This window comes from Flavobacterium amniphilum, assembly GCF_023634845.1.
Classification (GTDB): domain Bacteria; phylum Bacteroidota; class Bacteroidia; order Flavobacteriales; family Flavobacteriaceae; genus Flavobacterium; species Flavobacterium amniphilum.
In genome coordinates this window covers 1-56,766 of record NZ_JAMLJL010000021.1, presented here as the reverse complement: position 1 = coordinate 56,766, position 56,766 = coordinate 1, and the positions used below count along the sequence as shown (strand labels likewise).

The 56,766-nt window shown below is 37.7% G+C and carries 42 protein-coding genes, 4 tRNA genes and 1 pseudogene; 39 read left to right on the top strand and 8 right to left on the bottom strand.

Translation table 11 applies throughout. From position 1 onward, the window contains the following. Positions 1 to 245 precede the first annotated feature (245 nt). Positions 246 to 3,185, bottom strand: a complete 2,940-nt coding sequence (locus tag NAT51_RS17645; protein WP_250601058.1) for a hypothetical protein — start codon at positions 3,183 to 3,185, stop codon at positions 246 to 248. 261 nt (positions 3,186 to 3,446) lie between these two features. Here NAT51_RS17645 and NAT51_RS17640 point away from each other — a divergent pair, with 261 nt between their 5' ends. The 4 genes from NAT51_RS17640 to hemL all read left to right on the top strand — a co-directional run bounded on the left by NAT51_RS17640 (position 3,447) and on the right by hemL (position 8,438). Beyond that, positions 3,447 to 5,297 (top strand): T9SS type A sorting domain-containing protein, encoded by a 1,851-nt coding sequence (locus NAT51_RS17640; RefSeq protein ID WP_250601056.1) that lies wholly within the window; start codon positions 3,447 to 3,449, stop codon positions 5,295 to 5,297. Between the two features lie 68 nt (positions 5,298 to 5,365). Next, a complete protein-coding gene (locus NAT51_RS17635) occupies positions 5,366 to 6,271 on the top strand; it encodes a 1-aminocyclopropane-1-carboxylate deaminase/D-cysteine desulfhydrase (RefSeq protein WP_250601054.1) in 906 nt (301 codons plus the stop codon). Then, the gene (locus NAT51_RS17630) at positions 6,264 to 7,148 is read left to right on the top strand and encodes a glucosaminidase domain-containing protein (protein WP_250601052.1); all 885 of its coding nucleotides are present in this window, start codon (positions 6,264 to 6,266) and stop codon (positions 7,146 to 7,148) included. The genes NAT51_RS17635 and NAT51_RS17630 overlap by 8 nt, the downstream gene beginning before the upstream one ends. 3 nt (positions 7,149 to 7,151) lie before the next feature. Next, on the top strand, positions 7,152 to 8,438 hold the full coding sequence (hemL, locus tag NAT51_RS17625; RefSeq protein WP_250601050.1) for a glutamate-1-semialdehyde 2,1-aminomutase: 1,287 nt from the start codon (positions 7,152 to 7,154) through the stop codon (positions 8,436 to 8,438). Positions 8,439 to 8,483: 45 nt separating this feature from the next. On the opposite strand, the gene NAT51_RS17620 is transcribed toward hemL, so the two are convergent. Next, on the bottom strand, positions 8,484 to 8,825 hold the full coding sequence (locus NAT51_RS17620) for a hypothetical protein (RefSeq protein WP_250601048.1): 342 nt from the start codon (positions 8,823 to 8,825) through the stop codon (positions 8,484 to 8,486). A gap of 64 nt (positions 8,826 to 8,889) precedes the next feature. Beyond that, the gene (locus NAT51_RS17615) at positions 8,890 to 9,342 is read right to left on the bottom strand and encodes a hypothetical protein (protein WP_250601047.1); all 453 of its coding nucleotides are present in this window, start codon (positions 9,340 to 9,342) and stop codon (positions 8,890 to 8,892) included. Between the two features lie 138 nt (positions 9,343 to 9,480). Here NAT51_RS17615 and NAT51_RS17610 point away from each other — a divergent pair, with 138 nt between their 5' ends. From NAT51_RS17610 to NAT51_RS17600, 3 genes are all read left to right on the top strand, one after another. Further along, a complete protein-coding gene (locus NAT51_RS17610; protein WP_250601045.1) occupies positions 9,481 to 9,816 on the top strand; it encodes a hypothetical protein in 336 nt (111 codons plus the stop codon). 93 nt (positions 9,817 to 9,909) lie between these two features. Then, positions 9,910 to 12,048 carry a TonB-dependent receptor gene (locus NAT51_RS17605; RefSeq protein ID WP_250601043.1) on the top strand — a complete coding sequence of 713 codons (2,139 nt, stop codon included), beginning with the start codon at positions 9,910 to 9,912 and terminating at the stop codon, positions 12,046 to 12,048. Between the two features lie 12 nt (positions 12,049 to 12,060). Next, the gene (locus tag NAT51_RS17600; RefSeq protein ID WP_250601041.1) at positions 12,061 to 13,587 is read left to right on the top strand and encodes a PepSY domain-containing protein; all 1,527 of its coding nucleotides are present in this window, start codon (positions 12,061 to 12,063) and stop codon (positions 13,585 to 13,587) included. Positions 13,588 to 13,688: 101 nt separating this feature from the next. On the opposite strand, the gene lysS is transcribed toward NAT51_RS17600, so the two are convergent. Further along, on the bottom strand, positions 13,689 to 15,380 hold the full coding sequence (lysS, locus tag NAT51_RS17595) for a lysine--tRNA ligase (protein ID WP_250601039.1): 1,692 nt from the start codon (positions 15,378 to 15,380) through the stop codon (positions 13,689 to 13,691). Positions 15,381 to 16,043: 663 nt separating this feature from the next. On the opposite strand from lysS, the gene NAT51_RS17590 reads away from it, so the two are divergent. After that, positions 16,044 to 16,781 carry a hypothetical protein gene (locus NAT51_RS17590; protein ID WP_250601038.1) on the top strand — a complete coding sequence of 246 codons (738 nt, stop codon included), beginning with the start codon at positions 16,044 to 16,046 and terminating at the stop codon, positions 16,779 to 16,781. A gap of 3 nt (positions 16,782 to 16,784) precedes the next feature. Further along, a complete protein-coding gene (gene lipB / locus NAT51_RS17585; protein WP_250601037.1) occupies positions 16,785 to 17,477 on the top strand; it encodes a lipoyl(octanoyl) transferase LipB in 693 nt (230 codons plus the stop codon). Positions 17,478 to 17,527: 50 nt separating this feature from the next. On the opposite strand, the gene NAT51_RS17580 is transcribed toward lipB, so the two are convergent. Next, the gene (locus NAT51_RS17580) at positions 17,528 to 18,127 is read right to left on the bottom strand and encodes a ribonuclease HII (protein ID WP_250601036.1); all 600 of its coding nucleotides are present in this window, start codon (positions 18,125 to 18,127) and stop codon (positions 17,528 to 17,530) included. 199 nt (positions 18,128 to 18,326) lie between these two features. Here NAT51_RS17580 and NAT51_RS17575 point away from each other — a divergent pair, with 199 nt between their 5' ends. The 8 genes from NAT51_RS17575 to NAT51_RS17540 all read left to right on the top strand — a co-directional run bounded on the left by NAT51_RS17575 (position 18,327) and on the right by NAT51_RS17540 (position 30,378). Further along, the gene (locus NAT51_RS17575; protein WP_250601035.1) at positions 18,327 to 21,509 is read left to right on the top strand and encodes a SusC/RagA family TonB-linked outer membrane protein; all 3,183 of its coding nucleotides are present in this window, start codon (positions 18,327 to 18,329) and stop codon (positions 21,507 to 21,509) included. A 17-nt stretch (positions 21,510 to 21,526) separates the two neighbouring features. Then, positions 21,527 to 23,098 carry a SusD/RagB family nutrient-binding outer membrane lipoprotein gene (locus tag NAT51_RS17570; RefSeq protein WP_250601034.1) on the top strand — a complete coding sequence of 524 codons (1,572 nt, stop codon included), beginning with the start codon at positions 21,527 to 21,529 and terminating at the stop codon, positions 23,096 to 23,098. A gap of 88 nt (positions 23,099 to 23,186) precedes the next feature. Next, positions 23,187 to 25,103, top strand: coding sequence for a putative porin (locus NAT51_RS17565; protein ID WP_250601033.1), 1,917 nt, complete (start codon positions 23,187 to 23,189; stop codon positions 25,101 to 25,103). Between the two features lie 181 nt (positions 25,104 to 25,284). Then, positions 25,285 to 26,646, top strand: a complete 1,362-nt coding sequence (locus NAT51_RS17560) for a pyridoxal-phosphate dependent enzyme (RefSeq protein ID WP_250601032.1) — start codon at positions 25,285 to 25,287, stop codon at positions 26,644 to 26,646. 112 nt (positions 26,647 to 26,758) lie between these two features. Further along, positions 26,759 to 28,027, top strand: coding sequence for a DUF2851 family protein (locus NAT51_RS17555; RefSeq protein ID WP_250601031.1), 1,269 nt, complete (start codon positions 26,759 to 26,761; stop codon positions 28,025 to 28,027). 40 nt (positions 28,028 to 28,067) lie between these two features. Beyond that, a complete protein-coding gene (locus NAT51_RS17550; RefSeq protein WP_250601030.1) occupies positions 28,068 to 28,295 on the top strand; it encodes a PspC domain-containing protein in 228 nt (75 codons plus the stop codon). A gap of 3 nt (positions 28,296 to 28,298) precedes the next feature. Beyond that, positions 28,299 to 29,177 carry a ComEA family DNA-binding protein gene (locus NAT51_RS17545; protein ID WP_250601029.1) on the top strand — a complete coding sequence of 293 codons (879 nt, stop codon included), beginning with the start codon at positions 28,299 to 28,301 and terminating at the stop codon, positions 29,175 to 29,177. Positions 29,178 to 29,205: 28 nt separating this feature from the next. Then, complete coding sequence (locus NAT51_RS17540; protein WP_250601028.1) at positions 29,206 to 30,378, top strand: acyl-CoA dehydrogenase family protein; 1,173 nt, start codon at positions 29,206 to 29,208, stop codon at positions 30,376 to 30,378. Between the two features lie 107 nt (positions 30,379 to 30,485). Here the strand turns inward: NAT51_RS17540 and NAT51_RS17535 are convergent, their stop codons facing one another. Continuing rightward, positions 30,486 to 30,677: a hypothetical protein gene (locus tag NAT51_RS17535; RefSeq protein WP_250601027.1), complete on the bottom strand. Its 192-nt coding sequence runs from the start codon at positions 30,675 to 30,677 to the stop codon at positions 30,486 to 30,488. A gap of 66 nt (positions 30,678 to 30,743) precedes the next feature. Further along, positions 30,744 to 31,412, bottom strand: coding sequence for an FAD-binding oxidoreductase (locus tag NAT51_RS17530; RefSeq protein WP_250601026.1), 669 nt, complete (start codon positions 31,410 to 31,412; stop codon positions 30,744 to 30,746). 186 nt (positions 31,413 to 31,598) lie between these two features. On the opposite strand from NAT51_RS17530, the gene rpsU reads away from it, so the two are divergent. The 20 genes from rpsU (at position 31,599) to NAT51_RS17430 (ending at position 49,799) form a co-directional block, all read left to right on the top strand. Beyond that, a complete protein-coding gene (rpsU, locus tag NAT51_RS17525; RefSeq protein WP_250601025.1) occupies positions 31,599 to 31,793 on the top strand; it encodes a 30S ribosomal protein S21 in 195 nt (64 codons plus the stop codon). A 70-nt stretch (positions 31,794 to 31,863) separates the two neighbouring features. Then, positions 31,864 to 32,760: a tyrosine-type recombinase/integrase gene (locus NAT51_RS17520; protein ID WP_250601024.1), complete on the top strand. Its 897-nt coding sequence runs from the start codon at positions 31,864 to 31,866 to the stop codon at positions 32,758 to 32,760. Between the two features lie 33 nt (positions 32,761 to 32,793). Then, on the top strand, positions 32,794 to 33,096 hold the full coding sequence (gene hpf / locus NAT51_RS17515; protein WP_250601023.1) for a ribosome hibernation-promoting factor, HPF/YfiA family: 303 nt from the start codon (positions 32,794 to 32,796) through the stop codon (positions 33,094 to 33,096). An 87-nt stretch (positions 33,097 to 33,183) separates the two neighbouring features. Beyond that, positions 33,184 to 33,257 (top strand) — tRNA-Thr (locus NAT51_RS17510). Between the two features lie 63 nt (positions 33,258 to 33,320). Then, positions 33,321 to 33,401 (top strand) — tRNA-Tyr (locus tag NAT51_RS17505). A 58-nt stretch (positions 33,402 to 33,459) separates the two neighbouring features. Continuing rightward, positions 33,460 to 33,531 (top strand) — tRNA-Thr (locus NAT51_RS17500). 57 nt (positions 33,532 to 33,588) lie between these two features. Further along, positions 33,589 to 34,776, top strand: coding sequence for an elongation factor Tu (tuf, locus tag NAT51_RS17495; RefSeq protein WP_250601021.1), 1,188 nt, complete (start codon positions 33,589 to 33,591; stop codon positions 34,774 to 34,776). 55 nt (positions 34,777 to 34,831) lie between these two features. Continuing rightward, positions 34,832 to 34,902: transfer RNA gene (locus NAT51_RS17490), tRNA-Trp, on the top strand. A 15-nt stretch (positions 34,903 to 34,917) separates the two neighbouring features. Continuing rightward, positions 34,918 to 35,115: a preprotein translocase subunit SecE gene (gene secE / locus NAT51_RS17485; protein WP_250601019.1), complete on the top strand. Its 198-nt coding sequence runs from the start codon at positions 34,918 to 34,920 to the stop codon at positions 35,113 to 35,115. A 9-nt stretch (positions 35,116 to 35,124) separates the two neighbouring features. Beyond that, positions 35,125 to 35,676, top strand: a complete 552-nt coding sequence (gene nusG / locus NAT51_RS17480) for a transcription termination/antitermination protein NusG (protein ID WP_250601017.1) — start codon at positions 35,125 to 35,127, stop codon at positions 35,674 to 35,676. A 64-nt stretch (positions 35,677 to 35,740) separates the two neighbouring features. Beyond that, positions 35,741 to 36,181, top strand: a complete 441-nt coding sequence (gene rplK, locus NAT51_RS17475) for a 50S ribosomal protein L11 (RefSeq protein ID WP_250601015.1) — start codon at positions 35,741 to 35,743, stop codon at positions 36,179 to 36,181. Between the two features lie 6 nt (positions 36,182 to 36,187). Further along, complete coding sequence (gene rplA / locus NAT51_RS17470; RefSeq protein ID WP_250601013.1) at positions 36,188 to 36,877, top strand: 50S ribosomal protein L1; 690 nt, start codon at positions 36,188 to 36,190, stop codon at positions 36,875 to 36,877. 22 nt (positions 36,878 to 36,899) lie between these two features. Next, complete coding sequence (rplJ, locus tag NAT51_RS17465; protein WP_073309948.1) at positions 36,900 to 37,400, top strand: 50S ribosomal protein L10; 501 nt, start codon at positions 36,900 to 36,902, stop codon at positions 37,398 to 37,400. 52 nt (positions 37,401 to 37,452) lie between these two features. Further along, positions 37,453 to 37,821, top strand: a complete 369-nt coding sequence (rplL, locus tag NAT51_RS17460; RefSeq protein ID WP_250601011.1) for a 50S ribosomal protein L7/L12 — start codon at positions 37,453 to 37,455, stop codon at positions 37,819 to 37,821. A 263-nt stretch (positions 37,822 to 38,084) separates the two neighbouring features. Next, positions 38,085 to 41,897: a DNA-directed RNA polymerase subunit beta gene (gene rpoB, locus NAT51_RS17455; RefSeq protein ID WP_250601060.1), complete on the top strand. Its 3,813-nt coding sequence runs from the start codon at positions 38,085 to 38,087 to the stop codon at positions 41,895 to 41,897. Between the two features lie 229 nt (positions 41,898 to 42,126). Further along, positions 42,127 to 46,428: a DNA-directed RNA polymerase subunit beta' gene (rpoC, locus tag NAT51_RS17450; RefSeq protein WP_250601009.1), complete on the top strand. Its 4,302-nt coding sequence runs from the start codon at positions 42,127 to 42,129 to the stop codon at positions 46,426 to 46,428. Positions 46,429 to 46,544: 116 nt separating this feature from the next. Further along, positions 46,545 to 46,862 (top strand): DUF3467 domain-containing protein, encoded by a 318-nt coding sequence (locus NAT51_RS17445; RefSeq protein ID WP_250601007.1) that lies wholly within the window; start codon positions 46,545 to 46,547, stop codon positions 46,860 to 46,862. Between the two features lie 13 nt (positions 46,863 to 46,875). Further along, complete coding sequence (locus tag NAT51_RS17440; protein WP_250601005.1) at positions 46,876 to 47,397, top strand: hypothetical protein; 522 nt, start codon at positions 46,876 to 46,878, stop codon at positions 47,395 to 47,397. A 116-nt stretch (positions 47,398 to 47,513) separates the two neighbouring features. Next, the gene (locus NAT51_RS17435; RefSeq protein WP_250601004.1) at positions 47,514 to 48,341 is read left to right on the top strand and encodes an AraC family transcriptional regulator; all 828 of its coding nucleotides are present in this window, start codon (positions 47,514 to 47,516) and stop codon (positions 48,339 to 48,341) included. A 54-nt stretch (positions 48,342 to 48,395) separates the two neighbouring features. Next, positions 48,396 to 49,799 carry an agmatine deiminase family protein gene (locus NAT51_RS17430; RefSeq protein ID WP_250601002.1) on the top strand — a complete coding sequence of 468 codons (1,404 nt, stop codon included), beginning with the start codon at positions 48,396 to 48,398 and terminating at the stop codon, positions 49,797 to 49,799. Positions 49,800 to 50,534: 735 nt separating this feature from the next. On the opposite strand, the gene NAT51_RS17425 is transcribed toward NAT51_RS17430, so the two are convergent. Further along, positions 50,535 to 52,124 (bottom strand): peptide chain release factor 3, encoded by a 1,590-nt coding sequence (locus tag NAT51_RS17425; protein ID WP_250601000.1) that lies wholly within the window; start codon positions 52,122 to 52,124, stop codon positions 50,535 to 50,537. Positions 52,125 to 52,788: 664 nt separating this feature from the next. Between NAT51_RS17425 and NAT51_RS17420 the strand changes: the two genes are divergently transcribed. Both NAT51_RS17420 and NAT51_RS17415 read left to right on the top strand, forming a co-directional pair. Further along, the gene (locus tag NAT51_RS17420) at positions 52,789 to 53,439 is read left to right on the top strand and encodes a hypothetical protein (protein WP_250600998.1); all 651 of its coding nucleotides are present in this window, start codon (positions 52,789 to 52,791) and stop codon (positions 53,437 to 53,439) included. An 11-nt stretch (positions 53,440 to 53,450) separates the two neighbouring features. Next, positions 53,451 to 56,766, top strand: a pseudogene (locus NAT51_RS17415) (hypothetical protein); the annotation flags it as partial.

Genomic DNA, 56,766 nt, shown 5'->3' with positions numbered 1-56,766 from the left:
TTTCCTCTGGGCCGAATAAGCTGACAACTCACCTGATTCAATCTCTTTTACAATCTGGATCTTTAGACTTAGCGTATAATCCTTCTGGGTGCGCTTTACATAAGTGTCATGTCTTTCCATGTCGATTATTTTTTATTGTATCGCTATTTCAGGACGGGACATTATTTGCAAAAAAAACGCCCCGTTTTCTCAGGGACGTTTTTTTTTTTTTTTTTTTTTTTGAAAAGTTTTTTTTTGACTATTGGTTATTTGTTTTTTGTTGCCAAAATATCAGGTTTTACTCTTGATGGTCCAATTGGAAGTCTTAAATTTTCAAATTCAGAATTCACTTTTCCATCAGCGTCTTTACTGTCGGCTCTGTTGCCAACAATATGCCAAGAGAAGGATACGTTGCTGCTGCCGTTTTGAAGTTCTTTAACTCTAAAGCCATTAGATGATTTATCAGTTACAAAAACTCCATTGCAATCGCCTTCCAGTTGGATGAATACTTTTAAAGGATGTTTTTCGTCAATTTTCATTGATGCGGCCAATATTTTGTCAAGAGCTATATAGGCTTCACCGTTGTTTAGTTTTCCGGTTCCGTAATCTTCAAATAAAACTTCAGGTGCTTCAGGGCAAAACATAACTCTTGGGATGTTTTTTTCATCCGGAATTATAGTTGAGGCAACACCGTTACCGATTATTTTGTAACTGGTTCCTGTAGTACCGGCAGCATTGTGGTTGTAAAGTACTCCTGCATAGGAATAAGATATAGCTCCAACACCTCCTTGAAAATAACCTCCGTACAAAACGCCGGACGTTGTAGCGAGACCGGAACCGTCAGGGTCTACGTTATCTTTACCTGCAAGTTTTGCAAAGGCTGAATTGTTATTTGTGCCAACAGCATTGTCAGAATCCAGTGCAAATCCACCAGCGGCATGTCCGTTATGGCCTGCAGTGTTTGGTGTTCCGTTTCCACAAACTCCGTATATTCCGTAACCGTCAACATGTGATCCTGAAATACCCGCGCCTGTGGTTGGTAAAACGTTAGGAGGAGTAGCTCCTGAACTTCCAATTATTGCTATTCCTGTAGCGTTGGAATTTGTTGCCCAAATAGCATTTCCTTTACCTGTTGAATCGTCATTATTGGTGGCGTTAATTGCATCATTGGCGGCTCCAGTATGTGAGACTTTTAATTTTTCTGTGGCAGCACCAGTACTGTTAATTCCAACACTCCCGTCTGAACGGACTCTCATTTTTTCTGTATTGTTTGTGTATACTAAAAAATCAACAGCATCTGTGGTTCCTATAAAGTTGGTTCCTGCAGTTGTGCCTGCGTTTCCTGATAAAGACCAGTCTAAACCTCCTGATGCTCCGGCTAAGGCATACCATCTTGTTCCGTTCCAGTAATATAATCCTGGAGAAACATTATTAGGTGAGGTTCCGGCGGTTGCTGTGTTGTAGACTACAGTTCCTGCAGGAATTGTTCCTGTTTGGGGATTTATTACAGGAGCTTGCGCATTGGTTGCTGTTAAAGCGACTCTCGGAAATACGATACCTCTGTCTGTAGCTTCAACATCTAAAATCCCTTTAGGTAGGGTCTGGCTTACGCCTACATTTCCATTGGCGTCAATTCTCCATTTTTCAGTTCCATTTGTTGATAGTGATAAACTGTTTGCGGCGGCACTCCATAATCCTGTGTCCGGATCACCGCTAAATGAATAGAATGGTAAAGCTGCAGTTCCTAAAGACAAAGCATGTACTTGATTGGCTGCCGGTATTCTGAAACGTGCTGTTCCGTTGGTTGAAAAATCAACCTGATCAGCTCCCGGGCTAAAAATACCGGTATTTGGATCGGCGCTGAAAGAATAGAAGGGTAAAGCTGCTGTTCCTAATGATAATGCGTGTACCTGATCGGCTGCCGGTATTCTGAAGCGTGCTGTTGCATTGGTTGAAAAATCAACCTGATCAGCTCCAGAGCTGAAAATACCGGTATTTGTATCGGCGCTGAAGGAATAGAAAGGTAAAGCTGCTGTTCCTAATGATAATGCGTGTACTTGATTCGCGGCCGGTATTCTGAAGCGTGCAGTGGCTCCGGTTGAGAAATCGATCTGATCAGCGCCCGGACTTAAAATACCTGAGTCTGTATCTGCACTGAAAGAATAGAAAGGTAATGCTGCGGTACCTAGTGATAAAGCATGTACCTGATTGGCGGCCGGTATTCTGAAGCGGGCTGTTGTTCCCGTTGAGAAATCAATCTGATCGGCACCGGGACTTAAAATACCTGTATCTGTATCGGTGCTAAACGAATAGAATGGCAGGGCTGCAGTTCCTAAAGACAGAGCATGTACCTGATTGGCTGCCGGTATTCTGAAACGCGCAGTTGCATTCGTGGAAAAATCAACTTGATCTGCTCCTGGGCTATAAATACCTGTGTTTGTATCAGTACTGAAGGAGTAAAATGGTAATGCGGCTGTTCCTAGCGATAGAGCATGTACCTGATTGGCTGCTGGTATTCTGAATCTGGATGTTGCGCCGGTTGAAAAATCGATCTGGTCTGCGCCCGGACTTAGTACTCCAGTGTCTGTATCGGTGCTGAAGGAGTAAAATGGTAATGCGGCTGTTCCTAATGATAATGCGTGAACCTGATCTGAGGCAGGAATTCTCAGGCGGGCTGTTCCATTGGTTGAAAAATCAACTTGATCTGATCCAGAACTAAATAAGCCTGTGTTTGGGTCTGTTTGCCATGAGTATGATGGTAAAGCAGCTGTTCCCAATGCGTAAGATTGCAATTGTCCATTGTTGGTGTTTGAGATGTTCCAGCGGTCAGTCGCCTGGGTTTTAATCCTGAAATCTACAGCATCTGCAGTTCCAATGTAATTGGTTCCTGCTGTTGTTCCTGTGTTTCCTGTCAGTTTCCAATCGTCATTGGTGCCAGTTAGAATTTTTATCCAAATGGTGCCATTCCAGTAATAGAATCCTGGTGTAACATCGTTGATGGTTGCAGTATTATATACTATTTCCGAAGTAGTTGGTGTCGTCACAGTTGCGGTTGCTGTGTTGACCAGTGCTATTCTCGGAATGAGCATACCGTCGTTTGTACTCGTAATGTCTAAAGCGGCATCAGGTACAATTGTTCCTATACCTACTTGGCTTTTCATTGAGAAGCAAGTGAGTAACAAACTGTACAATAAGATTTTTCTCATAAAAAAAATGTTAATATTGTTTTGGTGAAAAATGTAAGTGGCTGGTAATCTGACAAAATTATAAAAAAAAATAAGACGAATCTTACAATAGTAATTTTTTAACGAAAAAAAGAAAATATTTAATTTTAAATTTGTAAGAAAGTTGAATATTTCGCAATGTTTAGGCTAAATGTCTAAAAATTAGTAATTTAAATTTGTTCTTATTTGGGAAATGATTACTTTTGGTCTTAATATGAATTAATGTGCCTAAAATTTTATACTATGAGAAAAATTTACGTAATGATGTTAGTTCTGTGTGGTTTTTTAGTAAATGCACAATTGTATGTTAGTCCGGGTAGTTATATGTATGTTAATGATCAGCATGTATTCGTAACTGGAAATGTGGAGCTCAATGCAGCCAATAGTTTTGTTTATCTTAGGAATGGTTCTCAATTGCTGCAAGGAACTGCGGGATTAGGGGCTAACAGAGGTTTAGGTAATCTTTCTGTTTATCAGGAAGGAACCGTAAATAATTATCAGTATAATTACTGGTGTTCACCAGTTGGGAATGTTAACTCGAGTACACTTGTTAATAATGCATTTGGTGTTCAGCAATTAGGAGCGCCAACAACTGCAACGGCTACTTCTGCGGCAACAATTCTTCCTTCATGGAATTATGATGGGGTTTCTGGTGCCGGTACTGTTTCAATTTCTTCAAGATGGATTTATGCTTTCAGGAATTCAAATGCTTATTCACAATGGGCTTATGTTGGTAATACTTATGGGATAAATCCCGGTGAAGGATTTACTATGAAAGGAGCAAGTGGAAGTGATGTGACTGTTCCGCATACAGGAGCTGGGCAAAATAATCCGGGTAGTAAACAGCGTTATGATTTTAGGGGAAAACCAAATGATGGTACAATTACAAATGCTGTTTCAACGGATAATCTGACATTGATTGGAAATCCCTATCCAAGTGCGATAGATTTGAATGCGTTCTTAAACGATCCTTTAAATTCGGCTGTAATTGACGGTCGTGCTTTGTTTTGGGAGCAAGTGCCTGTAAATACGCATGTTTTGAATCAATACCAAGGAGGATATGGAATTTATACTCCCGGAACAGGTTATACTCCTGCTGATTTCTGGAGTTATAACGGTGATGGTGCTTATAATAGTGACTTAGGTGTTAATGGTGCTGTTTATCAGAGAAGATTTACGCCTGTAGGACAGGGTTTTATGGTTAAAGGTAAAGCTCCTGGTGTGGTCACGATGAAAAACTCATTTAGAGTATTTGTGAAAGAGGGAGCTGCTAATTTTTCTGAATTTGCACGTCAAGGAGATAATAAAGCAAATTCAGAGAATGCATCAAGCCAAAATTCTGAATTCTTCCCGGAAATACCAAATGTGGCCGGAAGGGATTACACGACAGAGCGTAAAGGCTATGCACCTCAATTAAGAATTAATGCGATGTTTAATAGAAGTGGGGTGTCTCCAACGACATTGGCTTTTAATGATAATGCTACAGATGGTTATGATTATGGTTTTGACGGTCTTTCGGCTTCTGGTTCAAATCCTTCAAGGTTCTTTTATATCTTGGAAAACGACACTAGAGAGTATACAGTTGGAGCTTATAAATTCAATATTGATAAAAAAATACCTGTAGGATTGGTTTGTAATGCACAGGCAAATTTTATGATAAAAGCAGTTGAGTGCTTATGGGGATTTGATGAAAACCAGCCTGTTTATATGCATGATAAAGAAACTGATGTGTATTATGATATGCGTGAAGATTTTTTCAATATTACTTTGCCGGCAGGAACTTATAAAACAAGATTTGAAATTACATTCCGTGATAATAATCTTAGCAATGATGACAATGCATTTGCTGATTTCAGAATTTATCAGAATAATACATCGGGTATGCTGACAATTAAAAATCCACAATCTGTAACATTGAACTCTGTAGCTTTGTATGATGTTACAGGTAAGTCAATATTTGTGAAGAATAACTTAGGAAGTAATTTGATTTATGAATTCCCAACGGCAGGATTGAGTGAAGGGATTTATATTGTTAAATTGAAAAACCAAGAAGGCAAGGAGCTTGCTAAGAAAGTTTCGATTACAAAAAAATAACATATTATTAGGTATAAATTAAAAGCTCCGTTTTTTGCGGGGCTTTTTTATTGCGTTACTTTTGCATAGTGGAAAATAGTGTAAATCAGATTGTGTATAATGACTTGAGCAGAGTTTCTTTAGATATAAAGAGAGAGGATTTGTTGCATCCTTTTGTTTCTGGGAACAAATTCAGGAAATTGAAGTATAATCTGGCTGAATTCACAAAACTTGGATATGACTCCTTAGTTACTTTTGGAGGCGCGTTTTCAAATCATATAGCAGCAACTGCTTACGCTTGTAGCGAAAATCATATCAACTGTGTTGGGGTTATAAGAGGCGAAGAATTGCCGCCGTTAATAAATGAAAATCAGACATTGAAGTTTGCGCAGCAAAATGGAATGAAATTTGAGTTTGTTTCACGAACTCTATACCGGGAAAAAGATTCGGAAAGTTTTAAGGAATACCTGAAATCGAAATATGGGAATTGCTTTATCCTTCCTGAAGGCGGAAGTAATTTGTTGGCGGTTAAAGGTTGCGAAGAAATTTTGACAGAAAATGATGCGCAGTATGATTTTATATGCTGTCCGGTAGGAACATGTGCTACTATAACAGGGATTATCAATTCGACGTTGCCACATCAAAAAGTAATTGGTTTTCCTGCTTTGAAAGGGGATTTTTTGAAAGATGAAATTCGTAAGTTTGCAAGAAATAATAATTGGGAATTAAATACTGATTATCATTTTGGCGGTTATGGAAAAGTGAATGATCAATTGATTGATTTTCTTAACTGCTTTTATAAAGAAACAAGTATTAAACTAGATCCGGTTTATACCGGAAAAATGGCATTCGGAATTATAGATTTAATCCAACAGGGATATTTTCCTGAGAATGCTAAAGTATTGATGATTCATACTGGTGGTTTGCAAGGTGTTGAAGGAATGAATCGCTATTTGGAACAAAAGAAAATGAAAAAGATAGATTTTAATGAATAAGATTTTATACCTCATTATTGGAATTATTCTGGTAGGCTGTGGTTCGGCAAAACCAAAAGTCCAAACGGTTAAAAAGAAGTCGGTACCAAGTAAAACGGTTCAGGTTAACCAGTCTAAAAAAACGGTTAAGCCGGAAGATAAAATCGTGATTGATGATGCACCTAAAAAATCGGAAGAACTTGTTGCAACTTCAAGGGTGAAAGTTACTTCCGAAGTTGTCTTTGCTTATATTGATCAATTCAAGGAAATAGCAAAAGATAATATGCAAAAGCACGGTATACCCGCCAGTATTACTTTGGCTCAGGGTATATTGGAATCTGGTGCAGGAACAGGGATGCTATGTAATTTAGCCAATAATCACTTTGGAATCAAATGCCATAAAGAATGGACAGGTGAATATGTGCGCTATGATGATGATGCCGCTCAGGAATGTTTCCGTAAATATGAACATCCAAAAGAATCATACCGTGATCATTCCTTGTTTTTAACCAGCCGTCCATGGTATGCACCTCTGTTTAAATTGCCAAAAGACGATTATAAAGCTTGGTCATACGGGCTTAAAAAATCGGGTTACGCGACAGATCCGAAGTATCCGAATAAATTAATCGGTTTGATTGAACGTTATCAGTTGCAACGTTATGATGCAGAAGTTTTAGGGAAGGAATATAAGTCCGAAATTAAAACAGAGATTAAATCCGAAGAAAAAATTAATGAAAACAATGTGACTGTTTCCGCAGAAAATACGCATACTGTTGCCCAAGGAGAAACATTGTATTCGATATCCAAAAAATACAATGTCACTGTAGATACATTGAAAACTAAAAATAATCTGACTGATAATGCTATTTCAATCGGTCAAATACTTATAATCCGTTAATTTATGATATACCAACGAAGCAGTCAGCTTTTTGCTGAAGCCGAAAAAGTAATTCCCGGTGGCGTAAATTCGCCTGTAAGGGCTTTTAAATATGTAGGTGGAACTCCAATCTTTGTTAAGAGTGCCAAAGGTGCTTATTTGTTCGATGAAGACGGAAACCGTCTTATCGATTATATTAATTCATGGGGGCCAATGATTTTGGGTCATGCTTATCAGCCTGTAGTGGATGCTGTAGTAGAAAAGGCGAAGCTTGGAACTTCTTTTGGTATGCCTACAGAGATTGAAACAAAAATCGCTGAACTGGCAATTTCAATGGTACCGAATATTGATAAGATCCGTTTTGTGAATTCGGGAACAGAAGCTTGTATGAGTGCAATACGCTTGGCTCGTGGCTTTACGGGAAGGGATAAGATCATCAAGTTTGCCGGTTGTTACCATGGCCACTCGGATTCGTTTTTAATCCAAGCCGGAAGCGGTGCAATTACTTTTGGATCTCCTAACAGTCCTGGAGTAACTCAGGGTACGGCTAAGGATACATTGTTGGCTAATTATAATGATATTGAAAATATTAAATCTTTATTGGAAGCCAATAAAAGTGAAGTGGCGGCCATTATAATCGAACCTGTGGCTGGTAACATGGGATGTATACCTCCAAAAGAAGGGTTTTTAGAAGATTTAAGAAGGCTTTGTGATGAGAACGGGACTTTGTTGATTTTTGATGAAGTTATGACTGGATTCCGACTGGCAAAAGGTGGAGCGCAGGAATTATTCAATGTGAAAGCTGATATTGTTTGTTTCGGTAAAGTGATTGGTGGTGGTTTGCCTGTTGGTGCATTTGCAGCCCGTAATGAAATCATGAACTATTTAGCACCTCTTGGGCCGGTTTATCAGGCTGGTACTTTGTCAGGAAATCCATTGGCAATGGCTGCCGGATTAACGATGTTACAGGAATTAAATGCAGATGCAGGTGTTTTTACAAGACTGGAGGAAAAAACAGCTTACCTGGAAACGGGTATTCGTAATGTATTGACACAGAATAATATTGAATTTACAATCAACAGGGTTGGCTCTATGATTTCAGTGCACTTTGATAAAAATGAAGTGTATGATTTTGAAACTTCTAAAAATGGAGATAATCAACGTTTTAAAGACTTTTTCCACGGATTGGTTGAGGAAGGTGTTTATATCGCCCCATCAGCTTATGAAACCTGGTTCATTACTGATGCACTGACTTATGAAGATCTTGATTTTACGATAAATGCAATAGATGTGGTATCGAAAAAGATATAATAAAAAACTCCGCAATAGCGGAGTTTTTTATTGATGTATTTTAATTTAGTTGATTAACTTGTCAAATAAACCTTGCTGTCTTAGCTTGGTAATATCATCTTCTTTTAAAGAACCAATTAATTTGTCGCTTACGCGTTTTGATTCTTCTTGTCTTTGAGTTGCTGTGATACCTTCTTCACTTAAGTTTGTGTGTTTGTCCACAAAAAGTTGGTATAAACCTTTAAATAAAGCGTCATTATTGCTTAAGTCCACAACTTGTGTAAGACTGTGCAAGTCTTTTTTAGCCTTAGCTCTGATTTCAACTTCTTTTTTACTTTCATTTGTTTGAGCATTTGCAGAAAGGGAAAAAGCAAAAAGTAATAAAAAGATAGATAATATTTTTTTCATTTTTTATTGGTTTTTAACTGATTAATTGACCAAATCTAAATAAAAAAAGTGAAAAGCCAAAAAATTATTCATCTTTAACATCGTTTTTTTGTTTGTGACCTCTTTTTATTTTGTGCATTTTGTGCTGTCTTTTCTCTGAATTGGCTTCCCATTTTTCGAATTGTTTTTCATTTAATATTTTTTTCATTTTGGCTTTATGTGCAATCTGTTCGTCAAGCATTTGGCTTTTCATGGTGAATTTCTCGTCAGCTGTTAATTCCTTTTTGGCTTCTCCCTGTTTTTTGAATTCGGCCATTTTGGCTTCTCTTTTTGCCGATTGATCAGCGATAACTGCGGCCATTTCTTTCTGTTGACTGGCGGATAAATCTAACTCCAGTGTCATTCTCTTTAATCGTAGCTGATTACGCTGCTCTGCAGATAATGGCGTTTTTTCTGTTTTACGTTCTCTGGTTTCCTGTGAAAACCCATTCATAGAAACAATCATAATCATTACAAGGGTTGTTGCTAACTTTTTCATGTCTTTTTAATTTTATGTTTGCTTATAAGACTTTGGAAATCCGTCAGGGTTTAATTACTTAACTTTTTTTTAGGATTGCAATTTTTATAGATTTACTTTTGCCCTGTGAAATATGCACTTTTATTATTAGGATTGTTTATGCTTATGAAACCTGTTTTTCCTTTCGTGGATTATGTGGTGAATTATGAGTATATATCTAAAGTATTGTGTGAGAATAAGGCTAAGCCTGAAATGAAATGTAATGGTAAATGTCATTTGATGAAGGAATTGGCAAAAGCTTCGGAAGAAGAAAAGCCGGTTTCGAATGACAAAAAAGCGACTCATTTCGAATTGGAAACTTTATTTATCCAGCAGCTTCCAGAGTTTAAATGTGAATATGCCGGAATTGTTGTTTCCAAAGACATAAATAAATCCTATTCTGATTTATATCATTACAGTGGTACTTCAGCTGTATTTCATCCGCCAACCGTTTAATTTTTGTTTTAAAGTAGTATTCTGCTGAATAGGCTGAACAATTTCCCGTGGTTTTTACTTTCGGGAGTAACACTCAATTATTAAACTTCTAAAATGAAAAAAATACTTTTTGCCTTACTCGTTTTAGGGCAAATGTCCTATGGGCAAAATTCAGAAAAGAAAGATTCTTTATATGTAAAATCTCTTGAAGATGTTGTGGTTACCGCAAATCGGGGAATGTCTTCGAAAAAAGAAGTTCCGGTTGCCATTTCAAAAATTTCGCAGAAAACCATTCTGGAAACCAAAGCAACGGCTGTTTATGAAATTATCAATAAAACACCGGGTGTTTTGATGGTGAATCTTGGAAATGAACAGCATTCCATGGCTATCAGGCAGCCAATGACTACAAATGCTTATTATTTATACCTGGAAGACGGATTGCCTATCCGTCCGCTTGGTGTTTTTAATCATAATGCATTGCTGGAAATCAACCAATTCAATCTGCAGGGAATTGAAGTGGTGAAAGGGCCGGTTTCGTCTCTTTATGGTTCAGAAGCGGTTGGTGGGGTTGTGAATTTGCTTTCCCTGAAACCGAATGTAAAACCTGAACTGAAAATTGGTTTGCAGGGCGATCAATTTGGTTATAGAAGACTACAGGCAGCCGGTGGAGCTACTATCGGGAAAATTGGTTTTCATATCGCCGGACTTTCAAGTCAGCAAAAAGATTCGTGGATGACTTTCTCTGATTATAACAAAGATAACATCAACGGACGTATTGATTACGCGATAAATGATAAAACCAGATTAATCGGTACGGCTTTTTATGGGGAGTATTATTCGGATATGAGTGGAAGTGTAAATGAAAATGACTTCAATAAAAGAACCTATAAAAGTACAACTGATTTTACCTATAGAAAATCACAGGCTTTACGAAGTAAAATAACACTGGAGAGAGATTGGTCTGAAAACGGGTATTCGTCCCTAACCGCTTTCACAAGGGATAATAAACTGGGGCAAAATCCTTCTTACGGAATCCGTTGGACGCAAGGCCAAACAACTGCAAAAGGTGAAATCAACTCCAATAATTTTAAAAGTTACGGAGCCGTGGCGCAGCATAACCAAACTTTGGATTTTCTGAATTCTTCTTTTGTTTTGGGCGGATTACTGGATTATTCTCCGGTTGACTATAACTCGTATCAAATCGATTTGAAAGCAAATTTAAATCCGGGAGGACAAACGGTGAGCAGCTACGAAATTGTTGCTGAGCGACCGGATGTTAAATTGGCAGATTACGAAGCAAAAATCTTCAATAAAGCAGGTTTCCTGCAATTAACAATGAAACCGGTTAAAAAGGTTGTTCTCACCGGAGGTGTCCGTTATGATAATATGAGTCTTGATTATACGAATCATATCGATAATTCAAACGGTACCAAAAGTTATGACCAATTTACGTTTAAATCGGGTGTTAATTATAATCCATTGGTGTGGGCTGGTTTCTACGGAAATTATTCGCAAGGATTTTCACCGCCGGGAGTGACTTCTATTTTCAGGGCTAAACCTGGGACCGGAGGAAGTACTGGGACTGATGCCGAGTTTTACTACAATCTTAAATCGGCAGAATTCAATAACTACGAAGTGGGGGGCTGGTTGAATCTTCTTGAAAAGAAATTGAACTTTGAATATTCATTCTATTACATGGAGGGTAAAAACGAATTGCTGAATATCCGTCAACCGGATAATTCAACCGATTACCAGTCGGCGGGAAAAACCCGTCACAAAGGAATCGAATTTGCCTTGAATTATATTCCAAACAAGCAGTTCAAAATCAGAGTAGGAGGAACAACAGCCCAACATACATTCATCGATTTCAAAGTGTCTGACAGGCCTTCTGATCCGGTGCAGAATTTAAACGGATTCGAAATGCCTTCTGCTCCAAAATGGACCGGTAATTCTGAAGTGAGTTATTATCCAAACTGGTTGCCAAATTTCAGGACTTCTGTCGAATGGCAAATGGTTTCAAGCTGGTATCAAAATCAGGTGAATACGGTGAAGTATGAAGGTTATAATGTTTTCAATGCCCGCTTAGGATATAAATGGAAAGAGTTTGAATGGTTTGTGAATGCCATTAATGTCACTGATAAGCTGTATGCCTACAATGTGACAAGAGGAAATGCGGCTAATGCACAACCAAGTTATACGGCTGCGGCGCCACGGACTTTTGTTTTCGGAATGCAGTACAATCTTTCACTTTAATTCATTGGCGTTATGGAGAAAAATTTAAAAAAGAAAAGCTTCGGAAAAAAACTGAAGAAAAAACTCAAACAGCGAATATATAAATGGCATAAGACTTTGGCACTTATAACTATGATTCCGATGATCTTCTGGTGTTTGTCGGGTATCATGCATCCGTTCATGGCACATTTCTTTAAACCGCAAATTGCGAATGAAACGTTGAAGGGACAAAAGTTTGATTCCTTGGAAATTCAAACCGGGATTCAGGAAGCCTTGTTGGTGAATCATATCACGGATGTGAAGAATTTCAGACTGGTAGTTTTTAATGATAATCAGTATTATCAGGTAAAAACCATTGCTGATAGTATTCTGTATATCAATACGTTCAATGGAAAATTATTGCCAGAAGGAGATAAACAGTACGGAGAATGGCTGGCCCGTTATTTTCTTGACGATCAGAAAAGTAAAATGACTGGTCATGAATTGATAACACAATTCAATTCGCAGTATAAGTATGTCAACCGATATCTTCCGGTGCACAAGGTTAGTTTTGAAAGAGATGATGAAATGGAAGTCTATGTGGAAACAACTTCGGATAAATTAGCGACTTTCAATCCAAAATCGAGACAATGGTTTATCTGGTTCTTTGATGTGTTCCATAATTGGTCTTTTTTGGATGCCATTGCTAATAATCCGGTTCGGATTTTCATCATGATTTTACTGCTTACCGTTATTGGTTTGTCAGCTCTTACCGGATTAGTAATCTATGGGTTATTCTGGAAACAGTTTAAAAAAGTTAAGGCAGAAGATGCTACTTCAAAATGGCGGAAATACCACCGCCAAACCGGATTGGCTTTGGCCTTGTTTACGGTTTTGTTTGCGTTCAGTGGCGGGTATCATGCCACAAAAAAATGGAGCCCGATTGCTTTTGAAGAAATGATGTATGAATCGGAGTTTAAAGTGTCTGATTTTGATTCGGATGAAGTGACGCGTTTCATGGCTCAGGATAGTTTTAAAAATATCAGTATGGTGAAGTTTAAAGAGGCTGTTTATTACCGTTCCCAATTGGCTAATGGTAAGAATGACAAAATCTTGTATGTAAATGCCAAGACTAAAAAAGTGAATGCTTATACCGATGCTGAATATGCAAAATACTTAGCCAATTATTTTAATGCTAAAGTGGCCGGAAAAGGGGCGACCTGCTGTGAAATGGATAGTGCTCCGGAAGAAAAATGCTGTGAGAAAAAGATAAAGGAAACGGCTGTTATAACCGATTTTAAAAACAGGGAATATGGCTTTGTAAACAAACGTTTACCGGTTGTAAAAGTAGCCTATGAATCCTGTGATGATAAAACGTTGTTTATTGAAACAGCTACTTCGCGTTTAGCGGCTTATGTGACCAATAGCGACAGGGTGGAAGGTTACTCCTTTGCCATCTTCCATAAGTTCTTGTTCATGGAATGGGCCGGAAAAGATATCCGTGACCTGACAATGGTACTGGCAGCTTTGGGTGTTTTGGTTGTGGGGATTCTCGGGATCAGAATGTTGTTCAAAAAATAGCCAATCCAATTATAGGAATTAAAAAAGGAACTCAACCGAGTTCCTTTTTTAATTATGTAGTAAGCTGAGCCTGTCGAATGGTCACTGAGCCTGTCGAAGTGTTAATTCAAAACCACAGTCTTATTATCACCATCAACAACAACTTTGGTCAAGCCATGTTTTGCCAAGCCTTTCATGGCAGCATCCCATTTCTTTCCGCTCAAGGCCGATTTTTCTTTCAACATTCCTATTGGCTGATTGTTCTCTGATTTTAACAATTCGATGATTAATTTCTCTTCTTCTGTTAATTCCGGACCTTTTTTCTCCGGTCTCATTTGCGGGAAGAATAATACTTCCTGGATCGATGCATTGTTCGTTAAGAACATGATCAAACGGTCCATTCCGATACCTAAACCTGATGTTGGTGGCATTCCATATTCCAATGCTCTTAAGAAATCTTCGTCAATAATTCCGTTTGCTTCGTCGTCACCTTTTTCAGCCAAAGCCATTTGCGCTTCAAAACGCTCTCTTTGGTCAATCGGATCATTCAATTCGGAATACGCGTTAGCGATTTCCTTACCACAAACCATCAATTCGAAACGTTCGGTCAAATCCGGGTTGTCTCTGTGTGATTTACATAGCGGAGACATTTCTTTCGGGTAATCCGTAATGAAAGTTGGCTGGATGAAGTTTCCTTCACATTTCTCACCAAAGATTTCATCGATCAGTTTTCCTTTCCCCATGGTTTTATTTACTTCGATGCCCATTCCTTTAGCCGCTTCAAATAATTCAGCTTCAGTCTTTCCGGTAATATCGAAACCGGTAAATTGTTTGATGGCATCAGTCATTGTAACTCTTGCGTACGGCGCTTTGAAGTTTACTTTGTGTTCGCCAAAAGTAGCTTCAGTTGTTCCGTTTACTTGTTGAGCACAGTATTCCAATAAGTTTTCGGTGAATTCCATCATCCAGTTGTAGTCTTTGTAAGCTACATAAATCTCCATTGCGGTAAATTCAGGATTGTGGGTTCTGTCCATTCCTTCGTTGCGGAAGTTTTTAGAAAACTCATACACGCCGTCAAAACCACCTACGATCAATCTTTTCAGATACAACTCGTTAGCAATTCTCATGTACAACGGAATGTCTAAACTATTATGGTGCGTGATAAACGGACGTGCAGCCGCTCCTCCCGGAATCGATTGCAATACAGGAGTTTCCACTTCCATATAACCCGCCTGATTGAAGAAAGTACGCATCGCGGTGAATAATTTAGTTCTCTTCATGAAAACATCTTTCACCTGAGGGTTCACTACTAAATCCACGTAACGCATACGGTAACGCAATTCAGGATCTACAAAAGCATCGAATATTTTTCCGTCTTCATCTGTTTTAGGCATTGGAAGCGGACGCAACGTTTTGCTCAAGAAAGCGAAACTCGTCACACGGATACATTGTGCACCCACCTGCGTAGTAAACAATTCCCCTTCCACACCAATAAAATCACCAAGGTCAGTCAGTTTTCTGAAAACCTGGTTGTATAACGTTTTATCTTCCCCCGGACAAATCACGTCGCGGTTAAGATAAAGCTGGATTCTTCCTTCACTGTCCTGCAATTCGGCAAAACAAGCCTTCCCCTGATCGCGGTTACTCATCAAACGGCCTGCCACGATAACCTTCTTACCTTCCTCAAAGCTTTCCTTTATCTGTTTTGAAGTGTGGTTTACAGGGTATAAATCAGCAGGATACGGATTGATGTTCAATTCACGTAACGCATTCAGTTTCTCTCTTCTAATGATTTCTTGTTCCGAAAGTTGCATAACAATGTTTTTAAGCGTGCAAAGATAAGTATTAGTTATAAAGTTTCAAAGCTGAAATTGATTAGTAACTAGTGATTAGTCCTTAGCTTTTAGTCTTAGGTCTGATGGTCTAAAAATCTAAGAAGTCTAAGAAGTCTAATAATCTAACAGTCTAAATAAGGGCGTGCCCCTTCGGGTCGGGCTATCCGCTCTATCTTTTATTCCGCTGCGCTGCATAAAAGGATGCCGCTTAACTTGTCTCGTCCTTAGACGAGATCCCTCACGCAAACAAAATCATCCTTTTTTGTGAAATTTCACTACTGCTGGAAGATTCTTTCTTTCTGTCAAAAGAATTTTTGCTCATTTCAAAAGATTTTTTATTGCTGCTGAAAGACTTTTTCTTCCTGTCAAAAGAATTATTATTTCTGTCAAAAGACTTTTTTTATCTGTAAAAAGGATTTTTCTTGCTGCTAAAGGAATTATTAATTCTGTCAAAAGACTTTTTCTTCCTGTCAAAAGTGTTTTTGTTCCGGCCAATATAAATCTGGCAATCTGATAATCGAACAATCGGACAATCCAAAGAAAACTCCCCCTTGACAAAATATCATCTTCTGTCGACTTTCGACTTTTGACTTTTGACTTTCGACTTACTTCTTTGTATCTTTGGCAAAACAAAAATTTCAGATGAAAAAACTGCTAATACTATTTGCCTTTGTCTTCAGTTTGACGAGTTGTACGTTTACTGAAGAAATTACAATCAGTCCTGACGGAGCCGGGAAATACAATTTAAAGATGGACGGCTCTTCTTTTATGGCCATGATGCCTAAGGATACTACCGGGACAGCAAAAAACATAGATTCGGTTTTTACCTTTAAAGAAATACTGGCGGCAAAAAAAGACAGTATCGATAAATTGCCTGCTGATCAACGCGAAAAGATTAAACAACTCGAGCGTTTTAATATGCACATGAAAATGAATCATGATTCGAAAGAGTTTTTATTTTCAATGGCAACAAACTTTAAGTCGGTTTCAGAATTGCAGGATGTAATGAACAATCTGGCTGAGATCCAGAAAATGAGTAAAGGCGGATCGCAAGGTAACCCGATGGGGGATTTGGGAGGATTCAGCGGTAACGGATCAAAAATCAATTATACCTATAATGGTAAAAAATTCACGCGTAAGGCAACTGTTGATAAAGAAGCGTTGAAAAAACTGGATAACGATTCGTTGGATTCATACAAGATGATTTTCGAATCTTCTAAATATGTAATCAAGTATAACTTCCCGAAGGCGGTGAAAAAAGTTTCCAATCCGAATGCGTTATTTTCGGAAGATAAAAAAACGATTACAATCGAGTATTCCTTCAATGAGTATTTAAAAGAACCTGAAAAATTAAACTTCGAAGTAGAATTCGTAAAATAAGCCATGAATAAAAAAGTCCAACTTCAGGATTTGGGAAATAAAGATTATAAAGAGACTTGGGATTACCAAGAGCAGATTTTTGCTGATATCGTTTCCCAAAAAGTTGAAAAACGAACAAATCCCGAAATTAATACCTCTAATTATTTTCTTTTTGTCGAACATCCCCATGTGTATACGTTAGGAAAAAGCGGTGACATGAGTAATTTACTTCTTTCAGAAAAACAACTGGAAGAAAAGGGTGCTACATTTTATAAGATCAACAGAGGAGGAGATATTACCTATCACGGTCCCGGGCAAATTGTAGGATATCCTATTTTGGATCTGGAAAACTTCTTTACCGATATTCATAAATATTTACGTTTATTGGAAGAGGCGATTATTTTAACCTTAGCTGATTATGGTTTACAATCGGAAAGAAGTGAAGGGGAAACCGGAGTGTGGTTAGGAGTGGGGACGCCGTTCGCGAGAAAAATATGTGCAATGGGAGTGCGTGCTTCGCGTTGGGTAACCATGCATGGTTTTGCGTTGAATGTAAATGCGAACCTGGGGTATTTTGATAATATTATTCCGTGTGGGATAAAAGGAAAGGCAGTTACTTCTTTGCATGTTGAATTAGGTAGGGAGGTTGATGAAGAAGAAGTCAAGCAAAAAATAGTAAAACATTTCGCTGATTTGTTTGAAGCTGAGATGATATAATATATGGGAGTGATATAAGAAAAAAGAGGTTCAATTTGAGCCTCTTTTTTTTATAATTCCAATTTCAGTTGTTCCGGTAACAGCCGGAAAGACATCCTGTGGTATTTTGTAGGGCCGTATTTAGCAATGGCTTCCCGGTGATCTTTGGTAGGGTAGCCTTTGTTTTTGTTCCAGCCGTACATGGGGAACTCCTCATGAATGCGGTTCATGTATTCATCTCGGTATGTTTTGGCTAAAACCGAAGCGGCTGCAATACTTAAGTATTTACTGTCTCCTTTAACAATGGTTGAATACGGAATTTCATTTACCGGTTTGAAGCGGTTTCCGTCTACTATAATATAGGTGGGGGTTGGGGTAAGTTTTAATATGGAGTCCTGCATGGCTTTAATGGAAGCGTTCAGTATGTTTATTTTGTCGATCACTTCAGGTTCGAGGTGGGTTACGGCAAAAGATAATGCTTTTTCTTCAATAAGAGGCTTGATGCTTTCCCGTATTTTTTCTGATAATTGTTTGGAATCATTCAGTTTGTTTATTGAAAAACCTTCGGGAAGTATAATTGCTGCTGCCGTTACCGGTCCGGCCAGACATCCGCGTCCTGCTTCGTCTGTGCCGCATTCTAATGCATTATTTGTAAAACTTTGGAGTAACATTATGTTAATTTTAGCAAAAATACACTATTTCGCGCAACCTTTTGAAAATATGAGCATCAAGTTACTAAAATCATTGCGCTAATGATTGCAGTTCGGCTAATTTTTTAACTTAAATAAATAGTAATATTCCGAAGTATTATTTGGTAGTTTAAGAAATAATTAAGAAGTTTGCGGAATAACTAACTCAAATAAAAATAATATGAGATCAAAGTTCAAATGGATTTTTACGCTTTTAATGGCGTTTACAATGCAGTTTTCTTTTGCTCAAGAGAAAACTATTACTGGAACGGTATCTGATGCAACAGGGCCAATTCCAGGTGCGAACGTTGTTGTGCAAGGGACAACTCGTGGGGTACAAACAAATTTTGATGGTAGCTATACTATCAAAGCAAAAGAGGGTGAAAAATTAGTTTACTCTTTTATGGGTATGAATGATGTTGTGAAGACAGTTGGTGCTTCTAACGTTATTAATACTGTTTTAAGTGATAACACTCAACAATTGAAAGAGGTAGTTATTGGAGCTGTAGGTATTAAAAAGAAAAAATCTGCAGTAACATCATCTTATTCAACTGTTAATAACGAAGACTTAAAAGCGGCTAACAACCCTGATGCTGTAAGAGCGTTAGTAGGTAAGGTTTCTGGGGTTACTATCAACGGTACATCTAATGGTGTAGGTGGTGGAAACTCAATCCGTGTTCGTTCAATGTTGTCTTTAACTGGTAATACAGAGGCTTTAGTTGTAATTGATAACGTTATCTCTACTGCTGATGTTATGGCTTCTTTACCTGCTGATGTTATCCAAAACGTAACTGTATTAAAAGGTGCTCAAGGAGCTGCTTTATACGGTTCTCAAGGTAAACAAGGGGTTGTTGTTGTAACAACTAAAAAAGGTGCTAAAGATGATAAATTTACAGTTGCAGTTAATTCAGCTGTAGATTTTGAAGAAATCAACTTCATTCCTGAAAGACAACAGTCTTACGGACAAGGATGGTACGGTGCTTGGGATCCACAAGAAAATGGTGGATGGGGAGAATTATTTGACGGATCTATCCGTGCAGTAGGTATTCCTAACCCTGATGGTACTTCTGTTGAAGCTCCTTACAGTGCTCGTGGAAACGACGAAATCAAAAAATTCTACCAACAAGGTCAGATCTATCAAAACAACATCAACGTTAACGCTGGTGGTGCTGACGGATTCGTGAACTTAAACATTGGTAACTTAAGAAGAGATTTCATCTTAGAAGGTGATAACTTAAACCGTAATACTATAGTTTTAAACGCTGGTAAAAAAGCTGGTAAATTAACAGTTGGAGGTACTTTTACTTTAACTAATACAAGAACTAAGCAAGCTGACGTTAATGCTCAGACTAGCCGTGCAGATTATACGTTATTAACTAACTTATTGCAAACTGCATCTAACGTGCCTATCGAATTGTTTAAAGATAGAGGTGTTTATGGATGGAATGGTTACTACCAAAACCCATGGTTAGCTAAGAAAACTAACAGATTATTCAACACTGATAACTATGTGAATGCTGGTATCAATGCTGCATACGAGTTAAACAAAAACATGTCAGTTTCTTATACTGGATCTTACCAGTTCAGAAACAACTCTCAAGAGTCTCACGCTGACCAAGTAATCGGACCAGCTGAAGCTTTAGCTGATTTCTCAAGTACAGGTAACTACTTCCAAAGTAACTTGAACTCTTCTTACTACTATGGTGACTTATTGTTCAATATGAACTATGACTTAACTGATAAAGTTGGTTTCAAAGCTAATATTGGTCAAAACATGCAGTATACTTTAACTGAAAGAAGATCTCAAGGAGGTTTCAACTTAGATATTCCTGGTTTCTACCACATTTCTAACGTATTGTTTCCTGAGAACCCATCTTTATTGGTTAACAGAAAAATCATTACTAAAACTATCGCTGGTTTTGCTAACTTTGATTTGAACTATGAAGATTATTTATTCTTGAATGCTACTGCACGTTACGAAGGTAACAGTGTTGCTGCTAAAGGAAACCAATTCTATTTCTATCCATCTGCGGGTGTTTCATTTGTACCTACAAAAGCATTTGATGGTTTAAAAGACAACAAAGTTGTTAGTAACTTAAAAGTGTTTGCTAACTATACTCAAGTAGGTTCATTAGATCCGGTAGCTGCTTACGATATCTTATCTCTTGCTGCTATTGCTGCTGACTTTGCTTACCCTGATACTGGTAACTCTTACAATAACTTAACAGCTATCACTGATCCTAACATCAAACCAGAGAAATATACTACATATGAAGCTGGTATTAACTTAGGTTTATTCAGAGACAGAGTTAACTTAGACGTTTCAGCTTATCAAACTAACACTACTGATTTGATTACTGATGTAACTGTAAGTAGTACTACAGGTTTGAATACTATGAAAGGTAATAATGGAGAGTTAGAAGCTAAAGGTTTAGAAGTAGACTTAGCTTTCATGCCATACAATACTGATAATTTCAAATGGAATACAAGACTTTCTTACACTACTAACGATACTAAAGTTGTAGATGCTGGAGATTCTAACAAAGTTGTATTATTCAACGGAGGTAACTCAAATGTTGATTTCGATATCTCTGCAGTTGAAGGACAATCTTTCCCTTACATCACTGGTACAGACTGGATGAGAGATGATCAAGGAAGAATTATCTTAAACGCTGAAGGACGTCCAACTGTTGACGCTACTTTCAAAAACTTAGCAAAAGCTACTCCTGATTACATTTTAGGTTTAACAAATAGCTTTGAGTACAAAGGAATCGGTTTATCATTCACTATGGATTACAGAACTGGTCACAGCTTTATCTCTCAAACTAAATACAACTTAACTTGGAATGGTCACTTAGTAGAGTCTGGTAACTTTGACAGAAACGTTGGTTTCTTAATGCCTAACTCATCTATCGCTGATCCAGGAAACCCAGGTCAGTATATCGATAACACTTCTGTATTAACAGGTGGTTTCTATACTTCAACTGGTGTTGCTAACCGTACTCAGGATTATTTCGGACAAGCTTCTCAATTAGGTTGGTTCAACTTAGTAGATGCAACTGCTTTGAAAATCAGAGAGATTGCTTTAAGCTACTCTTTACCTAAGAAAATGATTGAAAAAGCTGGTTTGACTTCATTCAAATTGAGTGTGAATGCTAGAAATCCATTCGTTTGGTTAGCTGATAACAACCGTGGATATTCTGATCCAGAAGCTAGTAGCCAAGTTAACACTAGTAACTCTGTTGCTGGTAGAACTGCTCAAGGAACTTTAACAAACACGTCTAGAAATGGTTTAGGATTTATTGGTGATGCACAATATCCTTCTACTAGAACTGTAGGTTTCTCTATCAATGCGTCATTTTAATTTTTAATTAGTACTCTATGAAAAAAATATTTTTATCTGCACTTGCTGTATTCACCCTTTTTTCATGTGAAGATTATCTTGACGTGAATGAGGATCAGCAAAACAGACCTGACTTTGAAAGCCTTAACCCTAAGCAAATGTTGGCTGGTGTTTTAGTGAACTACGGTAACCACCAAAACACTACAGTATCTGATTTCGGAAACAGAATGGCTTATATCTGGGGATTAAACACTGGATTTACATCTAATGATCCTGCTTACGATTATAACTTTAACAGTAGCAGTTATAATGGGTTGTTCAATACAACTTACTTATTAACTGATAATGCTCAGGATATCCTTGATAAGGAAGAAAAATTCCCTAACTATGAATATCACTTTGGTATCGCTAAGATTTTCAAAGTATTAGGTATGGATTACGTAACTGCATTATATGGAGACGTTCCTTATTCACAAGCATTCAGAGATGATGTTTCTGCTCCTGCTTATGATGATGATAAAACTATCATCCCTGCTTTATTTGCTGAAATCGATGAAGCAAGAACATTCCTTAATACTTCAAACCCTGATGTTATTGCTTTAGGTACTGAAGATGTTGTATTCCACGGAGATCTTGCTAAATGGAATCAGTTATTAAACACTGTTGAGCTTAAATTAGCTTTACGTTTATCTAAAACTACTGATCCTGCTTTAGTAACTTTAAGAAATACAAGATTTGCTGGATTAAGTGCTAATCCTGATTTCATCACTGAAGATGTAGCTTACAACCCTGGATTTAACATCTCTGTATCTAAGAGAAACCCAATTTTCGAAACTTGGGGATTAAACGATGGTTTAGATGCATTTACATCTGCTAACAGAGCTCAGGCTGCTGGAGATTTCGTAGCTCGTTTAGTTAACGGTACTATGAATGATGCTAATATCACTACTGGTCTTGTTGATCCACGTAGATCTAGAATGTTCGCATTAGTTGGAGGTCAAGTTGTTGGAAATGTACAAGGTGTATTCCCTAGTACTACTATTTCAAGATTTGCTTCTTTCTACTTCGGTAGAGTTGGTGCTGATGCTCATGATGCTGACAACAATGCTTCAATCCGTGATGCATATTTGATGCAAGCTGCTGAAGCTCACTTCTTGAAAGCTGAGGCTATTCAAAGAGGTTACTTAACTGGTGCTGGTACTGCTCAAGGTTCATTTAATGCTGGTATTACTGCTTCATTCAATTTCTATAGCAGAAACTGGGGTACAGTAACTTCTTTCACTACATTGAATCCTGTAACTTATATCGCAGCTATCGATACTAAAAACGGTTTAGGATGGACTGGTTCTACTGATAAAATCAGTGCAATCATGACTCAAAAGTATTTAGCTTTAGCTAACTGGCATGGTATTGAGCCTTATTTAGATCATTTAAGAACTGGTTACCCGGTATTACCTTTACCGCAACCTGTAACATCTAGAACTACAAGACCTTTCAGAATGATTTATCCTTCTAGAGAGTACTCTACTAACAGTGGAAATGTTCCGGTGCTTACATTAAATGATATCTTCACTAATGGTCCTACAACACCATACTTCTTACAAAACTAATTTTTGTAGAATATATAATAGAAACTCCCGCATTTGCGGGAGTTTTTTTATGCTTTTATTTTAACTTCATTTGTGTATTTTTGCATTGATGAAGAAACTTCTTATTATTTCTCTGTTTTTTATGTCGTTTTGTGGTTTCGCACAAGATGATGAATTGCCTATCCAAAAAGATACCGTCAGGAGATCGTTGCGTGGGAAAGTGAGCACACTGCCAAAAGCAGCTCATAATATGTATAAAATCTTTTCGCTGGAAAAGGATACTGTTTTTGTAGATACTTCACTGACGATTAAATCAGATTATAAATTCAATTACCTCAGAAAAGATAATTTTGGAGTATTGCCGTTTAACAATGATGGGCAAACTTATAATACTCTTGATTTCGGGTTGAACCGTTTTGATGTAAGACCTAATTTTGGTTTTAAGGCCAAATACTTTAATTATTATACTGTTGAGGATATGAAATATTATTCTGTGGCAACTCCTCTAACCGAACTTTATTTTAAAACAACATTGGAACAGGGACAAAGTGTTGATGCTTTTATTACCCTGAATACTTCTAAAAACCTTAATATGTCTATTGGTTACAAAGGTTTAAGGTCTTTGGGGAAATACATCAATTCTCTTTCAAGTAATGGGAATTTTATTTTTACTACGAGTTATTCCACAACAAGTAAAAGATATGTTGCCAACTTGCATTTTGCAGGACAGGACTTTCTTAATAATGAAAATGGAGGTTTGCAGAATAAAGCCGATTTTGAATCGGGTGATCCCGAATTCCAACAGCGTTCAAGATTGGAAGTTAATTTTGATGATGCTTCGTCTATTTTTAAATCTAAACGCTATTTTGTCGATCACACCTTCCGAATCAATAAAAACGATTTAGCTAATACAGTTTTGTTGGATCACCAGTTTAACTACGAAACTAAATCGTACGATTTCAGAATGACAACTGAAACTGAAAAATTTGGAGATGCCTATGTTTCGTCAAATTATAGTGACTATACAAAGTCAAATGATATGTATAACCGTTTAGGTGCTACTTTTTCAAATTCAACTATTGGGAAGTTTAATGTGTTTATCGAGAACTATCAATACAATTATTTTTATGACCGTTACTCTTTATCCGATGATCAGGTTGTAATTCCCAATTCGATTCACAATAACCTGAATGCTTTTGGGGGCAAATATTTTTATGACAAAAATAAAATTAAAGGTTATGGTTTGTTTTCTAAAGCAATTTCAAATCAAACATTCTCCAAATTAGAGTTGTTTGCACGATACGAGTTTGATGATAAAAACTCATTTACTGCAATGTATCAAAATTTGAGCAAAGTTCCTGATTTGAATTATATATTGTATCAAAGTGATTTCATTAATTATAACTGGTATAATAGCTTTAAAAATGAAAAAATAAATAATCTGAAAGTTAGTGCTAAAACACAATGGTTAACCGTGGAGGTTCAATTGACAACACTCAACGATCATTTGTATTTTAGTAATGATGATGTAACTGGTGAGAAAATCCTTGTTACGCCGAAACAGTACGGTGAAACAATTAATTATTTTTCTGTAAAAGCACAAAAAGAATTCAAATTCGGAAAATTTGCCATAGATAATACCTTTCTATTCCAGCAGACAGAACAAGAAGCGGCAATATTAAATGTGCCTAAGTTTGTTACACGAAACACGTTATATTATACAGATAAGTTATTTAAAAAAGCTTTATTTCTGCAAACAGGATTTACATTCCAGTATTTTTCAAAATACAATGCGAATGCTTACAATCCTTTGATTTCCGAATTTTATGTTCAGGATACTGAGAAGATTGGAGATTTTCCTTTAATTGATTTCTTTGTGAATGCCCGTGTGCGTCAAACCCGTATTTTTTTGAAAGCGGAGCATCTTAATTCAAGCTTTACCGGGAATAAATTCTATTCGGCACCTAATTACCCGTATAAAGATTTTGTGATCCGTTTCGGATTGGTTTGGAATTTCTTCCAATAAATCATATCATTATTTTTTTGGCGTGACCACAAGGGTCGGGCTCTACGCTGTATCTTTTAATCCGGGTTTGCCCAGCAAACCCGGATTAAAAGGATGCCGCTCTGATCCCTCACGCAAGTTAACCTTAATTTCAAAATTCAATTTCTATTTTCTACCTTTGTACCAACAAAAAACAATTAAAATGCAATACGCAAAAAACATATTGGAAACCATTGGGAATACACCATTGGTACAATTAAACAAAGTCACGGCTGAAGTGGATGCACTTGTTTTGGCAAAAGTGGAAACGTTCAATCCCGGAAATTCGGTAAAAGACCGTATGGCTGTAAAAATGATTGAAGATGCAGAAGCAGACGGACGTTTAAAACCGGGAGGAACCATTATTGAAGGAACATCGGGAAATACAGGAATGGGATTAGCTTTAGGAGCAATCGTTAAAGGCTATAAGCTGATTTGTGTAATCTCTGATAAACAATCAAAAGAAAAATGTGATATCCTTCGTGCAGTTGGAGCTAAAGTTGTGGTTTGTCCTACTGATGTGGAACCAACTGATCCGCGTTCATATTATTCAGTTTCAAAAAGACTGGCTGAAGAAACACCTAATTCCTGGTACGTAAACCAATATGATAATCCAAGTAATGCAGTTGCCCATTATGAGCAAACCGGCCCCGAAATCTGGGAACAGACAGAAGGTAAAATCACACACTTTGTGGTTGGTGTAGGAACCGGAGGTACAATTTCGGGTGTGGCTAAATATTTAAAAGAGAAAAATCCAAATATTAAAATCTGGGGAATTGATACTTACGGTTCGGTTTTCAAAAAATACCATGAAACAGGGATTTTTGACGAGAACGAAATTTATACTTATATAACAGAGGGTATCGGAGAAGATATTTTACCTAAAAATGTTGATTTTTCATTAATCGACGGATTTACAAAAGTTACTGATAAGGATGCTGCTGTTTATACCCGTAAAATAGCTTTGGAAGAAGGTATTTTTGTTGGTAATTCTGCCGGTGCTGCCGTGAAAGGCTTAATCCAGCTGAAAGAGCATTTTACGAAAGATGATGTGGTAGTGGTTTTATTCCATGATTCAGGAAGCCGTTATGTTGGAAAAATGTTCAATGATGATTGGATGCGTGAAAGAGGTTTCCTGGATGAGGATATCACAAAAGCAGAAGATTTAATCAAAGAGCATATTGATAAGCCTTTAATTACTGTGCGCACTGAAGAATTGGTTTCACATGCAATTGAGCGTATGCGTAAATATAAAATTTCCCAAATACCAGTTGTTGACATAAACGGATTTGTAGGTTCTGTTGATGAATCAGATTTGTTCCAAAGTTATATTGATGATAAAAACACTGCAGAAAGACCAATCCGTGAGGTAATGGGAGCGCCTTTTCCGATTGTGAAATTAGGGACTTCTGTAGAAGAAGTTTCTAAACTGATCAATAAAGACAATCAAGCGGTTTTAGTTGATTTAGGCAATAATAAGTATCATATCATAACAAAACATGATATTATCAATTCGATTAAGTAAGCGCTTTGAATACATTATAAAGACCTCCAGACTGTAAAAAGTTTGGAGGTTTTTCTTTTTTGACCTATTTTTGATTTGATTATAAGCCATTTAGTTTTTTATACGCCACATTATGAAAGAAGATTTTTTGCACTACGTATGGCAATACAAGAAATTTGCCTTCTCCGGACTGAGAACTGTTCAGGGAGAATTACTTCAAATTTTAGATACCGGGAATTCACTCCGGCAGTCTGGTCCCGACTTTTTTAACGCAAGAATAATTTTAGATGACCAGAAATGGGCCGGGAATGTTGAAATTCATCTCAAGTCTTCCGACTGGTATTTGCATCACCATGAACGAGATCAGCATTATGATAATGTCATCTTGCATGTTGTGTGGAAACATGATGCAGGTGTCTTTAGAAAAGATAATTCTGAAATACCTGTTTTGGAAATTTGTCATTTTGTTTCTCCTGATTTAATCCGCGATTATCAAAAATTGCAAGCCCGGAAATCATGGGTCAATTGTGAAAACGAAATTAAAACGATTCCACAGTTTTTGATGCAAAATTGGAATGAACGTTTGTTCTTTGAACGTCTTGAACGTAAAGTTGAGCCCATAAATGCCTTGTTGAAGGAAAGTAACAATGATTGGGAAGCTACTTTTTTTTGTTTATTGGCTAAAAATTTTGGGTTAAATGTGAATGGTGAGCCATTTTATAGAATTGCCTGCTCAATTCCCTTTTCGGTGATTAGGAAAGAATCGTTTGACGTGCAGTATTTGGAGGCTCTTTTCTTTGGTCAGGCCGGATTTCTTACTTCAGAATCGCAGGATAATTATGTGAAGGAGCTGAAAGATTTACATGATTATTTGTCTATTAAATATCAATTAGAGAAAAATGTCCATCCTCCGATTGAATTCTTCCGATTACGTCCGGATAATTTTCCAACAATACGTTTGGGACAGTTGGCTATGTTGTATCACCGTCACCGTAATCTCTTTTCAAAGATTATTACAATTAAAACGTTACCTGAGTTTTATGCTTTGTTTGATGTTTCTGTGTCAAGTTATTGGGAACTGCATTATAATTTTGAGAAGTCTTCCAAGTTGAAAGACAAAACACTTTCGAAATCTTTCGTTGATTTACTTATTATAAATACAGTGATCCCGTTCAAATTTGCCTATGATTTGTTTTTGGGGAAAGATATTTCCGAAGAGCATATCAATATTTTGCAAAAGATAGCGCCAGAGAGTAATTCTATTATCAATAAGTTTAAAGAATTCGGAATTGAAGCGGTTAATGCTTTTGAGACACAGTCTTTATTACAGCTCAAAAATGTTTACTGTGATAAAAACAGGTGTTTGGAATGCGCTGTTGGAATTGAACTTTTAAAAAATTAAAAAATAGTGTAGCTTTACACATCACTAAACAATAAAAAATATGTCTTTTGTTCTAAAATTAAAATATTACTTCGAAGAACAGGGTTTTCACATTGCCTCACGTTTAGCTGAAAAGTTAGGAATGAGAACGAATAATGTTCGCCTTTTCTTTATATATATATCTTTTGTGACTGCAGGATTGTGGTTTGGAGTGTATCTGACGATTGGTTTTATTATTAAACTGAAAGATTTGGTCCGTGCCAAAAGATCGTCTGTTTTCGACCTATAATAAATGAATTTCAATACATATCTCCGTTTTAACAGAGAGCAACGAATCGGTCTGGTTATTCTGGCCGGTTTGATTATTGCTTTTCAGTTAGTGTATTGTTTTGTTGATTTTTCGTCTGAAAAAGTTGTTACTGTTCAAGAGGAAGAATGGCTTTCAATGCAAACCGAAGTAGATTCCTTAAAGAAGGTATCGGCAAAACCGGTAAAAAAGATCTATTCCTTTAATCCAAATTTTATAACCGATTATAAAGGTAATAAATTAGGGATGAGTGTTGCTGAAATTGACAGATTGCTTGCTTTCAGGGAAACAGGCAAGTATGTTAATTCTGCAGAAGAGTTCCAGGCCGTGACCAAAGTGTCTGATTCTTTACTTGCAGTTGTTTCGCCTTATTTTAAATTTCCGGACTGGGTGAAAAACAGAAAGAATTTTAACTATCAAAAAAATGAATATCAAATTTTTGAAAAGAAAGAAAAGAAAATAACCGTAATAGATATTAATCAGGCAACAAAAGAAGAATTGATGGCTATTTACGGTATCGGTGACGCAATTTCTGATCGGATACTGAAGCAGAAAGAAACTTTAGGCGGATTTGTAAGTATGGACCAGTTGGAAGATGTCTGGGGATTGTCGCCGGAAGTTGTTTCAGAACTTAATAAACATTTTAAGATTGTGACAGTTCCTGATATTGTAAAAATTGATATTAATAATGAGTCGGTTAAAAATTTAAGCAAGTTTCCATATTTCAGGTATGCTTTGGCCAAAGAAATTGTGACCTATCGCAGTATGAATAACGGAATTAAATCGATTGAAGAATTGACAAAAATTAAAGGCTTTCCAATTGAAAAAGTCAAAATTATTGCGTTATATTTGGACTTTAAATAATACAACGTACTTAGAATAGGAAAAAACCATGAATTCAATTTATTTTACCGAAGACCATCAATTGTTTAGAGAGAGTTTTCGCGATTTTTTACATAAAGAAGTTGTTCCGCATATCGAAAAGTGGGAAAAAACAGGAAGTATAGAACGTTTTATCTGGAAGAAATTTGGTGAAATGGGCTTCTTTGGCCTGATATATCCTGAAGCCTATGGAGGTTCAAATCTGGATTTGTTTTACACGGTTGTTTTTCTGGAAGAACTTCAGAAAATTAAATCGTCAGGATTTGCTGCCGCAATGTGGGCGCATGGTTATCTGGCAATGACGCATTTAAATGCCGAAGGTGATGAGCGTATTAAACAAGAATATTTAGCACCCAGTATTGCAGGAGAGAAAATTGGTGCTTTGTGTATTACTGAGCCTTTTGGAGGAAGTGATGTCGCAGGAATGCGCACAACGGCAGTAAAGAAAGGTGATAAATATGTAATTAATGGTTCTAAAACTTTTATTACCAACGGAGTTTATGCCGATTACTATGTAGTTGCAGCTAAAACCACTCCGGATATCGGGAATAAAGGAATCAGTATGTTCTTAGTTGATGCCAAATTAAGCGGTATATCGGCTACTAAACTTGATAAGTTGGGTTGGAGAGCATCAGATACGGCTGAAATAGCATTTGATAATGTAGAGATACCGGTTGAAAACTTGATGGGAGAAGAAGGAAAAGGTTTTCCTTATATCATGCAACATTTTGCTTTGGAACGTTTGATTATGGCTATTAATGCGCATGCAAGAGCTGAATATGCAATTGATTATACGCTTGAATATATGTCACAACGTGAAGCTTTCGGAAGCAAGATTAATACATTCCAGGCTTTGCGCCATACTATGGTTGAACATGCGACAGAAGTTGAACACTGTAAATTGTTTAATTATGTCGCTACCGCAAGATTGAACGGTGGTGAGTATGTGGTGAAAGAAGCTACAATGGCTAAATTGAAATCAACTAAAGTTGCTGATCAGGTAATTTATGACTGTTTACAGATGTTAGGTGGTTATGGTTATATGGAAGAGTATCCGTTAGCGCGTTTATTACGCGATAGCCGTTTAGGGCCAATTGGAGGCGGTACTTCTGAAATTTTAAAAGAAATTTTGTCGAAAATGATAATTGATAACAAAGATTACCAACCGGCAGTAAAAAAGTAAAGGAGTTAAATAATAAATGGTAAAACTGGCCAGGCGATTGTATAATTGTCTGGCTTTTTTAATGATATGATTGTATTTGTTGTTATTGTAATATTATTGATTCCGGTTTATCTGCAAATGAAATATGGAGTTAAGTCTGCTTCTGGTTGGCTTGAAAAAAGCCATTTTATACTGACTTGCCAGTGTTTGTTACTTGAAATAGGATTGGCATTTGTCTTGTTTTTCCTATTGATGGTTTTTGATTCAGATGCCGGAATAAGATGCGGAATTGGTTTGGCTGGATTGGTGATTTTTGCCATTCCGATATTGTTTATTATATTTTTATTGGCTGTTTTTCAGAGAATTGTAATAAAAAGAAATTAAAATTATTCTTCTATAATTAAAAAATCAGAAGTGACACCGAGTTCAGAAAGATTTTTGGTAGTATTCTTTACAAAATCATCAGGCCCACAAACGTAAAAGTGCTGTCCAAAATCAGCAATGTTGTCAATCAGGAAGTTGCGGTCAATTCGTTTCCCTGCAAATCCAATGACATTTTCCCGTGTAAATACTTTAAGGTAATTATTTTTTAATAATTTGCGTAGTTCTATATCCATGATGACATCGTCTGAGGTTTTATTGGTGTAGATTAATGTGTTACCGTATAGTTGGTTTTTTCGGTACAAATCCCTGAAAATTGACAAAAAAGGGGTTATTCCGGCACCTGCGGCAATAAAAACGCCGGGTTCTTTAAACTGGATGGCTCCAAATGGTTCATGAATAATCAGTTCGGCACCTGCATTTGTTTTTCCCAACAGATTAGTTACTCCTTCATGATCACGATAAATTTTAATCATGAATTCCAAATGTTTTTGTTCTCTTAAATTGGTAAAAGTAAAAGGTCTTAATTTATCCTCCCAGCCGGGTAAGTTAACAGCAACTTCGGTTGCCTGTCCCGGAATGAAATCATAATTTTCAGGTTTTTCTACGATAAAACATTTAACGTCATGTGTAATATAAACCGACTGAAGAATTTTTACGATGTAACTTTTCATTTTGTAATGATTTGATTGTAATAAAGTTAATTAATTTTTGTGGGAATAAAAAGTAGGGAATTGGAAGGGAGATTATTCTGGTATTGATGTGCGGAAATATGTGTAAATAAAAATTTATCATAATGGGTTTTAAATCAAAATAATTTCATAAGTTTGCACCCGTAAATGAGAGGAGGTGTCTAGATTATGTTAATTATACCAATTAAAGACGGAGAAAATATCGACAGAGCGCTTAAGCGTTACAAACGTAAATTCGATAAAACTGGAGTTGTAAGACAGTTGAGAAGTCGTCAGGCTTTTACTAAACCTTCTGTTACAAGAAGAGCGCAAATCCAAAAAGCTCAATATATCCAAGGATTAAGAGATAGCTTAGAAAGTTAGTAGTTAATTTTCTGATAATATAAAATCGTTAGTTGTAGAAGTTTTGTACTTTTATACTAACGATTTTTTTATGCATAATAATCTCCAAAAATTTCAGGATTACTTACTAAAAGAGAAGAATTATTCGGTTCATACGGCCTTGGCTTATGGGAAAGATTTGGAATTTTTCCAACAATTTCTTGATGGTAATTTTGATAAAACGGCTTTGGAAGAAGTCTCGTATACGCTTGTGCGTAGTTGGATTGTGTTTATGGTTGATGCAGGTGTTTCTAATTCTTCTGTGAATCGGAAAATGTCTTCGCTCAAATCATTTTATAAATTTTTACTGAAAACCAAGCAGATAGAGGTGAGTCCGTTGTCTAAGCATAAAGCCTTGAAAACACCGAAGAAAGTTCAAATTCCCTTTTCGGAAGATGAATTGGATAATGTGCTAACTCATGTTGTTTATAAGGAGGGGTTTGATGGTGTTCGTGATAAATTAGTGATTGAGATGTTTTATTCAACCGGAATACGCCGTTCTGAATTGATTGGTTTGCAGTTAAAAAATGTTGATTTGTCGGGTGGTCAGATCAAGGTTTTGGGAAAACGTCAAAAAGAGCGTATTGTTCCCTTGCTTCCGTTGATGATTGATCAGTTGAAGTTGTATTTAGATGAAAGAAAAGTATTAAAATCGATAGTAGATGCGGATTTTTTATTTTTATTGTCCAATGGAAATAAATTGAATGAAACGTTTGTGTATCGATTAATAAATGATTACTTTAGTAATGTGTCTGAGAAAGTAAAGAGGAGTCCGCATATGTTAAGACACACGTTTGCGACCCATATGCTTAATCATGGCGCCGACCTGAATTCAATTAAAGAATTGTTGGGGCATTCAAGTCTTGCGTCTACCCAGGTTTATACCCATTCGAGTTTGACTGAACTTAAAAATGTATACCAAAGTGCGCATCCCCGAAACCAAAAATGATTCTTTATAATGTTTAACCAAAAATTTAGTATTATGAAGGTAAATGTTCATGCAGTTAATTTCAACATTGACAAGAAATTGATCGATTTTATTGATGAAAGAGTGGGTAAGTTAGAGAAGTTTTATGATAGGATTGTTTCAGCAGATGTTTTTTTGAAAGTCGAACAGACGAGTGAAAAAGAAAATAAGATAGTAGAGTTGAAACTGATTGTTCCGGGAGATGAATTTATAGTAAAAAAGACCTGTAAAACTTTTGAAGAAGGAGTTGATTTGTCTATTGAAGCCCAAGAAAGATTGCTTGTTAAGCGAAAAGAAAAGTTAAGAGCGCACGCCTAAATAAAATTTTCCGAAAAAAGTTTTGATTAATAAAAATAATACATACATTTGCAGTCCGTTAGAAATAGCGGACTTTTTTAATGAGTCGCCGGTGTAGCTCAGCTGGCTAGAGCAGCTGATTTGTAATCAGCAGGTCGTGGGTTCGAGTCCCTCCATCGGCTCAAATTGCTCACTTTTAATTAGTTAAAATTAAAATGAGTTTTTGAAATATTGTTTTAAGGTTAGGGGAGATACTCAAGCGGCCAACGAGGACGGACTGTAAATCCGTTGGGAAACCTTCGCAGGTTCGAATCCTGCTCTCCCCACTAACTTTTAAGGCTTTTTGTTTTAAAAGTTTTGTAGAGTGAAAGCTTTGCGGGATAGGCCGGTGTAGCTCAGGGGTAGAGTGCTTCCTTGGTAAGGAAGAGGTCACGGGTTCAATTCCCGTCATTGGCTCAAATTAGTTGAAATTTTTGAACACTAATATATAACTAAGATTAAAAATTAAGTAAAATGGCAAAAGAAAGTTTTAATCGTTCGAAACCGCACTTAAATATCGGTACTATCGGACACGTAGATCACGGAAAAACTACTTTGACTGCAGCAATCACTAAAGTATTATCTGATGCTGGTTACTGTCAAGCAAAATCGTTTGATCAAATCGATAACGCTCCTGAGGAGAAAGAAAGAGGTATTACAATTAATACATCTCACGTAGAGTATGAAACAGCTAACCGTCACTACGCTCACGTTGACTGTCCAGGTCACGCGGATTACGTTAAGAACATGGTTACTGGTGCTGCTCAGATGGACGGTGCTATCTTAGTAGTTGCTGCTACTGATGGACCAATGCCACAAACTCGTGAGCACATCCTTTTAGGACGTCAGGTAGGTATTCCTCGTATCGTTGTATTCATGAATAAAGTGGATATGGTTGACGATGCTGAGTTATTAGAATTAGTAGAGATGGAAATCAGAGATTTGTTGTCTTTCTATGAATATGATGGAGATAATGGTCCTGTTGTTCAAGGTTCTGCTTTAGGAGGATTAAACAACGATCCAAACTGGGTTCCTAAAATCATTGAATTGATGGAAGCTGTTGATAGCTGGATTGAAGAGCCGGTTCGTGATAACGAAAAGCCATTCTTGATGCCAGTTGAGGACGTATTCACAATTACAGGTCGTGGTACAGTTGCTACAGGTCGTATCGAAACAGGTGTTGCTAATACTGGAGATCCAGTTGAAATCATCGGTATGGGTGCTGACAAGTTAACTTCAACTATTACTGGAGTTGAGATGTTCCGTAAAATCTTAGATAGAGGTGAGGCTGGAGATAACGTAGGTTTATTGTTGAGAGGTGTTGATAAAGAATCTATCCGTCGTGGTATGGTTATTTGTAAGCCAGGATCAGTTAAGCCACACGCTAAATTCAAAGCTGAGGTTTATATCTTGAAAAAAGAAGAAGGTGGTCGTCACACTCCATTCCATAACAACTACCGTCCACAGTTTTACGTACGTACAACTGACGTAACAGGTACTATTTCTTTACCTGCAGGAGTTGAGATGGTTATGCCAGGTGATAACTTAACTATCGATGTTACTTTGTTGTCTCCAATTGCATTGAACGTAGGTTTACGTTTCGCTATCCGTGAAGGTGGTAGAACAGTTGGTGCTGGTCAGGTAACTGAAATTGTAGAATAATTACAATTCATAAATAATAATTAGCGTCGTTGCACGACGACGCTAATTTTAACATACGGGCGTAGTTCAAGGGTAGAATAGCGGTCTCCAAAACCGTTGATGGGGGTTCGAATCCCTCCGCCCGTGCAAAAATAAAATAGGATGAATAAAGTTACTAATTACATATCAGAAGCTTTTGAAGAGTTAAAATCAAATGTAACTTGGCCAACATGGGAAGAAGTGCAAAAACTTACTATTGTAGTTGCGGTTTTTTCCGTGATTTTTGCGTTAGTTACATGGGGTATTGATACTGCTTTTGGAAAAATGTTAACTGTTTTTTTTAACTGGATTAAAGGATAATTTTTTGTTATGGCTGAAGCTAGTGTGAAAAAATGGTATGTTGTAAGAGCTGTTAGTGGTCAGGAGAATAAGGTTAAGGCTTATATTGAGCAGGAAATTAACCGTGTTGGAATGGCTGACTATATCTCACAAGTATTGGTGCCTACTGAAAAGGTGGTTACTGTGCGTGATGGGAAAAAAATCAGCAAGGATAAGGTGTATTTTCCTGGTTATGTAATGATAGAAGCTAATTTGACAGGTGAAATTCCTCACATCATCAAATCGATTACGGGTGTAATTGGTTTCTTGGGTGAAGTTAAAGGAGGGGATCCTGTGCCTTTGCGTTTATCTGAGGTGAACCGTATGTTAGGTAAGGTGGATGAATTGGCAACTACGGTTGATCATGGAGCGATTCCTTATGCATTAGGCGAAACTGTTAAGGTGACAGATGGACCTTTCAATGGTTTCAATGGAACGGTTGAGAAAATTAATGAAGAAAAGCGTAAGCTTGAGGTGATGGTTAAGATTTTCGGAAGAAAAACTCCATTAGAATTGAGTTTTATGCAAGTTGAAAAAGTATAAATTTTTGTTACATATAACTCACATCAATCGCTTCCAATTGATAGATGTGCTAAATTTTTAAACAATGGCTAAAGAAGTTAGTAAAGTAGTTAAACTACAAGTAAAGGGAGGTGCTGCGAACCCATCGCCACCGGTTGGACCTGCTTTGGGAGCTGCTGGGGTTAACATCATGGAGTTCTGTAAGCAGTTCAATGCTAGAACGCAAGATAAACCTGGCAAAGTTTTACCAGTACAAATTACTGTGTATAAAGACAAATCGTTTGATTTTGTTGTAAAAACTCCACCTGCTGCTATTCAATTATTAGAGGCTGCAAAATTAAAATCAGGATCAGGAGAGCCTAATCGTAAAAAAGTTGCTAGTGTGACTTGGGATCAGATTAAGACTATCGCTGAAGATAAAATGCCTGATTTAAATGCATTCACTATTGAAAAAGCGATGAGCATGATTGCTGGAACAGCTAGATCTATGGGTATAACTGTAACTGGAGATTCTCCTTTAAATTAAGAGAAAATGGCAAAATTAACGAAAAAGCAAAAAGTTGCTGCTTCTAAAATTGAAAAGAATAAATTGTATTCTTTAAAAGATGCTTCTGCATTAATCAAAGAAGTTGCTACTGCAAAATTTGATGAATCAGTTGATATCGCTGTTAAATTAGGAGTTGATCCTCGTAAAGCGAATCAAATGGTTAGAGGTGTGGTTTCATTACCGCACGGAACTGGTAAAGACATGAGAGTATTAGCATTAGTTACGCCGGATAAAGAGGCTGAAGCTAAAGCTGCTGGTGCTGATCACGTTGGATTAGATGACTATTTACAAAAAATTAAAGACGGTTGGACAGATGTTGACGTTATCGTTACTATGCCTGCAGTTATGGGTAAATTAGGTCCGTTAGGTCGTATTTTAGGACCTCGTGGTTTAATGCCAAACCCTAAAACTGGTACTGTTACTATGGAAATTGGTAAGGCAGTAGAAGAGGTGAAATCTGGGAAAATCGACTTTAAAGTTGATAAAACTGGTATCGTTCACGCTGGAATTGGAAGAATATCTTTTGATGCTCAAAAAATCCAAGAAAACGCGCACGAAATTATTCAAACATTAATTAAATTAAAACCAACTGCTGCAAAAGGTACTTACATTAAGTCTATTCACTTATCAAGTACTATGAGCCCGGCTATCGCTTTAGATCCTAAAGCTGTATAATTGGTAGTTAAAAATTTTTGATATGACAAGAGAAGAAAAATCAATCGCTATTGGAGATTTAACTGCACAATTAGCTGGAGCAAATATCGTATACCTTGCAGATATTTCTGGTTTAAATGCAGATACTACTTCAAATTTAAGAAGAGCTTGCTTCAAAGCAGGAATCAAATTGGAAGTTGTTAAAAATACTTTGCTTGCAAAAGCAATGGAAGCTTCAGATAAAGAATTTGGTGAATTACCATCTACTTTAAAAGGGAACACTTCAATCATGATTGCTGACATAGCAAATGCTCCTGCAAAAATTATTAAAGAATTTCGTAAAAAAGGTGAAAAACCAGTTTTAAAAGGTGCTTTCATTAATGACGAAATCTATATTGGAGATAATCTATTAGAATCGTTAGCTTCACTTAAATCTAAAGAGGAAGTTATCGGAGAAATCATCGGATTACTTCAATCTCCGGCTCAACGTATTATTTCTGCATTATTAAACAATGCTGAAACTAAAGGTGAAGCTGCTGAATAAATTGCGCACAAATAAATTATATAATTACAAATCATTTTAAAAGATAGAAAAAATGGCAGATTTGAAACAATTCGCAGAACAATTAGTTAACTTAACAGTAAAAGAAGTTAACGAGTTAGCTACAATATTAAAAGACGATTACGGTATCGAACCAGCTGCTGCTGCTGTAGTAGTTGCTGCAGGTGGTGGTGAAGCTGCTGCTGCTGAGCAAACTGAGTTCACAGTAGTATTGAAAGATGCTGGTGCTTCTAAATTAGGAGTTGTTAAAGCGGTTAAAGAATTAACTGGTTTAGGTCTTAAAGAAGCTAAAGATTTAGTTGATGCTGCTCCAACAAACGTTAAAGAAGCAGTTTCTAAAGATGAGGCTGAAGGTCTTAAGAAAGCTTTAGAAGAGGCTGGAGCTGTTGTTGAGCTTAAATAAGCTAACATAGTTTAGAATACAGGTTTAGGCTTTTGAGTGCTCAACTCAAAGCCTAAACCATTTTTCGTTTAATAAAATTATCGAAATTTTTATAGAGATAATTTGGAAACCGAAAGTTTTTAAATCAACACGAAGACAAAAATAAAGCCTTACTTCATTTTATTTTTTAGAGATGTGTTGGTTATAAAAAGAAGTAAAATTGTTTTATTAATTAATGTGTTTAACACAAAAATTACTTTTTTTTAATCAAAATTTTGTCCATGATGATATTAAATCAGACTGAAAGATTGAATTTTGCCTCAACAAAAAATATTCCTAACTATCCGGATTTCTTGGATGTTCAGGTTAAGTCGTTCAAAGATTTCTTCCAATTGGAAACCAAATCTGACGAAAGAGGTAATGAAGGTTTATACAACACCTTCATGGAAAATTTCCCAATCACTGACACTCGTAATCAATTCGTTTTAGAATTTCTTGATTACTTTGTTGACCCACCTCGTTACACAATCGAAGAATGTATAGACAGAGGACTTACGTATAGTGTGCCGTTAAAAGCGCGTTTGAAATTATACTGTACAGATCCTGAGCATGAAGATTTCGAAACAATTGTGCAAGATGTATACTTAGGTACAATTCCTTACATGACGCCAAGCGGTACTTTCGTAATCAACGGAGCCGAGCGTGTTGTAGTATCTCAGTTACACCGTTCACCGGGTGTGTTCTTTGGACAGTCATTCCACGCAAATGGAACTAAATTGTATTCTGCCCGTGTTATCCCTTTCAAAGGATCATGGATTGAATTCGCTACCGATATCAACAGTGTAATGTACGCTTATATCGATAGAAAGAAAAAATTACCGGTAACCACACTTTTCCGTGCAATCGGTTTCGAAAGAGATAAAGATATTTTGGAAATCTTTGACCTTGCTGAAGAAATTAAAGTTTCTAAATCAGGTTTGAAGAAATATGTCGGAAGAAAATTAGCGGCACGTGTTTTAAATACGTGGCATGAGGATTTCGTTGACGAGGATACAGGAGAAGTAGTATCTATCGAGCGTAACGAAATCATCTTAGATCGTGATACGATTCTTGATAAAGACAACGTAGAAGAAATTGTTGAATCAAACGTAAAATCAATCTTATTGCATAAAGAAGATTTGAATGCGGCTGATTACTCAATTATCCACAATACATTACAAAAAGACCCTACTAACTCTGAAAAAGAAGCAGTAGAACACATCTACCGTCAGTTACGTAATGCTGAACCGCCTGATGAAGAAACAGCTCGTGGTATTATCGATAAGTTATTCTTCTCAGATCAACGTTACAACTTAGGTGATGTAGGTCGTTACAGAATGAACAAAAAATTAGGTCTTGATATTCCAATGGATAAGCAGGTGCTTACTAAAGAAGATATCATTACTATCGTAAAATATTTAATCGAGTTAATCAACTCTAAAGCTGAAATCGATGATATTGACCACTTATCTAACCGTCGTGTTAGAACTGTAGGTGAACAATTGTCTGCTCAGTTCGGTGTTGGTTTGGCTCGTATGGCCCGTACTATCCGTGAGCGTATGAACGTTCGTGATAACGAGGTGTTCACGCCTATCGATTTGATCAACGCGAAGACTCTATCTTCTGTGATTAACTCTTTCTTCGGTACGAACCAGCTATCTCAATTCATGGATCAAACGAATCCATTAGCTGAGATTACTCACAAACGTCGTCTATCAGCACTTGGACCTGGAGGTTTATCCAGAGAAAGAGCAGGTTTCGAGGTTCGTGACGTTCACTATACGCACTACGGACGTTTATGTCCGATTGAAACTCCTGAGGGACCAAACATTGGTTTGATTTCATCTCTTGGGGTATATGCTAAAGTTAACGGAATGGGATTCATCGAAACTCCTTACCGTAAAGTAACTAACGGTCAGGTAGATTTAGTTTCAGAACCTATTTACTTAAGCGCTGAAGAAGAAGAAGGTAAAATGATTGCTCAGGCAAACATTGAAATGGATGCTGAAGGTAAAATTACTGCTGATAAAGTAATTGCCCGTGAAGAAGGTGACTTCCCGGTTGTTGACCCGCATGTGGTTCACTATACTGACGTTGCACCGAATCAGATCGCTTCTATCTCGGCTTCATTGATTCCTTTCTTGGAGCATGATGATGCGAACCGTGCGTTGATGGGATCAAACATGATGCGTCAGGCCGTACCATTATTACGTCCTGAATCTCCAATTGTTGGTACCGGATTAGAGCGTCAGGTTGCTTCTGATTCACGTGTATTAATCAACGCTGAAGGAAACGGAACCGTTGAATACGTTGATGCTAACATGATTACTATCAAGTATGAAAGAACTGATGCGGAAAGAGCGGTAAGCTTCGATACAGATGAGAAATCATACAACCTTATTAAATTCAGAAAAACCAACCAAAGTACGTCTATCAACTTAAAACCAATCGTAAGAAAAGGTGATAAAGTAACTAAAGGACAAGTACTTTGTGAAGGTTATGCTACGCAAAACGGAGAATTGGCACTTGGAAGAAACTTACAGGTGGCGTTCATGCCTTGGAAAGGTTACAACTTCGAGGATGCGATCGTAATTTCTGAAAAAGTAGTTCGTGACGATATCTTTACATCAATTCACATTGATGACTATTCGTTGGAAGTTCGTGATACTAAATTAGGTAACGAAGAATTAACGAATGATATTCCTAACGTTTCGGAAGAAGCTACTAAAGATTTAGATGAAAACGGTATGATCAGAATTGGTGCCGAGGTTAAACCTGGTGACATTCTAATCGGTAAAATTACACCTAAAGGAGAATCAGATCCAACTCCTGAAGAAAAGTTATTAAGAGCTATCTTCGGTGATAAAGCGGGTGATGTGAAAGATGCTTCATTGAAAGCTTCTCCTTCATTACACGGTGTGGTTTTAGATAAAAAATTATTCTCAAGAGCTGTAAAAGACAAACGTAAACGTTCTCAGGACAAAGACGAATTGGCTGCTCTTGAAATGGAATTCGAAACTAAATTTGTTGAATTAAAAGACAGATTAATCGATAAGTTGTTTGTAATCGTTGACGGAAAAACTTCGCAAGGTGTAATGAACGATTTAGGGGAAGAAGTATTGCCAAAAGGTAAGAAGTACTCTAAAAAGATGTTACAGGCTGTGGAAGATTTCGCTCACTTGACTAAAGGTCAATGGGTAGCCGATGACGAAACAAATGCAATGGTTAATGATTTAATTCACAACTATAAAATTAAATTAAATGACCTTCAGGGGGCGTTACGTCGTGAGAAATTCACAATCACAGTTGGGGATGAGTTACCATCAGGTATCTTGAAACTGGCTAAAGTTTATATCGCTAAGAAACGTAAACTGAAAGTGGGTGATAAAATGGCGGGACGTCACGGTAACAAAGGTATCGTTGCACGTATCGTTCGTCAGGAAGATATGCCATTCCTTGAGGATGGAACACCGGTAGATATCGTATTGAATCCACTAGGGGTACCTTCACGTATGAACATCGGTCAGATTTATGAAACAGTTCTTGGATGGGCAGGTAAAAAATTAGGAAGAAAGTATGCAACGCCAATTTTCGACGGTGCTTCTCTTGATCAAATTAATGCCTTAACGGATGAAGCTGGTGTACCAAGATTCGGTCATACGTATTTATATGACGGAGGTACCGGAGAGCGTTTCCACCAACCGGCTACTGTGGGTGTGATCTACATGTTGAAATTAGGACACATGGTTGATGATAAAATGCACGCACGTTCTATTGGTCCTTACTCGTTGATTACTCAACAACCATTAGGAGGTAAGGCACAATTCGGAGGTCAGCGTTTCGGAGAGATGGAGGTTTGGGCACTTGAAGCATACGGTGCATCAAGTACACTACGTGAAATCTTAACCGTGAAGTCTGACGACGTAATTGGTAGAGCTAAAACTTACGAAGCAATCGTTAAGGGTGAAACTATGCCGGAACCGGGATTACCTGAATCATTCAATGTATTGATGCATGAATTGAAAGGTCTTGGTTTAGACATCAGATTAGAAGAATAAATAAATTTTCAGTAATCGGTTCCGAGTTTTTCGGAACTGATTACTTATTAATTCGAGTTTTTAGGATTTAGCCCCGTAAACCGTTCCGATTTTTTATAAACCATTACGTTTATAATTAGCACTTCAAAATAATGAAGTTTAGAGAAGTAATCCGAGGTAGTGGATCAACTGTTATGAGAACACCACTATAAATCAATTTTTAATTGCAAATAAATCAATAGTAGAAACTATGATGAATAGAAATAAAGATAAAAATACCATTAAGAGATTTGATAAAATTTCGATTGGTTTAGCATCTCCCGAATCAATCTTGGCTGAGTCAAGAGGTGAGGTTCTAAAACCGGAAACTATCAACTATAGAACGCACAAACCGGAGCGTGACGGACTTTTCTGTGAAAGAATTTTCGGTCCTGTTAAGGATTTTGAGTGTGCTTGTGGTAAATATAAAAGAATCCGTTACAAAGGGATCGTTTGTGACCGTTGTGGGGTTGAAGTTACTGAGAAGAAAGTACGTCGTGACCGTGTGGGACACATCAACTTAGTTGTGCCTATCGCGCATATCTGGTACTTCCGTTCGTTACCGAACAAAATCGGTTATATTTTAGGCTTACCGTCTAAAAAATTAGACATGATCATTTACTATGAGCGTTATGTGGTTATCCAAGCGGGTATCGCTAAAAATGCTGAAGGTGAATCATTAAATAAACTGGATTTCCTTACTGAAGAAGAATACTTGAACATTCAGGATTCACTTCCAATGGAAAACCAATACTTAGATGATACAGATCCAAATAAATTCATCGCTAAAATGGGTGCTGAATGTATTATGGACTTGTTAGCCCGCGTTGATTTAGATGCTTTGTCTTATGAATTACGCCACGCTGCTAACAATGAAACATCTAAACAAAGAAAAACTGAAGCGTTAAAACGTCTTCAGGTAGTGGAATCTTTCCGTGAAGCTAACAACAACAGAGAGAATCTTCCTGAATGGATGATCTTAAAAGTTATCCCGGTTATCCCACCTGAATTACGTCCGTTAGTACCACTTGATGGTGGTCGTTTCGCTACTTCGGATTTGAATGACTTATACCGTCGTGTAATTATCCGTAATAATCGTTTGAAACGATTAATGGAGATCAAAGCACCGGAAGTTATCTTACGTAACGAAAAACGTATGCTTCAGGAAGCTGTGGATTCATTGTTCGACAACACCAGAAAAGCTTCTGCTGTTAAAACTGAATCTAACAGACCGTTAAAATCATTATCTGACTCATTAAAAGGTAAACAAGGACGTTTCCGTCAAAACTTACTAGGTAAACGTGTGGATTATTCAGCACGTTCGGTAATTGTCGTTGGACCTGAGTTGAAAATGTATGAGTGTGGTTTGCCAAAAGATATGGCGGCTGAACTTTACAAACCTTTCGTAATCCGTAAATTGATTGAAAGAGGTATCGTAAAAACAGTTAAGTCTGCTAAAAAAATCATCGATAAGAAAGAGCCTGTAGTATGGGATATCCTTGAAAACGTAATTAAAGGACACCCAGTATTACTTAACCGTGCTCCAACTCTTCACAGACTTGGTATCCAGGCTTTCCAACCTAAATTAATTGAAGGTAAAGCGATCCAGTTACACCCGTTAACGTGTACGGCATTTAACGCGGATTTCGATGGTGACCAGATGGCGGTTCACTTACCGTTAGGACCTGAGGCTATCCTTGAAGCACAATTGTTAATGTTGGCTTCTCACAATATCCTTAACCCTGCTAACGGTGCGCCTATCACGGTACCTTCTCAGGACATGGTTTTGGGTCTTTACTATATGACCAAAGAACGTTTAACAACTCCTGAACTTAAAATTTTAGGTGAAGGTCTTACTTTCTACTCTGCAGAAGAAGTACACATTGCTTTGAATGAAGGTAGATTGGAATTGAATGCTCGCGTGAAAATCAGAGCTAAAGACTTCAACGAAAACGGAGAGTTAGTATACAAAATTATCCAAACAACTGCAGGTAGAGTATTATTCAACGAAGTAGTACCTGAAGCAGCTGGTTATATCAATGAGGTATTAACTAAAAAATCACTTCGTGATATCATCGGAAAAATCCTTGCAGTAACTGATGTTCCTACAACGGCTGGTTTCCTTGATAACATGAAAGATATGGGATATAAATTCGCATTTAAAGGTGGATTGTCATTCTCATTAGGGGATATCAAAATTCCGGATCAAAAACAATCATTGATTGCTGAGGCCAGAGAGCAAGTAGAGGTTATCTCTATGAACTATAACATGGGTCTTATCACAAATAATGAGCGTTACAATCAGGTTATCGACATCTGGACTTCTGCCAATGCACATTTGACAGAGTTGGCAATGAAAAATATCCGTGAAGACCAACAAGGTTTCAACTCGGTATATATGATGCTTGATTCCGGAGCCCGTGGATCGAAAGAGCAGATTCGTCAGTTAACCGGTATGCGTGGTTTGATGGCTAAGCCGAAAAAATCAACTGCTGGTGGTGGTGAAATTATTGAAAACCCGATCTTATCGAACTTTAAAGAAGGTCTTTCGATCTTAGAATACTTCATCTCTACGCACGGTGCTCGTAAGGGTCTTGCGGATACGGCGTTAAAAACGGCGGATGCGGGTTACTTAACCCGTCGTCTACATGACGTTGCTCAGGATGTTATCGTAAACCAAGTGGATTGTGGTACATTAAGAGGTGTGGAAGTTTCTGCTTTAAAGAAAAATGAGGAAATCGTTGAAACACTTGGTGAAAGAATCTTAGGACGTTTTGCATTACAGGATGTAATCAATCCATTAAGCGGTGATGTATTAGTTGCTGCAGGTGAACACATCACTGAAGCTATCGTTAAGGAAATCGAAGCGTCCCCACTTGAAAAAGTTGAAGTACGTTCTCCATTGACTTGTGAGGCTGAAAAAGGTATCTGTGCTAGATGTTACGGACGTAACCTTGCAACCGGTAAGATGACTCAAAAAGGTGAAGCAGTTGGTGTTATTGCAGCACAATCAATTGGTGAGCCGGGAACTCAGTTAACACTTCGTACATTCCACGTTGGAGGGGTTGCTGGAGGTCTTTCTGAAGAGTCTAGTATCACAGCTAAATTCCCTGGACGTATTGAAATCGAAGATTTGAAAACGGTTAAAGGTGAAGATAACGAAGGTAACGTTGTGGATATTGTAATTTCCCGTTCAACTGAATTGAAATTGGTTGATGAGAAAACAGGAATCTTATTAAGTACACACAACATCCCTTACGGTTCAAGTATCTTCGTTGCTGATGCTCAATCAGTGGCTAAAGGTGATGTAATCTGTAAATGGGACCCTTATAACGGTGTAATTATTTCAGAATTTACAGGTAAGGTTGGTTACGAAGATTTAGAACAAGGACAATCGTTCATGGTTGAAATCGATGAGCAAACCGGATTCCAGGAAAAAGTAATCTCTGAAGGTAGAAATAAAAAATTAATCCCAACTTTACATATCTATGGTAAAGACGGTGAATTAATCAGAACATACAACTTACCGGTGGGTGCTCACCTTATGGTAGAAGATGGAGAGAAAATTAAAGCAGGTAAAATTTTAGTAAAAATCCCACGTCGCTCTTCAAAAGCAGGCGATATTACCGGAGGTTTACCAAGAATTACCGAGTTATTAGAGGCTCGTAACCCTTCTAACCCGGCTGTGGTTTCTGAAATCGACGGGGTTGTATCGTTCGGTAAAATCAAAAGAGGTAACCGTGAAATCGTTATCGAATCTAAATTTGGTGAAATCAAGAAATACTTGGTTAAATTATCAAACCAGATTTTAGTTCAGGAAAATGACTTCGTAAGAGCGGGTATGCCACTTTCTGATGGTGCTATCACTCCGGAAGATATCTTAAGAATTCAAGGTCCGGCTGCTGTTCAACAGTACTTGGTAAACGAAATTCAAGAGGTATACCGTTTACAAGGGGTAAAAATTAACGACAAGCACTTTGAGGTAGTTATCCGTCAAATGATGCGTAAAGTTCAGGTTCAGGATCCGGGAGATACCTTGTTCCTTGAAGAGCAGTTAATCCACACTAAAGATTTCATCTCTGAAAATGATAAATTATACGGAATGAAAGTGGTAGAGGATGCCGGTGATTCAGTTAACCTGAAACCGGGACAAATCTTAACAGCACGCGAATTACGTGACGAAAACTCATTGTTGAAACGTGAAGATAAAAACTTAGTATCAGCACGTGATGTAATCACTGCTACTGCGACTCCAATACTTCAGGGTATTACAAGAGCGTCGTTACAAACTAAGTCGTTCATCTCTGCGGCGTCGTTCCAGGAAACAACTAAAGTATTGAACGAAGCTGCTGTTGCAGGTAAAATCGATACGTTGGAAGGTCTTAAGGAAAATGTAATTGTAGGTCACAGAATCCCAGCCGGTACAGGTATGAGAGACTACGATAATACAATTGTAGGTTCTAAAGAGGAATACGACGAATTAATGATCACTAAAGAAGAATATAATTATTAATAATTAATTTTTCTGACTATATTTATAAATCCTAACAGTGCATACTGTTAGGATTTTTTAATGATTAAAACTTATGCCGCTCCGGCCTGGACGGAGTCTTTTAAAACTTACGTATTATGCAAAATCAAAATCAAAACAATCCGGACGGACAAATCAACATCGAGTTAGACGAGACTACTGCAGAAGGGATTTACTCGAATTTGGCCATTATCAACCACTCTAACACCGAGTTTGTGATTGATTACATCAACATCATGCCGGGCGTACCCAAAGCAAAAGTGAAATCAAGGATTATCCTTACACCACAACATGCTAAGCGTTTAGTAAAAGCATTGGCCGAAAATATCAGCCGCTTCGAAAATGCACACGGCGAAATCAAAGAAGCAGAACAATCCCCAATTCCATTAAACTTCGGCCCTACAGGTCAGGCTTAATTTTTACCGATGTATGAAAGGAAGACTTTTTTTGTTGGCCTTTTTGTTTGTTAGTTTGCAATCGATCGCACAGGAATGGAAAGAAATAGGGAAAACCGGTATTTATTTCTCTGATTATTCCTCAAAAAAAGATATTGATAAAAGTAACCTGAGATTTGAATGTTTTAAGAAAGATGATGCTTTAATTGCTGTGAGTAGTTTCGATAGTGAATATTTTTTAAAACTTTTTAAGAAAAGCCCAAAGGCTTTTACTGATTTATTTGAGGTTTGTGATGATTGGGTTACTACGAGAAAAGAAATTGAGACTAATGAAACAATGGAGTCTTATATTAATTCCAGCCTTGACCCAGTATTGATAAATGTTACTTTCGATAGAGTAATCGCTTTTAATTATAGAACGGTTATCAGAGGATATCGTGAACTTATCTGGCGGATGCATATCGGAGAAGATAGTCTGGGTGGATGTTATGTTAATATTGTCTTCAAGATAGGGAAGGGATATTTAGCTACAATAAAAGATACTTGTATCATATAATTTTTAAAAAAAGCGGCTAACAGTCGCTTTTTTTATACCCTTTCGCTTATAGTCAGAAACCTAAAATAAAATCCAATAAGTACCGTTTACTAAGTAGCCAAAAGACTATTAATCAGATGACTATAGAAAAAATCCAGCAGATTTTAATTTTTCTGGAGAACAACTACCACCGCCAAATCGACCCTTCCGAACTGGAGGAAATCTCGAATTATTCCTATCGTAACATCCAGCGTATTTTCAATTCGGTTCTTAACGAAACTATCGGCAACTTTTGTGTGAGGTTAAAACTGGAAAACGCCTATAAACAATTGGTGTATACAAATCTTCCTGTTGTACAAATTGCTTATGATGTGGGCTACGAAAACAATCAGTCTTTCTCAAAAGCTTTCAAAAATAAATTTCAAATAACGCCGCTTCAGGCAAGGGAAAATAAAACGAATCTCTTTGAGCAATACATCAAACAAAAAAAGGAGGCTTCTTTCTCCATTGGTTTTGAATATGTATTTAAAGAAAAAACGCAAATCCACTATAAAACGGTTATCAGCAACAATTATAACAATACTGACATAAATGAACTTTGGGATGATATCCATGATGAAAATAAAAGTGTCAAATCGTACGATTGCTTCGGGGTTATTGTCGACCAGCCCATTATTTCGGATGAAACAAAATCACGGTATGATGCCTGTGTAAACGATTGCCTAAATCCTAAAAACTATCTCTCAAAAACGATTTTCGGCCAGTGGTATGCTAAATATATGCACATCGGCTGTTATGATGAAATCGAAGAAACCTACCGGAAAATTTACCACCGTTGGTTGTATGAAAGTAATTTCGAACTGGATACTTCACCCATCATCGAACATTATATAGCCGACAGAAATTCCGCAGCCGAATTAATCACAGCAATTTACGTCCCCGTAAAACGCAAGTTGTCAAAATAGGACAATCCAAATACATCTTCCGGATTTAGTTTTGTTTATCTAAAAACAACAACTATGAACAAATTAAAAATCTTATTTCTTTTAGTTATGTGTGCTTCAAATGCGCAAACATACACGTTCCCGGATGAAACCGAACCGCACGAAGGTACCTGGCTGGCCTGGCCGCATCAGTATGAATACGGGAACACGTACCGGAACGAAAACGATGCCACTTGGGTGGCCATGACCAAAGCTTTACAGGCAAATGAAAAGGTACACATCATTGCCTATAACAGCACCGAAAAAACAAGGATTACCGGGTTGTTGAATACAGCTAGAGTGCCTTTAACAAATGTGAATTTTGTGATTGCCCAAACAAACGATGTCTGGATGCGCGACACCGCTGCTATCTACGTCCGCGACGCTTCCGGAAATTTAGTCATGCAGGACTGGGGTTTCAATGGCTGGGGAGGCGATTACCGGTACAGTAAAGATAACTTGGTGCCCACAGCGATGGGGAATGCCACAAACAGAACGCCGCTGAACCTGAACAGTACTCTGGTGATCGAAGGTGGTTCCTGGGAAATGGACGGCGCCGGAACATTAATGGCTACTAAATCTTCCGTATTGGCCCAAACAAACCCTACGAGTCCGTCAGGTATTAAAGCACTCCGCAATGTCGGAAAAACCCAGGCACAGGTTGAAGCGGTTTTAAGACAGTATGTTGGTGCCAGAAAGTTTATCTGGCTGGACGGCTGGTTCAGTCAGGATGATATCACAGATGCGCATATCGACGGATTCGCAAAATTTGTTCCGGGGAATAAACTGGTGACCATGAATCAGACTGATTTACTGTACTGGGGTGTTCCGCAAAGTGACATCACTAAATTATACAATGCCACAAATGCTGATAATGTGCCATATACTAAAGTGTTTATTCCGCTTACAGCTAATAATGTGAAAAAAACAAATGGAACAAATCTGGGGTATAAAGGGAGTTATGCCAATTATTATGTAGCGAATAACAGAGTTCTGGTGCCCAATTACAACGACCCGAATGATGCCGTTGCTAATGCTATCATCGGCGGATTGTATCCGGGACGGACTGTTGTCGGGATCGATGTGAGGAATCTCTACGGTAATGGAGGAATGGTGCATTGTGTCACGCAACAACAACCGATGGGGCCAACCTTGTCTGTCAGTGATTACGGATTGAATACCACAACCCTGAAAATTACCCCAAACCCCACAAACGGTATTACTACTATAGATATGGATTTGAAGGAGAGTAAACCAGTTGCTTTTGAATTGTACAACATGACAGGACGTAAGGTCATGGAACTAAAGGAACAAAATTACCTTCCCGGAAATAACACTGTTACCTTAAACCTGAATGCCCTCCAAAACGGAATTTATTTCTGTAAAATTATGGTGGAAGGAAAGGCAGTGGTTTCCAAAAAGATAATCCTCTCCCGATAATACTTCAGGAACAGATAAAGTATTCCCACTTCTTAATCCTTATTTTTAAAACCAACCAAAATAGGTAACCAAATAGGACAGAGGCTAAGCAATACCTTCAATTGCAAGGCCTCTGTAAACTATTGAAAAGGAAATATGGACTTACGTTGAGGCTTGTGTGTTTAACGTTGACCCTTGTGTAAAGTACGTTGGGATATGTTTGTTTAACGTTGTGCCTTGTGTGACTTACGTTAAACCTAATGTAGTTAACGTTAGGTATTATGTGTTTTACGTGGAGCCTTGTGTATTTAACGTTGAACCTTATGTAAAGAACGTTGAGCTTTGTGTGTTTTACGTTAAGGCAAGTTTGTTAAGCGTTGAGCTTTGTGCGTTTAGTGTTGGATCTTGTGTATTTAGTGTTGAGCCTAGTGTAAAGAGAGTTAAGCTTTGTGTATTTAGTGTTGAGCCTCGTGTAAAGTGAGTTAGGTCTTGTGTGTTTAGAGTTAGACCATGTGTAAGATGTATTGGGCTTTATGTATTTAGTGTTGAAGCTCGTGTGTTAAGTGTTGGGCCTTGTGTAAAGTTTGTTAAGCCTTGTGTAACTGATATTAAATGCCAATCACTAATTACTCTTTACTAATTACTGGTCACTATAAAAAAAGCAACGTTTTGACAATCCAAAACATTGCTTTTCTCTTTAAACTATATGCTTAACCTGATCACTAATTACTAATCACTAGTCACTCAGCACTAAAACTACTCAAACTCCGATGTAAAGAATAACTTCACACTCGGATATTTGCTTTGTGTCATCTGTATCGAGAAATCAGAATCAGCTAAGAATACTAATTGACCGTATTTATCCTTGGCTAAAAACTTCTGCTTGATTCGTTTGAACTCTGCAAATTCTTCATTTTTGGCATCATCAGGCTTTACCCAGCACGCTTTGAACGCCGGGAAGTTTTCATACGTACATTTTGCTCCGTATTCATGCTCTAATCGGTATTGGATTACCTCATACTGAAGTGCTCCCACCGTCCCGATTACTTTTCTGTTGTTCATTTCCAAAGTAAACAACTGCGCAACTCCTTCATCCATCAACTGGTCAACTCCTTTTTCCAATTGCTTGGCTTTTAACGGATCGGCATTGTTGATATAACGGAAATGCTCCGGTGAGAAACTCGGAATCCCTTTGAAACTCATTTGTTCGCCTTCTGTTAAGGTATCTCCAATCTTGAAGTTTCCGGTATCGTGTAATCCTACAATGTCACCAGGGTAGGAGATGTCTACAATTTCTTTTTTCTCGGCAAAGAAAGCATTCGGACTCGAGAACTTCAGATTCTTTCCTTGTCTTACGTGTAAATAAGGTTTGTTTCTTTCGAATGTTCCCGAAACAATTTTAACGAAAGCTAAACGGTCTCTGTGCTTCGGATCCATATTGGCATGGATTTTAAACACAAACCCCGAAAATTTATTTTCATCGGGTTTTACTTCTCTTGTATCCGAATCTTTTGGTCTTGGTGTTGGCGCAATGTCAACAAAACAATCCAATAATTCACGAACCCCGAAGTTATTCAACGCAGATCCGAAGAATACAGGTTGTAAATCTCCGGCTAAATAAGCATCCCTGTCAAAGGAAGGATATACTTCACTGATTAATTCCAGCTCTTCACGAAGTTTGGTTGCCGGTTTTTCACCAATTATTTTTTCTAATTCAGGATTATTAACATCTTCAAAAGCAATGGTTTCTTCAATGTTCTTACGGCTGTCTCCTTCAAATAGGTTGATATTCTTCTCCCAGATATTATAAATACCCTGAAAGTCATATCCCATACCAATAGGGAAACTCAGCGGAGTCACATGAAGTCCTAATTTCTTTTCCACTTCATCCATCAAATCAAAAGCGTCTTTTCCTTCACGGTCTAACTTGTTGATGAACACAATCATCGGAATATTACGCATACGGCACACTTCAACAAGCTTTTCCGTTTGCTCTTCAACTCCTTTTGCAACGTCAACCACCACGATCACACTGTCAACTGCGGTCAATGTCCTGAATGTATCTTCAGCAAAGTCCTTATGTCCCGGTGTATCCAGGATGTTGATCTTCTTATCTTTATAATTGAACGCCAATACCGATGTCGCTACCGAGATACCTCTCTGACGCTCAATCTCCATGAAATCGGAAGTGGCTCCTTTTTTAATTTTATTGCTCTTTACGGCTCCGGCTTCCTGAATGGCACCTCCAAATAAAAGTAATTTTTCAGTTAAAGTAGTCTTACCGGCATCGGGGTGTGATATAATCCCGAAAGTTCTCCGGCGCTGTATTTCTTTAATAAAACTCATTTCAAAAAAATTTTTGCAAAGATACACTTATATTGAAAGTATTCATCTTTTTTGAAATTTTGTACGTTTAGGTGTAACTATTTGATTTGTAAACGCTTAAACAACTGTTAAAATTGATGGGTGAAAATACTTGATTTCTTAAAAAAAGGTGTTTTTCGTCGATTTTTCTTGCATTTTGTCCGTAAATAGGGACTGTACGGTTTTTCGTATGCTCTTTTTGCCTTAGCTTTGTCTCATATTTGACTTAATCCCCCGCTAATATGGAGAAAAATTACTTTTTAAACATTAAATCAGAGAGGAACGTCTCTGATTATTTTGCTTACATCTTAAAAAATACCATGAAACCTTTCTTTGGCTTTTTATTTATCAATGATGATTTGTCAAAAGTTGAAAGGTTTGCTGTGTTGAAGCAAAACGTTTCCTAAACCATTCATTTTAACGGGTTATTGCCTGAGTTTTTGATAGTGCACTATCAGAAGTATTTGTTATGCTTTTGTTTTGTAGTATGAAATGCTTTATGGGAATTAAATTTTTATGTCTTTTTTAAAACCAAAGAGTTAGAAATTACGTAAAGGATTTTGGTGTAGCTGTCTAAAAAAATAAAGTTTTTAAAAATATGATAAACAACAACCAACTTATTAATTCAAAATCTAATGTATCAGGTATGAAAACAATACTGAAATGTTCTTTGTTTTTCGCATTGATTATTGGGTCATTTAATGCTGTAGCTCAAAGCAAACAGTTCTACAAAGTGATTTCTTTTGATGAAAAGATAGACTTCGGAAATGTGGATGCTTCGGCAAAATGGACAATCAATAATATGGGAGCAAAAGTTTTTGCGTCTTTGAACGGAAAACAAATCAATGACTATGTATTCCAGCAAACGGGAGAATATGAAATTCAGTTTTTGGAAACCAAAAAACATAACGAGGAATGCAGTCATCCTATGTTTCCTGATAAAATTACCGTAAAAGTAAATCCGGTTAAACTCACTTTTAATTTTTCCAAAATTGAATTCTCTGAGAAAATTGAAAGAGGAAGAAATTATGAAAATCTGATCATTACAGTTCCGGTTACTATTACTTCCAAAAATAATTCAATTTCGAAGTTGCCTGCACCGGGTCTGTCAATTGCCGGAATTGGTGTTGAATTAAAGGCTGAACCAATGAATAATGATGTTGAGGTTAGAAACGGAGATCAGGTCTTAAAATATAAAGTATCAGGAATGGTCAAGGAACAATCATATCTGATGTTTGATTTTTCCGATTTCAATGGCGGGGTGCAAACCTATAATCTTCCCCAAATAATTAATTAATAGTGTTAGTTATGATAAAAAATTACTTAACTGCTACAAAAAAAATAAACATCAGGCACTTCCTGTGTGTGTTGTTAATAGCTTTACTATTTACCAATAGGTCAAATTCACAATGTGCCACACCGCCAGTTGGGTGTTCCGGCACTGATTTGTCTAACTTTGGTGTCGATTCGAATAATACGGCCTCAACAATAGAGTATGATAACTATATTTCAAGTTTTCACACTTCAATAGTAAGAACTGCGAATGGTACATTTCAAACTTGGGGAGAAAAAATCGCTAATGACGGAGCGACAAATCATTTAGTTCCGGTAACGATTAATGCAACTAATTATCCTGCTCTTGGTTCTGCTACTGTATTGAAGGGAGGTTTAGGAAGTAATTTTTCCAACACAGTTCAAGGTATTCTATTGGCTACAGACGGTTTGTATGCATGGTCTACGGAAGGTACTGTATTGGATAATTCAATTACCACTAGTGCAGTATTTCAAAAGTTAACTATTGGAGGAAATGCGAATGGTCTTCCGGCCGGTATGGTACCAGGAGATGTTAAAATGCTATTTGTCACTTATCAGACAATTGCGATTACAACTTGTAGTGGAGATCTTTGGGTACTTTCACAAAATGCCAATCTAAGAGGAAACGGGGCCGGTGGAAATGCTACTACATGGTCACGTGTTACGACTGATGCAGCAGGAAATCCCTTTATTACAAATGTAGTTGCCTGTAGAGGAACTTCAGGAGCTTTAATGGCATTAAGATCAGATGGTACTGTTTATACTTGGGGTACTAATGTCTATAGGGGAAATAATACTGCAGTAATTGCGACGCAAACCAGAGCAACGCAAATGACTTTACCGGTAGGGATAACCACCAAAATGATAGGGGCGACAGTTAATTTATCTGGTGGAACAACGCATTCTTATTTTGTTTTGGCAACCAATGGGAATTTATATTCTTTGGGAGAAAACAGTCAAAGACAATTGGGAGACTTTACAACTACAGACCGTGCAGGCTGGGTGCAACCCCGATATCCTTCGGCTGGTAATCCAATAATGAGTGATATTAAATGGTTTAGTCCACAAGAACATGACAATCAATTTGCTTATATTAATGTTATAAACACAGCTAAAAATCTATATGCTTTTGGTGAAAATCTTAGATCCAGTATAGGTGCAGCAACAAATCCGTCAGATCCGGTTATGCCTGCCGGCTTAACTGCAGCTGACGTTATATTGACTGTTGAAAGTGGCGGACATACCAGTATGGTTGTACGAAACTGTTCTGCTAATTTCGGATATGTAGGACACCGCTTCAACGGAAGTATGGGTAATGGATCTAATGCTGATGTTGATGAGGTTACTTATACTTTTGCAACTGCTCCTGTACAAATTTGTGGAGCTGAATCTATTCCTACCATTCAGCCTATTTCTGCAGGTGGTGGACCTAGCTCAAATTATTGTGCAGGGTCATCCGTTTTATTAGACCCATCTCCGGCAGGAGGAACTTTGGTCGTACTGAGCGGACCTGGTTTTTTAACAGGTAACACACTTAATTTTACCGGTTTGGGAACTGTTGTTGTTCAATATACATTGCCAACCGCTTGTGGAGGTTCTTCTGTTGTTACTAGGAATTTTGTAACTGAATATTGTTCCGAAGATCTTCAGATTGTAAAAACAGTTAGTAATCCTACTCCTAGTGTAGGTAGTAATGTAACCTTTACTTTAACAGCTACCAATAATGGGCCTTATAATACTTATGGTGTTTCCGTTGCCGATGCATTGCCGGCAGGTTATACTTTTGTAAGTGCCACGCCATCAACAGGAACGTGGACGGCCCCGAACTGGACTATAGGAAATATGGCTAATGGTGCAAGTGCTACACTTACTATTGTGGCAACTGTGAACGCAACTGGACCATACGCCAATACGGCAACGATTTCAGGATTAGAACCCGAAACTAATCCGGCTAACAATACTTCAACTGCAACACCTTTGGTTCAAACCAACCTTGGAGTGGTTAAGACAGTGAGTAACCCAACCCCGAATGTGGGCAGTAACGTCACCTTTACCATCACGGCTTCGAATGCCGGTCCGAGCAATGCTACGGGTGTGACAGTGAACGACGTACTACCGGCGGGTTATACTTTTGTGAGTGCCACGCCATCAACAGGAACGTGGACGGCACCGAACTGGACTATCGGCAATTTAGCCAACGGAGCAAGTGCTACATTAACTATTGTAGCTACGGTAAACGCAGCGGGTCCATACGCCAATACGGCAACGATCTCAGGAACGGAGACAGATCCGACTCCTGGTAACAATACTTCGACATCAACGCCAACCCCGGTTGCACAAACCAACCTTGGAGTGGTTAAAACGGTGAGCAATCCAACTCCGAATGTGGGCAGTAACGTCACCTTTACCATCACGGCTTCAAATGCCGGTCCGAGCAATGCTACGGGAGTGACGGTGAACGACGTGCTTCCGGCGGGTTATACTTTTGTGAGTGCCACGCCATCAACAGGAACCTGGACGGCTCCGAACTGGACTATCGGCAATTTAGCCAATGGTGGCAGTGCTACATTAACTATTGTAGCTACGGTAAACGCAGTGGGTCCATACGCCAATACAGCAACTATCACAGGTACGGAAACTGATCCGACTCCTGGTAACAATACTTCGACATCAACTCCAACCCCGGTTGCACAAACCAACCTTGGAGTGGTTAAGACAGTGAGTAACCCAACCCCGAATGTGGGCAGTAACGTCACCTTTACCATCACGGCTTCGAATGCCGGTCCGAGCAATGCTACGGGTGTGACAGTGAACGACGTACTACCGGCAGGTTATACTTTTGTGAGTGCTACACCATCAACGGGAACCTGGACGGCTCCGAACTGGAGTATCGGTAACCTGGCCAACGGAGCAAGTGCTACACTAACTATTGTAGCTACGGTGAATGCTTCAGGACCTTATGCGAATACAGCAACTATCACAGGAACGGAGACAGATCCGACCCCTGGTAACAATACTTCGACTGCCACAACTTCACCGATAAGTATTATCGATGCGGTAACAGAAACTTACGGACCAATCAGCGGTAACACTGGCGGTACAACGCCGACTGTGGTACTGAACGATACTTTGAACGGTAACCCGGTAGTGATCGGCACAAATCCTGGACAGGTAACATTAACCCCGGTTAGTGTTCCAACGGGCTTAACTTTAAACCCTGACGGTACGGTGACAGTGGCAGGTAATACCCCGGCTGGATCGTACAACGTAGAATATACCATCTGTGAGGTGACCAACCCATCGAACTGTG

Bases quoted from the DNA above. Each gene is read 5' to 3' on its own strand.
- NAT51_RS17535 (WP_250601027.1), bottom strand. From the start codon at position 30,677: ATGGCAAAAATCACCAATCCAGCCAAACCAATTCCGCATCTTATTCCG.
- rplL (WP_250601011.1), top strand. From the start codon at position 37,453: ATGGCAGATTTGAAACAATTCGCAGAACAATTAGTTAACTTAACAGTA.
- NAT51_RS17620 (WP_250601048.1), bottom strand. From the start codon at position 8,825: ATGAAAAAAATATTATCTATCTTTTTATTACTTTTTGCTTTTTCCCTT.
- NAT51_RS17565 (WP_250601033.1), top strand. From the start codon at position 23,187: ATGAAGAAACTTCTTATTATTTCTCTGTTTTTTATGTCGTTTTGTGGT.
- hpf (WP_250601023.1), top strand. From the start codon at position 32,794: ATGAAGGTAAATGTTCATGCAGTTAATTTCAACATTGACAAGAAATTG.
- NAT51_RS17530 (WP_250601026.1), bottom strand. From the start codon at position 31,412: ATGAAAAGTTACATCGTAAAAATTCTTCAGTCGGTTTATATTACACAT.
- NAT51_RS17610 (WP_250601045.1), top strand. From the start codon at position 9,481: ATGCTTATGAAACCTGTTTTTCCTTTCGTGGATTATGTGGTGAATTAT.
- NAT51_RS17435 (WP_250601004.1), top strand. From the start codon at position 47,514: ATGACTATAGAAAAAATCCAGCAGATTTTAATTTTTCTGGAGAACAAC.
- rplK (WP_250601015.1), top strand. From the start codon at position 35,741: ATGGCTAAAGAAGTTAGTAAAGTAGTTAAACTACAAGTAAAGGGAGGT.
- NAT51_RS17575 (WP_250601035.1), top strand. From the start codon at position 18,327: ATGAGATCAAAGTTCAAATGGATTTTTACGCTTTTAATGGCGTTTACA.
- tuf (WP_250601021.1), top strand. From the start codon at position 33,589: ATGGCAAAAGAAAGTTTTAATCGTTCGAAACCGCACTTAAATATCGGT.
- NAT51_RS17540 (WP_250601028.1), top strand. From the start codon at position 29,206: ATGAATTCAATTTATTTTACCGAAGACCATCAATTGTTTAGAGAGAGT.
- NAT51_RS17430 (WP_250601002.1), top strand. From the start codon at position 48,396: ATGAACAAATTAAAAATCTTATTTCTTTTAGTTATGTGTGCTTCAAAT.
- NAT51_RS17520 (WP_250601024.1), top strand. From the start codon at position 31,864: ATGCATAATAATCTCCAAAAATTTCAGGATTACTTACTAAAAGAGAAG.
- NAT51_RS17550 (WP_250601030.1), top strand. From the start codon at position 28,068: ATGTCTTTTGTTCTAAAATTAAAATATTACTTCGAAGAACAGGGTTTT.
- NAT51_RS17440 (WP_250601005.1), top strand. From the start codon at position 46,876: ATGAAAGGAAGACTTTTTTTGTTGGCCTTTTTGTTTGTTAGTTTGCAA.
- NAT51_RS17630 (WP_250601052.1), top strand. From the start codon at position 6,264: ATGAATAAGATTTTATACCTCATTATTGGAATTATTCTGGTAGGCTGT.
- NAT51_RS17600 (WP_250601041.1), top strand. From the start codon at position 12,061: ATGGAGAAAAATTTAAAAAAGAAAAGCTTCGGAAAAAAACTGAAGAAA.
- secE (WP_250601019.1), top strand. From the start codon at position 34,918: ATGAATAAAGTTACTAATTACATATCAGAAGCTTTTGAAGAGTTAAAA.
- rpoB (WP_250601060.1), top strand. From the start codon at position 38,085: ATGATATTAAATCAGACTGAAAGATTGAATTTTGCCTCAACAAAAAAT.
- NAT51_RS17545 (WP_250601029.1), top strand. From the start codon at position 28,299: ATGAATTTCAATACATATCTCCGTTTTAACAGAGAGCAACGAATCGGT.
- rplA (WP_250601013.1), top strand. From the start codon at position 36,188: ATGGCAAAATTAACGAAAAAGCAAAAAGTTGCTGCTTCTAAAATTGAA.
- NAT51_RS17425 (WP_250601000.1), bottom strand. From the start codon at position 52,124: ATGAGTTTTATTAAAGAAATACAGCGCCGGAGAACTTTCGGGATTATA.
- NAT51_RS17555 (WP_250601031.1), top strand. From the start codon at position 26,759: ATGAAAGAAGATTTTTTGCACTACGTATGGCAATACAAGAAATTTGCC.
- hemL (WP_250601050.1), top strand. From the start codon at position 7,152: ATGATATACCAACGAAGCAGTCAGCTTTTTGCTGAAGCCGAAAAAGTA.
- NAT51_RS17580 (WP_250601036.1), bottom strand. From the start codon at position 18,127: ATGTTACTCCAAAGTTTTACAAATAATGCATTAGAATGCGGCACAGAC.
- NAT51_RS17605 (WP_250601043.1), top strand. From the start codon at position 9,910: ATGAAAAAAATACTTTTTGCCTTACTCGTTTTAGGGCAAATGTCCTAT.
- rplJ (WP_073309948.1), top strand. From the start codon at position 36,900: ATGACAAGAGAAGAAAAATCAATCGCTATTGGAGATTTAACTGCACAA.
- nusG (WP_250601017.1), top strand. From the start codon at position 35,125: ATGGCTGAAGCTAGTGTGAAAAAATGGTATGTTGTAAGAGCTGTTAGT.
- NAT51_RS17560 (WP_250601032.1), top strand. From the start codon at position 25,285: ATGCAATACGCAAAAAACATATTGGAAACCATTGGGAATACACCATTG.
- NAT51_RS17420 (WP_250600998.1), top strand. From the start codon at position 52,789: ATGAAAACAATACTGAAATGTTCTTTGTTTTTCGCATTGATTATTGGG.
- NAT51_RS17445 (WP_250601007.1), top strand. From the start codon at position 46,545: ATGCAAAATCAAAATCAAAACAATCCGGACGGACAAATCAACATCGAG.
- NAT51_RS17645 (WP_250601058.1), bottom strand. From the start codon at position 3,185: ATGAGAAAAATCTTATTGTACAGTTTGTTACTCACTTGCTTCTCAATG.
- rpsU (WP_250601025.1), top strand. From the start codon at position 31,599: ATGTTAATTATACCAATTAAAGACGGAGAAAATATCGACAGAGCGCTT.
- rpoC (WP_250601009.1), top strand. From the start codon at position 42,127: ATGATGAATAGAAATAAAGATAAAAATACCATTAAGAGATTTGATAAA.
- NAT51_RS17640 (WP_250601056.1), top strand. From the start codon at position 3,447: ATGAGAAAAATTTACGTAATGATGTTAGTTCTGTGTGGTTTTTTAGTA.
- NAT51_RS17590 (WP_250601038.1), top strand. From the start codon at position 16,044: ATGAAAAAACTGCTAATACTATTTGCCTTTGTCTTCAGTTTGACGAGT.
- lysS (WP_250601039.1), bottom strand. From the start codon at position 15,380: ATGCAACTTTCGGAACAAGAAATCATTAGAAGAGAGAAACTGAATGCG.
- NAT51_RS17615 (WP_250601047.1), bottom strand. From the start codon at position 9,342: ATGAAAAAGTTAGCAACAACCCTTGTAATGATTATGATTGTTTCTATG.
- NAT51_RS17570 (WP_250601034.1), top strand. From the start codon at position 21,527: ATGAAAAAAATATTTTTATCTGCACTTGCTGTATTCACCCTTTTTTCA.
- lipB (WP_250601037.1), top strand. From the start codon at position 16,785: ATGAATAAAAAAGTCCAACTTCAGGATTTGGGAAATAAAGATTATAAA.